The sequence below is a fragment of the Lysinibacillus sp. 10T31 genome, assembly GCF_056394365.1.
In genome coordinates, this window is record NZ_JBFTHS010000002.1 from 1 (window position 1) to 57671 (window position 57671).

The 57671-nt window shown below is 36.8% G+C and carries 53 protein-coding genes (1 of these 53 running past the window's edge); 4 read left to right on the top strand and 49 right to left on the bottom strand.

From position 1 onward, the window contains the following. The 7 genes from AC1DCY_RS01270 to miaB form a co-directional block, all read right to left on the bottom strand. Positions 1 to 335, bottom strand: a 335-nt coding sequence (locus AC1DCY_RS01270) for a hypothetical protein (protein ID WP_477346735.1), incomplete at its 3' end; no start/stop codon positions are given. A gap of 165 nt (positions 336 to 500) precedes the next feature. Beyond that, positions 501 to 2369, bottom strand: a complete 1869-nt coding sequence (gene mutL, locus AC1DCY_RS01275) for a DNA mismatch repair endonuclease MutL (RefSeq protein ID WP_477346737.1) — start codon at positions 2367 to 2369, stop codon at positions 501 to 503. Between the two features lie 14 nt (positions 2370 to 2383). Then, entirely contained in the window at positions 2384 to 4975 is a 2592-nt protein-coding gene (mutS, locus tag AC1DCY_RS01280) for a DNA mismatch repair protein MutS (RefSeq protein WP_477346739.1), read from the bottom strand. A 119-nt stretch (positions 4976 to 5094) separates the two neighbouring features. Further along, positions 5095 to 5709, bottom strand: a complete 615-nt coding sequence (gene cotE / locus AC1DCY_RS01285) for an outer spore coat protein CotE (protein WP_477346741.1) — start codon at positions 5707 to 5709, stop codon at positions 5095 to 5097. A 98-nt stretch (positions 5710 to 5807) separates the two neighbouring features. After that, entirely contained in the window at positions 5808 to 5960 is a 153-nt protein-coding gene (locus AC1DCY_RS01290; RefSeq protein WP_477346743.1) for a hypothetical protein, read from the bottom strand. Positions 5961 to 6135: 175 nt separating this feature from the next. Continuing rightward, positions 6136 to 6573, bottom strand: coding sequence for a YlbF/YmcA family competence regulator (locus AC1DCY_RS01295; RefSeq protein WP_100543855.1), 438 nt, complete (start codon positions 6571 to 6573; stop codon positions 6136 to 6138). Beyond that, positions 6574 to 8118, bottom strand: coding sequence for a tRNA (N6-isopentenyl adenosine(37)-C2)-methylthiotransferase MiaB (gene miaB / locus AC1DCY_RS01300; protein ID WP_477346746.1), 1545 nt, complete (start codon positions 8116 to 8118; stop codon positions 6574 to 6576). It lies immediately after the preceding gene. A 171-nt stretch (positions 8119 to 8289) separates the two neighbouring features. On the opposite strand from miaB, the gene AC1DCY_RS01305 reads away from it, so the two are divergent. Both AC1DCY_RS01305 and AC1DCY_RS01310 read left to right on the top strand, forming a co-directional pair. Further along, complete coding sequence (locus AC1DCY_RS01305; RefSeq protein ID WP_477346748.1) at positions 8290 to 8856, top strand: hypothetical protein; 567 nt, start codon at positions 8290 to 8292, stop codon at positions 8854 to 8856. Then, on the top strand, positions 8853 to 9365 hold the full coding sequence (locus tag AC1DCY_RS01310; protein WP_477346750.1) for a hypothetical protein: 513 nt from the start codon (positions 8853 to 8855) through the stop codon (positions 9363 to 9365). The genes AC1DCY_RS01305 and AC1DCY_RS01310 overlap by 4 nt, the downstream gene beginning before the upstream one ends. On the opposite strand, the gene AC1DCY_RS01315 is transcribed toward AC1DCY_RS01310, so the two are convergent. From AC1DCY_RS01315 to AC1DCY_RS01395, 17 genes are all read right to left on the bottom strand, one after another. Next, positions 9360 to 10367, bottom strand: a complete 1008-nt coding sequence (locus AC1DCY_RS01315; protein ID WP_477346752.1) for a histidinol phosphate phosphatase domain-containing protein — start codon at positions 10365 to 10367, stop codon at positions 9360 to 9362. The genes AC1DCY_RS01310 and AC1DCY_RS01315 overlap by 6 nt on opposite strands. After that, positions 10360 to 11148: a DeoR/GlpR family DNA-binding transcription regulator gene (locus AC1DCY_RS01320; RefSeq protein ID WP_477346754.1), complete on the bottom strand. Its 789-nt coding sequence runs from the start codon at positions 11146 to 11148 to the stop codon at positions 10360 to 10362. The genes AC1DCY_RS01315 and AC1DCY_RS01320 overlap by 8 nt, the downstream gene beginning before the upstream one ends. Then, positions 11145 to 12146 (bottom strand): ABC transporter ATP-binding protein, encoded by a 1002-nt coding sequence (locus tag AC1DCY_RS01325; RefSeq protein ID WP_477346756.1) that lies wholly within the window; start codon positions 12144 to 12146, stop codon positions 11145 to 11147. The genes AC1DCY_RS01320 and AC1DCY_RS01325 overlap by 4 nt, the downstream gene beginning before the upstream one ends. After that, entirely contained in the window at positions 12143 to 12928 is a 786-nt protein-coding gene (locus AC1DCY_RS01330) for an ABC transporter permease (RefSeq protein WP_477346758.1), read from the bottom strand. The genes AC1DCY_RS01325 and AC1DCY_RS01330 overlap by 4 nt, the downstream gene beginning before the upstream one ends. After that, entirely contained in the window at positions 12928 to 13767 is an 840-nt protein-coding gene (locus AC1DCY_RS01335; RefSeq protein WP_477346760.1) for an ABC transporter permease, read from the bottom strand. Before AC1DCY_RS01335 ends, AC1DCY_RS01330 begins: the two co-directional genes overlap by 1 nt. A 323-nt stretch (positions 13768 to 14090) precedes the next feature. Beyond that, entirely contained in the window at positions 14091 to 14927 is an 837-nt protein-coding gene (locus AC1DCY_RS01340; protein WP_477346762.1) for an alkaline phosphatase family protein, read from the bottom strand. Continuing rightward, positions 14917 to 16005, bottom strand: coding sequence for an ABC transporter substrate-binding protein (locus AC1DCY_RS01345; protein WP_477346764.1), 1089 nt, complete (start codon positions 16003 to 16005; stop codon positions 14917 to 14919). The genes AC1DCY_RS01340 and AC1DCY_RS01345 overlap by 11 nt, the downstream gene beginning before the upstream one ends. A gap of 250 nt (positions 16006 to 16255) precedes the next feature. Then, entirely contained in the window at positions 16256 to 16627 is a 372-nt protein-coding gene (locus AC1DCY_RS01350; RefSeq protein WP_477346766.1) for a 2-oxoglutarate ferredoxin oxidoreductase subunit beta, read from the bottom strand. Positions 16628 to 16781: 154 nt separating this feature from the next. Next, a complete protein-coding gene (locus AC1DCY_RS01355) occupies positions 16782 to 16964 on the bottom strand; it encodes a hypothetical protein (RefSeq protein WP_477346767.1) in 183 nt (60 codons plus the stop codon). A 343-nt stretch (positions 16965 to 17307) separates the two neighbouring features. Next, positions 17308 to 18693 carry a sensor histidine kinase gene (locus tag AC1DCY_RS01360; protein WP_477346769.1) on the bottom strand — a complete coding sequence of 462 codons (1386 nt, stop codon included), beginning with the start codon at positions 18691 to 18693 and terminating at the stop codon, positions 17308 to 17310. Beyond that, complete coding sequence (locus tag AC1DCY_RS01365) at positions 18681 to 19343, bottom strand: response regulator transcription factor (protein WP_477346771.1); 663 nt, start codon at positions 19341 to 19343, stop codon at positions 18681 to 18683. The genes AC1DCY_RS01360 and AC1DCY_RS01365 overlap by 13 nt, the downstream gene beginning before the upstream one ends. A 28-nt stretch (positions 19344 to 19371) precedes the next feature. Then, positions 19372 to 20127, bottom strand: coding sequence for a lantibiotic immunity ABC transporter MutG family permease subunit (locus AC1DCY_RS01370; RefSeq protein ID WP_477346773.1), 756 nt, complete (start codon positions 20125 to 20127; stop codon positions 19372 to 19374). A 3-nt stretch (positions 20128 to 20130) separates the two neighbouring features. Then, a complete protein-coding gene (locus AC1DCY_RS01375; protein ID WP_477346775.1) occupies positions 20131 to 20859 on the bottom strand; it encodes a lantibiotic immunity ABC transporter MutE/EpiE family permease subunit in 729 nt (242 codons plus the stop codon). Position 20860: 1 nt separating this feature from the next. After that, the gene (locus AC1DCY_RS01380) at positions 20861 to 21568 is read right to left on the bottom strand and encodes a lantibiotic protection ABC transporter ATP-binding protein (RefSeq protein ID WP_477346777.1); all 708 of its coding nucleotides are present in this window, start codon (positions 21566 to 21568) and stop codon (positions 20861 to 20863) included. 215 nt (positions 21569 to 21783) lie between these two features. Then, positions 21784 to 22983, bottom strand: a complete 1200-nt coding sequence (locus AC1DCY_RS01385; RefSeq protein WP_477346779.1) for an MFS transporter — start codon at positions 22981 to 22983, stop codon at positions 21784 to 21786. Next, positions 22976 to 23107: a hypothetical protein gene (locus AC1DCY_RS01390; protein ID WP_477346781.1), complete on the bottom strand. Its 132-nt coding sequence runs from the start codon at positions 23105 to 23107 to the stop codon at positions 22976 to 22978. Before AC1DCY_RS01390 ends, AC1DCY_RS01385 begins: the two co-directional genes overlap by 8 nt. 444 nt (positions 23108 to 23551) lie before the next feature. Further along, positions 23552 to 24457, bottom strand: coding sequence for a DMT family transporter (locus tag AC1DCY_RS01395; protein ID WP_477346783.1), 906 nt, complete (start codon positions 24455 to 24457; stop codon positions 23552 to 23554). A 145-nt stretch (positions 24458 to 24602) separates the two neighbouring features. Between AC1DCY_RS01395 and AC1DCY_RS01400 the strand changes: the two genes are divergently transcribed. After that, the gene (locus AC1DCY_RS01400; protein ID WP_477346785.1) at positions 24603 to 25928 is read left to right on the top strand and encodes an aminotransferase-like domain-containing protein; all 1326 of its coding nucleotides are present in this window, start codon (positions 24603 to 24605) and stop codon (positions 25926 to 25928) included. A 170-nt stretch (positions 25929 to 26098) separates the two neighbouring features. Here the strand turns inward: AC1DCY_RS01400 and AC1DCY_RS01405 are convergent, their stop codons facing one another. From AC1DCY_RS01405 to AC1DCY_RS01415, 3 genes are all read right to left on the bottom strand, one after another. Continuing rightward, the gene (locus tag AC1DCY_RS01405; protein WP_477346787.1) at positions 26099 to 26965 is read right to left on the bottom strand and encodes a 2-oxoacid:ferredoxin oxidoreductase subunit beta; all 867 of its coding nucleotides are present in this window, start codon (positions 26963 to 26965) and stop codon (positions 26099 to 26101) included. Further along, a complete protein-coding gene (locus AC1DCY_RS01410) occupies positions 26965 to 28704 on the bottom strand; it encodes a 2-oxoacid:acceptor oxidoreductase subunit alpha (RefSeq protein WP_477346789.1) in 1740 nt (579 codons plus the stop codon). Before AC1DCY_RS01410 ends, AC1DCY_RS01405 begins: the two co-directional genes overlap by 1 nt. Positions 28705 to 29015: 311 nt before the next feature. Continuing rightward, positions 29016 to 29282 carry a stage V sporulation protein S gene (locus AC1DCY_RS01415; RefSeq protein ID WP_004224903.1) on the bottom strand — a complete coding sequence of 89 codons (267 nt, stop codon included), beginning with the start codon at positions 29280 to 29282 and terminating at the stop codon, positions 29016 to 29018. A 634-nt stretch (positions 29283 to 29916) separates the two neighbouring features. Here AC1DCY_RS01415 and AC1DCY_RS01420 point away from each other — a divergent pair. Next, positions 29917 to 30111: a hypothetical protein gene (locus AC1DCY_RS01420; RefSeq protein WP_477346793.1), complete on the top strand. Its 195-nt coding sequence runs from the start codon at positions 29917 to 29919 to the stop codon at positions 30109 to 30111. Between the two features lie 84 nt (positions 30112 to 30195). Here AC1DCY_RS01420 and AC1DCY_RS01425 read toward each other — a convergent pair whose 3' ends face one another. The 22 genes from AC1DCY_RS01425 to recA all read right to left on the bottom strand — a co-directional run. Further along, positions 30196 to 30993 (bottom strand): TIGR00282 family metallophosphoesterase, encoded by a 798-nt coding sequence (locus AC1DCY_RS01425; RefSeq protein ID WP_477346794.1) that lies wholly within the window; start codon positions 30991 to 30993, stop codon positions 30196 to 30198. Positions 30994 to 31109: 116 nt separating this feature from the next. Then, positions 31110 to 31817 carry a CpsD/CapB family tyrosine-protein kinase gene (locus tag AC1DCY_RS01430; RefSeq protein WP_477346796.1) on the bottom strand — a complete coding sequence of 236 codons (708 nt, stop codon included), beginning with the start codon at positions 31815 to 31817 and terminating at the stop codon, positions 31110 to 31112. A 2-nt stretch (positions 31818 to 31819) separates the two neighbouring features. Further along, positions 31820 to 32533, bottom strand: coding sequence for a YveK family protein (locus AC1DCY_RS01435; RefSeq protein ID WP_477346798.1), 714 nt, complete (start codon positions 32531 to 32533; stop codon positions 31820 to 31822). A gap of 427 nt (positions 32534 to 32960) precedes the next feature. Beyond that, positions 32961 to 34310, bottom strand: a complete 1350-nt coding sequence (locus AC1DCY_RS01440; RefSeq protein WP_477347105.1) for a glucose-6-phosphate isomerase — start codon at positions 34308 to 34310, stop codon at positions 32961 to 32963. A gap of 51 nt (positions 34311 to 34361) precedes the next feature. Continuing rightward, complete coding sequence (gene galU, locus AC1DCY_RS01445; RefSeq protein WP_477346800.1) at positions 34362 to 35264, bottom strand: UTP--glucose-1-phosphate uridylyltransferase GalU; 903 nt, start codon at positions 35262 to 35264, stop codon at positions 34362 to 34364. A gap of 765 nt (positions 35265 to 36029) precedes the next feature. After that, positions 36030 to 36803: a glycosyltransferase family 2 protein gene (locus AC1DCY_RS01450; RefSeq protein ID WP_477346802.1), complete on the bottom strand. Its 774-nt coding sequence runs from the start codon at positions 36801 to 36803 to the stop codon at positions 36030 to 36032. Between the two features lie 9 nt (positions 36804 to 36812). After that, positions 36813 to 37850, bottom strand: a complete 1038-nt coding sequence (locus AC1DCY_RS01455) for a glycosyltransferase family 2 protein (RefSeq protein ID WP_477346804.1) — start codon at positions 37848 to 37850, stop codon at positions 36813 to 36815. A gap of 34 nt (positions 37851 to 37884) precedes the next feature. After that, positions 37885 to 39102, bottom strand: coding sequence for an O-antigen ligase family protein (locus AC1DCY_RS01460; protein ID WP_477346805.1), 1218 nt, complete (start codon positions 39100 to 39102; stop codon positions 37885 to 37887). 178 nt (positions 39103 to 39280) lie between these two features. Next, positions 39281 to 40216 (bottom strand): glycosyltransferase family 2 protein, encoded by a 936-nt coding sequence (locus AC1DCY_RS01465; protein WP_477346807.1) that lies wholly within the window; start codon positions 40214 to 40216, stop codon positions 39281 to 39283. Between the two features lie 634 nt (positions 40217 to 40850). Further along, complete coding sequence (galE, locus tag AC1DCY_RS01470) at positions 40851 to 41822, bottom strand: UDP-glucose 4-epimerase GalE (RefSeq protein ID WP_477346809.1); 972 nt, start codon at positions 41820 to 41822, stop codon at positions 40851 to 40853. A 263-nt stretch (positions 41823 to 42085) separates the two neighbouring features. Beyond that, positions 42086 to 43102, bottom strand: coding sequence for a dTDP-glucose 4,6-dehydratase (rfbB, locus tag AC1DCY_RS01475; protein ID WP_477346812.1), 1017 nt, complete (start codon positions 43100 to 43102; stop codon positions 42086 to 42088). Positions 43103 to 43116: 14 nt separating this feature from the next. Further along, the gene (gene rfbA, locus AC1DCY_RS01480; RefSeq protein WP_477347107.1) at positions 43117 to 44010 is read right to left on the bottom strand and encodes a glucose-1-phosphate thymidylyltransferase RfbA; all 894 of its coding nucleotides are present in this window, start codon (positions 44008 to 44010) and stop codon (positions 43117 to 43119) included. Between the two features lie 54 nt (positions 44011 to 44064). Next, complete coding sequence (locus AC1DCY_RS01485; RefSeq protein WP_477346814.1) at positions 44065 to 44757, bottom strand: WbqC family protein; 693 nt, start codon at positions 44755 to 44757, stop codon at positions 44065 to 44067. A 256-nt stretch (positions 44758 to 45013) separates the two neighbouring features. Then, a complete protein-coding gene (locus AC1DCY_RS01490; RefSeq protein ID WP_477346816.1) occupies positions 45014 to 46105 on the bottom strand; it encodes a DegT/DnrJ/EryC1/StrS family aminotransferase in 1092 nt (363 codons plus the stop codon). Beyond that, complete coding sequence (locus tag AC1DCY_RS01495; protein ID WP_477346818.1) at positions 46102 to 47343, bottom strand: ATP-grasp domain-containing protein; 1242 nt, start codon at positions 47341 to 47343, stop codon at positions 46102 to 46104. The genes AC1DCY_RS01490 and AC1DCY_RS01495 overlap by 4 nt, the downstream gene beginning before the upstream one ends. Continuing rightward, the gene (locus AC1DCY_RS01500) at positions 47340 to 48827 is read right to left on the bottom strand and encodes a lipopolysaccharide biosynthesis protein (RefSeq protein WP_477346820.1); all 1488 of its coding nucleotides are present in this window, start codon (positions 48825 to 48827) and stop codon (positions 47340 to 47342) included. The genes AC1DCY_RS01495 and AC1DCY_RS01500 overlap by 4 nt, the downstream gene beginning before the upstream one ends. After that, complete coding sequence (locus AC1DCY_RS01505; RefSeq protein WP_477346822.1) at positions 48812 to 49786, bottom strand: glycosyltransferase family 2 protein; 975 nt, start codon at positions 49784 to 49786, stop codon at positions 48812 to 48814. The genes AC1DCY_RS01500 and AC1DCY_RS01505 overlap by 16 nt, the downstream gene beginning before the upstream one ends. A 324-nt stretch (positions 49787 to 50110) precedes the next feature. Continuing rightward, complete coding sequence (locus AC1DCY_RS01510; protein WP_477346824.1) at positions 50111 to 51094, bottom strand: ATP-grasp domain-containing protein; 984 nt, start codon at positions 51092 to 51094, stop codon at positions 50111 to 50113. Positions 51095 to 51305: 211 nt separating this feature from the next. Then, positions 51306 to 53012, bottom strand: coding sequence for a phospho-sugar mutase (locus AC1DCY_RS01515; RefSeq protein WP_477346826.1), 1707 nt, complete (start codon positions 53010 to 53012; stop codon positions 51306 to 51308). 474 nt (positions 53013 to 53486) lie between these two features. Next, positions 53487 to 54251 (bottom strand): tyrosine-protein phosphatase, encoded by a 765-nt coding sequence (locus AC1DCY_RS01520; RefSeq protein ID WP_477346828.1) that lies wholly within the window; start codon positions 54249 to 54251, stop codon positions 53487 to 53489. A gap of 346 nt (positions 54252 to 54597) precedes the next feature. Beyond that, positions 54598 to 56157 carry a ribonuclease Y gene (gene rny, locus AC1DCY_RS01525; protein ID WP_477346830.1) on the bottom strand — a complete coding sequence of 520 codons (1560 nt, stop codon included), beginning with the start codon at positions 56155 to 56157 and terminating at the stop codon, positions 54598 to 54600. A 697-nt stretch (positions 56158 to 56854) separates the two neighbouring features. Then, a protein-coding gene (recA, locus tag AC1DCY_RS01530) for a recombinase RecA (protein WP_477346832.1) crosses the window boundary here: on the bottom strand, positions 56855 to 57671 show its 3' portion. The gene runs 248 nt beyond the window's last position; only the last 817 of its 1065 coding nucleotides appear in the window; its start codon lies off the right edge, out of view — the gene reads right to left on this strand; the stop codon is at positions 56855 to 56857.

A 57671-nucleotide genomic window follows, 5' to 3' on the forward strand; every position in this document is an offset into this window, starting at 1 on the left:
TCCGACTGGGCGCTTTGCCGCTGACGCTTCGCTTTCGCACAGATAAAACATTTGTTGCTGTCGCTTCGCTTTCGCACAGATAAAACATTTGTTGCTGTCGCTTCGCTTTCGCACAGATAAAACATTTGTTGCTGACGCTTCGCTTTCGCGCAGAGCAGATCTTCCTGGGGGCGTCCGATGAGCCGCTTCGTTGCTGCCGCTACGTTAGCACTACGCTTTCGCACAGAAAACATCCGCTTCGCTGCAGGGTCTCGGGCCAACACGATGTTGGTCACGAAGGCGTTATCACAGGATGTGATGGTTTTAGCCTTCGTTCCTCTATCGCTAATCCCCAAGGAGTCGCCCAGTCTCCACTCCAATCAACTTATGGCATACGTTTTAACAAATGGCATCCACAACTTTTGGTGATGAGTCATTTGTATTATGCTTTACCTATAAAATTCCTTTTATTCGCATGGACTGTTCATGTTGTTCTTGAACTGTTGTTCTAGGAGTTACAACTACATTACCCGTTTAAACATTTTTTCCACTTCATACGTTGTAAAATGTATCAGCACTGGACGTCCGTGTGGGCATGTAAATGGATTGTCTGCATTGCGTAAATCTTGCAATAACGTATCCATTTGCTCTTTCGTTAAATAATGATTGGCCTTTATCGACTTTTTACAGCTCATCATAATCGCTGCCGCCTCACGTAGTTTTTTGACGTCCGCCTTTTTAGTTGTTAGTACCTGTTCAATTAAGTCCTCAATAATTTCTTGTTCTTCTCCCTTAGGGAACCAGCTAGGATGCTCTCTCACTACAAATGAAGCCTGTCCAAATTCCTCTAAAAATACGCCAACAGCTTCTAACTCTTGCCTATTTTCCCTTAATATAAGAGCCTCGTCAGCAGCATAATGGAAGGTCAATGGAAGCAATAAAGCCTGACGCTCATTTGGGTTCACCTGACCGACCTTTTCACGGAAAAATTCATATTTAATACGCTCCTGAGCAGCATGCTGATCAATTAAATAAAAGCCATCCTCCATTTGCGCAACAATATATGTGCCGTGAATTTGCCCTACCACCTCAAGCGCAGGGAATGGTTCTTTTGCTGGCTCATCCTCTAGAATTTCCACCGGCTCCTCTAGCTTCACTTCTTCAGGAAGATTCACTTCCATCACCGGTGTCGGTTGCCAGCTATCTTCAATGGGAGTAGGGACAGATTCAGGTTTTTGCACTATAGGATCTATAGTGTTCGATTCCTGAACTGTTTGCACATCATAAAGTTTTTCTACAATAGCATTCATTTTCTCCACATTAAGCTTTGGAGCAGGTTTCCAAATATTTAACTGCTCCGTCGCAGGCTTTGCCACTTTCTCCTTCTTTTCCATTAGCGGTACTCGAATAACATTGCGGATTTTCTCTCGTATTGTTTCCTCAATTAGCTTAAGAAGCTCAGGCTCCTTACTTAAACGTATTTGATGTTTGGCAGGATGAACATTGACATCCGTTAAATAAGGATCCCCCTCTATATAGAGCGCGACAATCGGAAAACGTTCAATGGGCAAATACGTATGATAAGCGTCAACAATCGCTTTTTGTACCAAATAATGCTTCACCCAACGACCATTTACAAACAATGACATATAGTTTTTCGAAGCACGAGTCACCTCTGGTAATGATACGAAGCCAGAAATTTTATAATCATGTGACTCTCCATTGAATGACACCATTTTTTTCGCATTATGCACACCGTAAATGGCAGCCAATACTTGTTGTACGTCACCTCGTCCATTTGTTTGTAACAACTGCTGACCGTTATGCAATAATCTAAACGCAATTTGTGGATTTCCGAGTGCAAGACGGTTCATCAGATCAATGGTATGCCCAAGCTCGGTCTGAATGGTTTTCATATATTTTAATCGAGCAGGTGTATTAAAAAATAGCTGTGCCACTGTAATATCTGTTCCCTTGCGCAATGGGCCAGGTTTATGTGTAGCAACATGCCCACCCTCAAGTTCTAAATACGTTCCCGATTCACCATTAGATGTAATAAGTGTCATTTTTGACACTGATGCAATGGAAGCTAAGGCCTCACCACGGAAGCCAAGGGTACGAATACGAAATAAATCGTGTTCTTGATGAATTTTACTTGTTGCATGGCGAGAGAATGATATTAATGCATCCTCTTCATCCATACCACTACCATTATCAATTATTTGAATTGAAGTGAGGCCCGCTTCTAGTAAAAAAACATCAATGGACGTACTTCCTGCATCAATGGCATTTTCAACAAGCTCTTTAACTACAGAGGCTGGTCTTTCAACTACTTCCCCTGCCGCGATTTTATTGGACAGCCACTCGTCCATAATTTGTATTTTTCCCATAGCGCATCACTCCTTTACTTTTTTGCATTTACTAGTTGCTGCTGTAATTCGTATAAAATATTCATCGCTTGCATTGGTGAAGTGCCCAGAATATTTACTTTTTCTAGGTTTTTAAGCACCTCTGTCTCTGCTGAAGAGGTTGGTTGTTCCTCCGTAAATAGTGACATTTGCATTGGCTTTTCAACAACTTCCTGTACAACAGCGGCTTCGTTTCTGACTTCATTTCCAGCTTCGTTTCCTGCCTCGAAGTTTTCAAGCAGTACTTGTGCTCTTGCTAAAATTTCCTCTGGCAATTGTGCAAGCTGTGCTACATGAATTCCGTAAGATTTATCGGCAGCGCCTTTTTTCACCTTATGCAAAAAGACAACCGTGCCATTTTTTTCAGTAGCCGATACGTGTACATTTTGCAGTCGAGAAAGCTCCTTTTCGAGTGCCGTTAATTCATGATAGTGAGTTGAAAATAGCGTATTTGCCCCAATTTTATCGTGAATGTATTCCATCATGGATTGAGCAAGACTCATGCCATCATAAGTAGATGTCCCACGACCAATTTCATCAAACAGCATTAAACTATTTTTTGTAGCATGCGTAATCGCGTGCTGAGATTCTAACATCTCCACCATAAATGTTGATTGTCCCGCAGCTAAATCATCCGCTGCACCGATACGTGTAAAGATCTGATCTGTAATTGGTAATCTAGCTTTTTCAGCAGGCACATAGCAGCCCATTTGTGCCATCACAACAATTAGTGCAACCTGACGCATATACGTACTTTTACCGGACATATTCGGACCTGTAATAAGCATCATATTATTATTTTCCTCAAGTACACAATCGTTTGGTACATACATTTGCTTATTGAGCATTTTCTCAACAACTGGATGGCGCCCTTCAATAATTTCTAGTGAACGTCCACCATGAAACTCAGGCTTCGTAAAACGATATTTCTCTGAAACACTTGCAAAGCTTAATAGTACATCTAGCTCACTAATACTTGCCGCTAACGCTTGGACACGTGGAATAAACGCCTTTAATTCATCACGTATTTCCACAAACAAGTTATACTCTAACGTTAAACTTTCTTCCTCAGCATTTAAAATTAATGCTTCCTTTTCCTTAAGCTCCTGTGTAATGTAACGCTCGGCATTGGCCAAAGTTTGCTTACGTTCATAACGTGTTAAATCAGCTAAATGGATATTAGATTTCGTAATTTCAATATAGTAGCCGAAAATTCGATTGTAGCCTATTTTTAAGTTTTTAATGCCCGTTTTCGCCCGTTCCTCTTGCTCGAGCTGTGCAATCCAATCCTTCCCATTACGAGAAGCATAGCGAAGTTCATCTAAGCGCGCATCATAGCCATCGCGAATGACGTCACCCTCTTTAATCGTAATTGGAGGATTGTCTGTAATAGCACGTGCTAATAGTGCCTCTACATCCACACACGTATCAAGCGCTGCGCCTAGCCTTTGTAACGTTTCTTTATTGGCACCAAGTAATTGCTGCTGAATGGCAGGTACTTGACGCAATGAATCACGTAGCTGTGCTAAATCTCGTCCACCAACATTACCAAAAGCTACACGCCCAGCTAAACGCTCTAAATCATATACTTGTTTTAAAGAGGCTTGGAGTTCCGATCTTACAAAATATTCCTCCAATAAATCAGTGACAGTTGCTAGTCTCTCTTCAATGGCAGCACGTGAAGCAAGCGGTTGGTGTAACCATTGCTTTAACTTGCGCCCTCCCATTGCAGTCACAGTGTCATCTAACAACCATAAAAGCGTGCCCTTTTGATCGCCACCGCGAATAGATTGAATAAGCTCTAAATTACGCTTAGAGCTAGAGTCAATGCGTAAATAATTTTTCATTTCATTATACGTAAATGCTTGAATATGTGATAAAGAACGCATTTGTGTTTTATCGATATAAGCTAGCAAACGTAGGCAAGCAATTTGTAAATCATTTGGCACCACTTCTAAATAAAGTGCAGCTTTATCCATTGTCATTTCATCTGTTCCAATAGAAAGAACGATACCTGCATTTACTGCATGCTCTGCTAATAGAAGCTGCAAACTTTCCGTTACGATTAATTCACGAATACCGTACGCCTGCATTTGCATTAAAAGTGCTTTACCATCGCCTTCAATTGAGGAGGCTACCGCTTCACCTGTCGATAAATCTAAATAGGCGTAGCCAAATGTCGTCTCGTCGAATTGCTCCGCAGCACCAATAAAATGATTGGATTTACCATCTAGCGCCTTACCTTCCATGATCGTACCAGGCGTAATAAGCTGAACAACTTCACGCTTCACTACACCCTTTGCTTGCTTCGGATCTTCTGTTTGCTCACAAACTGCAACCTTATAACCCTTTTGCACAAGCGTTTCAATATAATTTTTTGCCGAATGATGCGGAACGCCACACATTGGAATACGCTCTTTTGCACCCGCATCTCGGCTCGTTAATGTAATTTCTAAAAGTTGAGAGGCATTAATAGCGTCCTCAAAAAACATCTCGTAAAAGTCGCCTAATCTAAAAAATAAAAAGGCATCCTTGTAATCTTCCTTTACCTGCAAATACTGTTGCATCATTGGTGTATATGTTGTCATTTTTAAATTTACCTCGCTCTAACCATATAGATATTTTTATTATAACAAAAGATACATGCGAAACGCTTAATTCACCTTTTTTAAGATGCTAGCGCTTCGCATGTATAAAATCTTTAGTATTATCTTGGTCTTTCATCAGGAAACGATGAGGACTCTAAAACATACCTACCTTCTTCACTGGAGCTAGACGATGAGCTGGAACTGGAGCTAGATGAAGACGAGGATGAGCTCTCATCAAAATTCCATTCTTCTTCGAAATCTAGTGGATGTACACTAATGCAAATCGTCGTTTCTCCCATTACCTCTACTACAACTTCACGTTCTACTACGATTTCAAACTTCGTACCACATGGAGAGATGATTGCCTCTATGCAGTTTGGCTCTTGAACAACACGTACACGAACATCATCACCAGCACTCACTTCGCCTTCTCTAAAAGAAAGCTTCACTTTGTCTTTATAGTGCACCGTTTCAGAAAACACTGCTGTTTTCGAATGACTACTATAGGCATACCATACATTGACATCAAATTTCCCTGATACTTCTACAAATTTACCGACTTTTTTCGCGGAGCAAGTATGATTGATAACCCAGCAACCTAGAATACTCGTCGGTTTATTCGATGGACTTAATGTTACACGTTCTTCCGTTCTCTTCTTCCCTTTGGCAACTACTGCTCTCGTCACGATTTGTCGTAAACGTTTCAGCGCAATTCCTCCTTTGACTCTTTTCACTCCATCATATGCAGATAGCGCCTATTGGGTGAACATATATTTTTATAGAATCGAATTACTGACTTTTACATACTATGTTGTCTGAATTGCGCTAATTTCTACGAGTATTGATCAATTATGACGAGGCATAATTGTAGCTGCCGCTTTGCTTTCGCTACAGAAAACATTTGCCGCTGACGCGCAGATAAACAATGCGTCCGAAACCGGCTTTGTGCTTTGGCCTGCATGAGGGTCGATACGATGTCGGTCATTTCGGTAATGCCACAGGACGCGGCGTTCTTAGACTGAGCTCCTCTATTTCAGCGGATGTCTTTTGTGCCGAAAGCGTAGCGCCAGGTACGGATGTTTGGACACACCCTCTGAAATGAAGTTAAACAAATAAAAATAGCCCGAATGCTGACATTCGAGCTATTACTTCTATTATTTTTATGAACAGCTACCTGGTCTTGTATTTGCTACTTGTGAGCCAGTTTCTCCATAAAGTAAATCCCCGCCAGTTGAACGAATAATCTCATTTGTAACATTGTTAGCAATTGTGTTCGAAACTAATTGCAATAAATCATTTACATCACCTTGAGACTCTTTAAATTGTTGAACCACTGGAATTGCGTTGATTTCTTCTTCGATTTTTTCGATTTTATCTTCAATTAATTTAAGCGCTTTTTCTTTTCCTAAGTGTTGGAAATTAACAGCTTGTTTTTGAAGGCTTTTTAGACTTGCAATACGTTCACGTACTAATTGATTTTCATTAATTTGTGCTTCGGCCTTTTTGAAAAATTCAACTTCTGGCGTATTGGCAATCATATGCGCAATTTCGTGTGACTTCTTGATTAAATCATCTTTTGTATATAATACTTGTGACATTTACGCTTCCACCTTTTCATTTTTTACTACTTCCACGAACTCACCACTTAGTGAATACGAAGTAGCCTCAACTATTTTTACCTTCACTAATTGACCAATTAGATCTGCTGGCGCTTTAAAGTTTACAAGACGATTTTTACGTGTATAGCCAGCTAACACATCCTCGCGTTTTTTACTTGTACCCTCGACTAAGACTTCTACTATTTCACCCTTCAAGCCCTCTAATGCTTTTCGAGAGTATTCCCCTACAACCTCATTTAAACGGTGAAGACGTTCTTTTTTCACTTCTTCAGGAACATTATCCACCATTTTGGCAGCAGGTGTACCTTCACGAGGAGAATAAATATAAGTAAAGGCCATTTCAAAGCCTACTTCACGGTACAAGGATAATGTCTCCTCAAATTGCTCCTCTGTTTCATTAGGATAGCCTACGATAATATCAGTCGTTAGTGTTACTTCCGGAATAGCCGCTTTAATTTTCGCTACTAATCCAAGGAAATGCTCACGTGTATACTTACGCGCCATAATTTTTAGCACATCATTTGAACCAGATTGTACTGGTAAATGAATATGTTCAACTAAGTTACCACGTTGTGCAAGAACCTCGATTAAATGATCATCGAAGTCACGTGGATGGCTCGTTGTAAAACGAATGCGTGGAATATCAATTTTTCGTAATTCATCCATTAAATCACCAAGTCGATATTCAATATCCTCAAAATCCTTACCGTAAGCGTTGACATTTTGCCCCAGCAGCATAATTTCCTTATAGCCCGCAGCAGCTAGTTCACGAACTTCAGCAATAATTTCCTCTGGACGACGACTACGCTCCTTACCACGCGTATAAGGTACGATACAATACGTACAGAATTTATCACAGCCATACATAATATTTACCCAAGCTTTAATGGAGCCAAGACGTTTTTTCGGCATATTCTCAATAACATCGCCTTCTTTAGACCAAACCTCAATGACCATTTCCTTAGACATATATGCTTCTTTTAAAATGTTCGGTAAACGGTGAATATTATGAGTACCAAACACCATATCGACATGTGGATAACTTCTTAAAATTTTATTTACAACGGATTCTTCCTGTGACATACAGCCACAAACCCCAATCAGCATTTCTGGATTTTTACGTTTATATTTTAGTAGGAAGCCCAGTTCTCCAAATACTTTGTTTTCTGCATTTTCACGGATAGCACACGTATTCAGTAGCACTACATCAGCTTCATCAATCACATTTGTAGGCGTATAACCTAGCTGCATAAAAATCCCAGCCATAACTTCCGTATCATGCTCATTCATTTGGCAGCCATACGTACGAATATAAAAAGTACGCCCCGTACCCATACCTGCAAACTCTTCTGCAATGTTAAAGTCCTTATGGTACTTAACTTCTTCTTTCCCACGTTTTTTAGCATCTTTTAATGAAGGAGCCGTAAAGACCGTTTCAAAATATTTACTATAATCCTTTTCAGGCTTGTCTTCTTTTTTTGGTTGATTGACTTGTTGATTTGCTAAGCGTTGTTCTTCATTCATCGCAATCAGGTAACTCCTTTCAAACGAATTCCATACATTTGAATTCCCATTTTACTATTATACTGAATAATTGTAGCATCCTACAAGGTTTGCGTACTAAATGTCGCGGTTTAGACTTAATTACTCTTAGCTAGATGAATATTTTTGTTAGGTTGAGGGGGGACGTCAGTTTTGCCGGAGCTATTCGTCGGTTTGATGGTTCTATCCATCATTTTGAGTGTTCTATCCACGATTTTGGCGGTTCTATCCATCGCTTTGCAGGTTCCATCCGTCGCTTTGGCATATCTTTCCGTCACTTCGACAGCTCTTTCCGTCGCTTGGAGGATTCCTACCGTCGCTTTGCCAGTTCCATCAGTCACTCTGGCTCTTCTTTCCGTCACTTTGCAGGCTCTATCCATCATTTTGACGGTTCTATCCACGATTTTGACCTTTCTATCCACGATTTTGGCGCTTCTATCCATCATTTTGAGTGTTCTATCCACGACTTTGGCGCTTCTATCCATCGCTTTGCAGGTTCCTTCCGTCGCTTTGATGATTCCTTCCGTCGCTTCGACAGTTCTTTCCGTCGCTTGGACTTCTATCCATCACTTTGACGGTTCTATCCATCATTTTGCAGGTTCCTTCCGTCACTTCGGCATATCTTTCCGTCACTTCGACAGCTCTTTCCGTCGCTTGGAGGATTCTTTCCGTCGTTTGGACGATTCTTTCCGTCGCTTGGACTTCTATCCATCATTTTGACGGTTCTATCCATCACTTTGACGGTTCTATCCACGATTTTGGCGCTTCTATCCATCATTTTGTCCTTTTTATCCACAACTTTGACCTTTCTATCCAATTTGCCTTTTCTATCCGTCGCTTGGAGGATTCCTTCCGTCGCTCCGCCGGTTCTTTCCGTCACTTTGACTTCTATACGTCACTTCGTCAGTTCTTTCCGTCGCTTTGGCGATTCCTTCCGTCGCTTCGTCGGTTCTTTCCGTCGTTTCGTCGGTTCTATCCATCACTTTGTCCTTTCTATCCACGACTTTGACGCTTCTATCCATCACTTTGCAGGTTCCTTCCGTCACTTTGACTTTTTTCCGTCACTTCGACAGTTACATCCGTCACTCCGGCTCTTCTTTCCGTCACTTCGACAGCTCTTTCCGTCGCTTTGCTCAACCTATCCATCACCTTGCCGAAGCCCATCCACCACTCTTCCTAAAAATAAAAAAATCACCGAAGATATCCATCAACGGCGACATTTATTATAGTTCTATATATTGTTTTTGGCGTCGATCAAAGCCAACAATCGATTGAACACCGAAGCTCTTAAGCAAATCTGCATTGGCAAATGTATGTTTGCCTAAATCGTCTGGGAAATGCGCATCTGAGGAAACTGTAAAGGCTACGCCGTGTTCTATTAAAATTTGCAAGAAACGTGGGCCTGGGCACATTTCCTTTACTGGATAGCGATAATATAAGCCGGCATTTATTTCAGTGGCAGTTTGTGTGGTCACAAGTGCCTTTGCAATTCTTTCATACCAAGAGTCAAGAAAAGCCGTGTCTTTCACTTGATAGTCGAACACTTTAAAGTTGTCTAAATGCGCCACAAAGTCAAACATATTCGAGAGGATCATTTTTTCTACTGTAGCAAAAAATTGTTCAAAGTTTTCCTGTAAAGCTGCGGCGTCCATGTCCTCAAATATGTTTTGTGTTTGAGGGTTATCAAAGCCCCAGCCATCCACAAAATGGACAGATCCAATGACATAATCCCACGGATATCCTTCTAATAATGATGCTAATTCTTCCTCACCACCGACAAAATAATCTGCCTCGATGCCTAGCTTTAAGGAAATACCATGACGACTCCACTTTTCCTTTGCTCGATTAATAGCTGACACAAAATCATCCATGCTTTCCGTCATCACACGATCAAGCCAGTAACGCTGAGCTCTACCAATTTCATTGTCATCTAATTGCATATAACGTTCAAAGTATGCTCGCGTCTCCTTGAAACGATATAGATGGTCGACAATCCCAACCTCGCGCAAACCAAGCTGCTTTGCTTGTTGTAAATATAAATCTAACCATTCCTCACTATAGCAACCATTCTGTAAACGCTTTGATAACTGCTGCATTTGTAGCTCTATAAATCCTTTAGACCCTTTCGCTGCTCCTTCTTCATCATTAAAAAAGTTAATTGCCTGAGAAGTACGTTCTAGCCAACGAAATGAGTATGGGCCCTCCTCTAAATGTACATGATAATCAATCATCCGATTTCCCTCCATTGCATACCGTCCACTTTTCCTCATACATTTGCCATTCCAATGGGCAAGCTATATCACAAAGAATTTCTGAGCACTCTTCTATGTGACAAATTTGGTAAAAGGACTTACCATTTATTTTAGATGCATCCGCTAATAAAAAGCTCATCTTGCTACGGTCAAGCATTTTTTTAGAAATTAACGATTCATCCAAATCATAATCGTACACGATACCTTCACTTATACCACCACACGATATAAATGTTTTATCAAAATTCATATTCCCTAATAATTCCAATGTCATAGCTCCTGTGACTGAGGATTGCCTTGGATTGGTCGTTCCTCCAAGTAATATGACTTTGCCTGTCATCCGCCGCTCTTCTATAGCCAAATTAAATTGTACAGCTGCAGCGATCGAATTGGTTACGACAGTTATATCGTCGACTGCCAATAAAAAATCTGCAATATGCACAGTCGTTGTGCCTGTATCAACCGCAATTGTATCTCCGTTACATATACAACTAGCTGCTAAACGAGCTATATTGCGCTTTGCATCCTTTTGCATTTGAAGCTTGCGCAAAAATGCAGGTTCATTTCTAACGTTCGTATACTTTACAGCTCCTCCGTGTACTCTCGTTAATAAATGCTGTTGCTCTAGCTCATCAAAATCTCTCCGGATCGTTTCTGGTGCCACTTGTAATTCTTCTGCAATACTAGCAACAATAATTTTTTCATCAGCCTCTAATTGTTTTAAAATAAATTCAAAACGTTCAATTTTTGCATATGTCATGATAATGCAATCACATCTTCTTTCGCCACATAGCACACATAGTTCTTACCCAGTTCAAACGAATGCCCTCGTTGGTGCAACTGCTCCATCGTAAAGAGACATTCACCCTCTAACGTTGTCCGAATAACATTACCACTCATTAATGACTGCTTCGCCTCTCCATTCATACAAACATCCCCCTGTCTCTGATCGAGATGTATGGCTTCTGGTCGAATCGCAAATTTTGAGTATTCTTTTGGCAATGTCTCGCCAATCATTTTCTCAAGGGCTTGACGCGTAAAAACATTGTAATGTCCGATAAAATGAGCGATAAATTCACTTTCTGGGCTTGTATAAATCGCAGTAGGTGTTCCACTTTGTGCAATCATCCCATTATTCATCACAAATATTCTGTCAGAAACAGCCATCGCTTCCTCTTGGTCATGCGTAACTAAAATCATCGTTATACCTAGCTTTTGTTGGATCGCTCGTAAGTCTGCTTGAAGTTTCTTACGAATTTGAGCATCTAACGCACTGAGCGGCTCATCTAACAGTAATACTTTTGGTCGTACAATTAATGCTCGAGCAAGGGCAACACGCTGCTGCTGACCGCCAGATAATTCTTTTGGATATGCATTTGCTTTTTCACTTAAATGCACGATCTCAAGCATTTCTTGAACACGTTGATCCACTTCAGCAGTATTTACTTTTTGCATGCGTAAACCGAAGGCTACATTTTCTTTCACCGTCATATTTGGAAATAGTGCATATGATTGAAACACCATACCAACTTGGCGATCCTTTGGTTGAACACCATTTATATCCTTGCCTTCTATGATAATTTTCCCCGCAGATGCATCTGTTAAGCCTGCTAAAATACGTAGAATTGTACTCTTACCACAGCCACTCGGACCTAAAAGAGTTATAAATTCACCTTTTTCAATCTTCATATTTATATTTGATAAAACCGTCGTTGATCCATATTTTTTATGAAGTCCTTCAATCACAATATAACTCATAGATTTGTAGCACCTTTCGATCGTTTCGTTAATGTTGCAATAGCGAACGTTAATAAGCCCATAAGAACGATATAAATAAAGACAACTGCACTAGCAATATGTCCACTTGTACTAAGCTTCTTCATTAAATAAATTTGCACTGTCTCAAAGCGAGAACCGACAACAAGATTAATCAATACGAACTCTCCAAAAAGAACGGAAAACGATAATAATGCACCAGCAAATAAACCTGGGTAAACAGTAGGTAACAATATTTTGGTAAATGCCTGCACTTTCGATGCTCCCAGTAATTGGGCTGCATCTAAAAGTTGCCGTGCATCTACATTTCGTAAACTATTACGTGTCCCTTGGTAAATGTATGGTAGGATACCGATAACATAGGCCCCTAAAACTACGAGAATCATCGGCACACCAAATTTACTGTAAACACGAATGAGCCCGACAGCTAAAATAATTCCTGGGAATGAATACACCATCACAACAGCCATCTGAATCCATTTTTCGTATTTTGGGAAATACAACACGATTACGAATATGGCCGGTACGATAACAAGCAATGCGATTATTACAGCTCCACCCGACAATAAAACAGAACGTCCAAACGCCTGTATAAATTCGGCATCCTGAAATAATGTAGCAAGCCATTTAAATGTTAATCCTTCTGGCAAAATGGTTTTATTCCAATTCGTCGCAAAAGCATAAAGCATTGTTGCAACAACTGGCAACACTAAATACACAACTAAAAGGAGGAAAAATAAATCAGCAAAGCCTCTTTTTCTCACTATAATTTCCTCCTTGTTTTTGAAATGCTCCATTCACTTAATAACATCGCCGTCACCATCGTTACTGCTAGTATTACTGCAATAGCACTTGCCAGCTCTGGTTGGGCAAAAATATCTCCCTTGATAAGAGAACCAATACGAATGGCTACTAAATTGAAATTACTGCTAGTTAGTGCATAGGCAGAGGCATACGCTCCCATTGCATTGGCAAACAATACGCTAAATGTTCCAACAATTCCTGGAAGCATAACAGGGATCCCAATCTTCATCCAAAACTGCCAAGTAGAAGCTCCAAGTAGTGCTGCTGCGTCTTTCCATTGTTGTTGAATTCCATCATAAATTGGGTATAAAAGCATTAATGCTAATGGCAACTGAAAATAAATATAAATCAGTAACAAGCCACCCCAGCTATAAAGAGAAAATGATGATAAAGCGCTTATTCCCCATTTATCGAATAGCAATGTAAAGAGCCCGCTATTGCCAAGTAATACGATAAAGGCAAAAGCTAACGGAATACCTGAAAAATTTGATGTTAAGTTTGTCAGTATTAAAATTTTCTCGCGCACTGGCTCAGAAAATCTCATAATCGCATAAACTGCAAATAAGGTAACGATTAAGGCAATGACAGCCGAAATAACGGACAGTGTAATACTATTTGTAAAGCCTTGTAAAATGTAATCATTTGTTAATACAGATTTATATTGTGCAAGTGTAAATCCATCACTATTTTGAAAGCTTGTGATTAGCATATACAGTAACGGTACTAAGAAAAATAACAAGACAAGTACCAGAAAAGGAGAAAGCCAGGCAACTGTTTGCCGCTTTGAAATCAAAACCATCACTTCTTTCAATATTTAATAGCAGTTCATGTTGATTTAATCATTTTTATTAATTAGAAGGCTCATCAACATAACGTGGGGTTGATTTGGGCGCTTTCCTGTGGGCGCCCACAAAAACTGAAATTGTTCCGATAAAATGAGATTTTGTTCCGATAAATGCTAAAATTGTTCCGATAAAACGTGATTTTGTTCCGATAAATCTTCAAAGTTTTCATATAAAAATGATTCATCACAATAACGTGGGGTTGATTTCAGTTCCGGCCGAGCGCTTTCCTGGTGGCGCCCAGCCTCTTTTAATTACATATCTGAACAAATAATGATAATTAAGCCTTTTTTAAAGAATGCATTCCCTCTAATAACAGGGGAACCATCTCATCAGAAGGTTCTATATTCAATAAATGACAGCACAGCGGAGCAATTTGTAATTGTGATACAACCTCATCCTTAATGCCTGCTCTAACGTAATTCGAAATAACAAACATCGGTACATGGCGATCCTCAGCTGTTGTGCCTCCATGATTACCATCACTCGTCATCCCATGATCAGCAGTCACGATTACTTCATAGCCTTGCGCAAGGCATTTTGGAATAAATAAAGATAATAATGCATCTACTGCTAAAACACGATTTCGATATTGAGCCGAGTCGGCTGTAAATTTATGACCATCATCATCTACATTCATCGGATGAATATATAAGAAATCTGGTTGCTTTTGATCCATTAACCAAGCTGCATCAGCAAATAAATGACTATCTGGATAGTGATCCTCAAAGTAGAACAGACCATTTTCAATCGGCAATTGAGTATCTAATTGTAGCCTATCCTCCATATGCACAAATGGTGCACGATTGTATAGCTCACTTACCCAATAATAGGCAGCTGCTGCTGTAGACAGACCGTTTTCTTTCGCTAAATGAAATAAACTATTTTGCGTGGATAAACGTACTGTCATATTGCTCGTTACTCCGTGTACAATGGGTGGTGTTCCCGTTAAAATCGTTTCATATAAAGGCCTTGATAGTGACGGAACCTCTGAGCAAACCTTGTAGCGTGCTGCAATTTTACGTTCAACTAAATGGTGCATAAATCCCATATGGGTACAGGCTGTATCAAAGCGGAGTGCATCTACGACAATTAAAACAACTTTATTATTTTCCATGAATTAATACCTGCTCCTGATATAGTTGTGGAATTTGCTTTGTTGTTTCTTCCCATTTCTTTTGGTCTTTTACTGGCTGTGCATTTTTGTACATGTCCTCAGGTAATAATAGCTTTTGTACATCTTGAGACATTTGAACCTTGTCACGAATTGGACGAGCATAACCCTTCGCTAAATTTTCTTGCCCTGCATCTGATAAAATATATTCACGAGCAAGCATTGCTGCATGAGGATTTTTGGCGTATTTATTAATGATCGTTGCATAGCCTGATGTTACAGAGCCTTCTGATGGAATGACGACATCAAAGCGTTTCTCATCGATTTGGTGTCGATAGCCAAGTGAATTAAAATCCCATAAGATGGCTACGTCAATTTCGCCTTTTTCTAAATTCGCTACAGTTGGATCTCCTTTTAAACGCCCTTGTTTTGCTAAGTCTGCAAAAAAGTCTATTCCAGGTTGAATATTCGATTCATCGCCACCAAATGCCATAGCAGCTGCTAAAATAGCAAACTGTGCTTGATTCGCTGTTAAAGCATCACCAATGCTGACAGTGTAATCTCCGTTTTTAATGTCCTCCCAAGATTTCGGTGCGTTTTTGACGTTGTTTTTATCAGTTAAAAATGAAATTGTTCCAGTGTAACCCACGATCCAATGGCCTTCATCATCCTTTGCCCAGTCAGGTATTTCATCCCAATAAGATGTTTTATACGGTAATGTTAAACCTTTGTCCTTGGCAATCGGTCCAAAGGCAATTCCAACGTCACCAATATCCGCAGTGGCATCATCCTTTTCTGCCTCAAACTTTGCTAGCTCCTCAGCACTCGACATATCTGTATCCTTATGCTTGAGGCTATATTCAGTACCAAGCTCTTCCCAAGTCTCTACCCAGTTAGCCCAAGTATCTGGCATACCGACAGAATTTACAGTGCTTTCTTCTTTTGCTTTTTTCGTAATCTCTTCAAGTGACAAATCACTTTTCACTTCATTCGAACTAGATGAACCGTCAGAACAAGCTGCCAACATTGAAATTGCTAATGCTCCGATTAGACCTTTCTTCCACAACTTTTGAATTGCCATGAGTTGGAACCTCCATTTGTTTTTGTTTGTTTTCATTTGTCTTACACCATTTATGTTAGAAAACAAACATTAAGCAAGTATGGAGGACGTTAAAATATTCAGTAAAAATTATTAAGGAATTATGAAAATCTATGAACAATTATTAATTGAAGGGGGAATCTAAAAGTTTTAGAGGAAGTATGAAGGAATCTAGTTCTGTATGCGCACGTTTATGTAGCTTTCCAAGACGTGCACACACTCTAGATTAATTTTATAAACCAAGAAAATCTGCATATGTATGTGGCTCGTTTTCCTTTAAAATTGTTAAAAATGTAAAGGCAAGCTGTACAACTGACCACCATTTCATATTGTAAGACATCTCAAAGTGGGTAGGTTCTAATGTAAAAACATCCTGAAAGATATCAAGTGGATCAATTTTTTCATCTTTTAATATTGAGAGAAAACCTAAAAACAACGTATGATCCTTGACCTCAATCATTTTTCCGTCAACTAGTGCATCAATATTTTCCGGTTGATGAAAATTACATTGTGTCGCAACATACCTTTCTAAATCCTGGGCACGCTGTCTTTCTTCACGCTCTTTTTTCTTTGCAATAAAATCAATGACGTTATCCACGTGCATCGCCTCTTCTTTTTTTCTTTTATTGTAGCATTTTTTACAATACTATTGCCTGAACACACTCCCCATTTTTTCCTTTCAAACAAAACAAAAAGAATGATATTAGCAAATTTGCCAATACCATCCTTTATGCATGCTATTTTATCAAGAGCGTTAATCAATCATTTTTATTAAACTCATCCCAAAACGTGAGGTTAATTTCCGTTCCGGCTGGGTGCTTTGTAGCTGTCGCTCCGCTTTCGCACAGATTAAACAATTGTTGCTGTCGCTTCGCTTTCGCACAGAGCAAAGCTTCCAGGGAGCGTCCGATGAGCCGCTTCACTCGCGTTGCTCGCTCCATGGTCTCGGGCCAACAGATGTTTTTTGCGCGAAAGCGTAGTGTTAACGTAGCGACAGCAGCACGAGCTTGGTCACGAAGGCGTTATCACAGGATGTGATGGTTTTAGCCTTCGTTCCTCTACTACCGATCCCCAAGGAGTCTCCCTGCCGTAACGAAGATCAACTTATATACACGGTAAACAATTTATCCAATATCAGATTAATGAACACTTTATTAGAAGACCCTAATTTCAGTTACGCACCAAAATAGGTATAAGCAAAAAAATCCTTCTCTCGGTAAATAATTTATCGCACTATGAATATTTTTGTTTATCATTTCGAAAGCAAAATGACAGCAAGAGCAATTACGTTAAGGCGAAAGTGATTGGGATTGTAATGGTCACTTCTCCTCCACCACCTGATAAATCATTGGCAATTTGCAGTGTTCCACCATGACTTTTAACAATTGATTGGGCAATATAAAGTCCCATCCCATGGTGATTTCCTGTATTTCTACTCAGATCTCCACGATAAAATTGTTTAGTAGCCTCATTTAAATCTCTCGGAGAAAATCCACGGCCGCTATCGGTAACGGTAAACTGAATAAAGTCAGCAGCGCTTTGAACAGTTAATGTCACGTTACCGTTTTCAGGTGTGTGCTCTACAGCATTGGCAATGACATTTAAAATCGCTCGATAGAACCGCTCTTCATCGATCATTATAAGTGTAGGAAGAGTTTCCTTTTGGACATCTACTTGAAGCTTTTTTTCCAACGAAAGAGCTCTCATTTGATCTTCTACACCTGTCATCAATGCATCCGTTTTAACATTCGTTTTTTCACGAACGATATTTTTCTCCATGTTCGATAAATCAATTAGCTCTTTCGTGAATTTTTCTATTTCCATTGTATTTTTCAAAATATAATTATTATATTCTCTTTGACTATCATCTTGAAAAGTATCCAGTAAAAGTTCTGCATTCCCCCGAATAATTGTAAGAGGAGTTTTCAGATCGTGGGCAAGAGCAGAAATTTGTTCTCTACGTGCTTGTTCTGATTCCCATTGTTGTTTTAAGGAGCTGTTTAAAGCCTCTCTCATATGTTCAAGAGAAATGGATATTTCATCTATTTCCCGTATTCCTGAAGGGTTTATCGTAAAATCCAAATTTTGATTTTGTATTTTTTCAATCGCTTCCTGCAAGCCAAACATTTTTTTCTTAAGCTTTCTTCCAAAATGGATCGCAAGGACAGTTGCTATAGTTATAACCCCTATAATAAATAATAGAATATCTAACAGTTGTGGATTCGGTAAATACTTCCTCATAATAGCCGAACGATACTGTGGCACTAAATAATACCGTAATATACAAATCTCATTTTCTCGCTCTATAAACGAGTAAAATTGGGTAACACCTTGAACTTGCTCTTTTTTCATTGCATCCCAAGCTTTAAAAGCTTCCTTCTCTGAAAGATTTCCTGCAAGAAGTTCACCTTTTTTAGAGAAGACTGCGTAATCAACAAGGTCTGGGATAATATCAGCTGTAACTGAACTACTAGACGCAATACGATCCCTTGATAATGAAATTTGAGTTTCTGCATAATTTGCTGGTAATACAATGTTGGTAGAAAGGGCAAACAACGTTAAACCGATCAGTAGTACTACTAACAAAATGACGCCTAAACTTAGGAAAAAGAGATATCGAAGAAAAAAAGTATGTAAACGTGTTCCTTTATTGGGCCTCATTGTCTCCATTTATATCCGATCCCCCAAACAGTGTCAATGGCGTCAACATTAAAAGCATGTAGTTTTGAACGAATATTTTTAATATGCTCAGTAATAGCCGTACTATCACTCTTCCCATCAAACCCAAAAATAGTTTCATAAATCTTTTCTTTAGAAAACACCTGTCCTCGATTTCGAGCTAGATATTCGCATATTTCATATTCGCTTTTTGTCAGCAATACCTTCTCTTCATTTACAAACAGCTCTTTGCCCGATAGATTGAAGTGAACATTATCTGCAAAAAGAATACTACGTCTCTCTCTTTTTTCGCGTCTCAAATGTGCATACACTCTTGCACGTAGCTCTCCAATGCCAAACGGCTTGATAATATAATCATCTGCGCCAAGACCTAGTCCATACATTAGATCCTCCTCCAACGATTTAGCCGTTAAAAAAAGGATAGGACAATCTACAGCATGACGTATTTGGCCACATAAAGTAAATCCATCAATTTCGGGCATCATCACATCCAATAAAATTAAATCGAAGGCACCAAGATCCATTTTACTTACTTCTGTCGCATTAGATACTGCCGTTACTAAATGTTCGTCTTTTAGTAATGCATTTTTTATCAATACTAAAATACCTTTTTCATCATCTACTGCTAATATTTTTGCCATATTTCTACCCTCATCATTTCTTCATACCCTAATTATCAGACTTTCTTCCTTCCCATTTCCAAAACCATAAACAAGAAAGGACTAATGCGAACAATGTTCCGCAAACTGAAGCAATAATACCTTCCTGTAGTCCTATTTCCACTGTCGATAAGTCAACCCCTGACGCTTTCATTGCCCATAATGAAACAAAGTGACCACCCCAACCATAAGGTATAAATGACCAAATACCATCACCTAGTCCAGTGAGTAGTAAGGCTACTATTAGTGATCCCACAATACCTAATCCGATTGAGGCACCTTTACCAAAATGAAGACTAACAAAAAAATGTAAAATATATAAAAATGCAAAGCTTACAAATAGAATACATCCAGCTATGAAATAAAATTGATAACCAAAAGTATCTTCATGCAAAAGTTCAATAAAACCAACACTAAAAATACCGAAGGACAGTAGTATTGCTCCAAAACTAAATAACAATAACAGTAGCAACTTGCTTAAATAGGCAACTATTTTTGTTTTAGTAGCTGTTAGCATCTCCTGAAAATGTCCTGCATTTGCTTCTTGCTCCGCTGCCATTGCACAAACTAATCCAATAATAATTGGAAACCCGCATGCTACTGCTTGAAGATAAGCCGTTACCCTATCATTGAAACCCCATGGTGAATAAGTATAGTATGCTAAAAACATCCCTGAAATAATAATCGGTACAATTAGATGTGTGAGCAAAAAGGGCGTTCTTTTTGTTTTAAGAAACTCTGCTCTAAGTAATCTTAACATTTCCATGAACTATTTCGCCTCCCTTTTCTGAAACCAACGTGCAGTAAGGAAGCTGATTAAAGCAAACCACGCTAAAGCTATTAATATACCTGGAACTAAAACCGACATGCTTAATAACGGGCTGCCCTCAGGTACTGGCAGACCATTTGGTAAAATCTCTAATGTTGGACATATTAGTCTTGCTGTAATGGCGTAAGGAACACTATACCAAAAATCCCCATTCGCAAATGCAATCATGCCTGCAATATTGGCAACTAAATTTATAAAAATAGCCATATAAGTTCCTAATTTTGCCGCAAGGAATAAACAAAGTGGAATTTGCCATAAAAACGTGACGAAAATTAACAAACTACCTGTAAGACTATTAATGAAAGAATAGCTATTACCAAATAGTATTCCACCAGCAGTAATACCAGCAAAGAAAATAAATGTAGTTAATAACAACCAGCCACTACATGCAAGTATTTTGCCAAACCAAATCTTCTTCAGATCAATCGGCATTGCGAGAATACTATGATATTTCAATTTAGCATCTTTTTCGATCACCAATGCACAACATATCGTCAGTGCACCCGGCAGGAGCATTGTATACCACCAATTATAAGCGCCACTTTGAAAAAACTTTCCTCCCATTAATACTGCAGTTAGTAATATCACTACAATAGGCGCTAGCCAAACTAATTTAATAATAAAAGTCTTTTTCCACTTTAATCTTTCAGCCTTCATAATTGATATCATGTTACATGCCCGCCTTTCTATTGGCAGACACTACTTGCATAAATAATGATTCTAATTCCTGACCTTGAGGGGCAACTCCCTGATAGCCTAATTTCCCTCCCGCAATGATACCAATTTCATCAACAACTTGCTCTACCTCTGACAGGATGTGGCTAGATAAAATGACTGTAATCCCTTGCTCTGGAAATGATCGAATCAGTTTTCGAAGCTCTTGAATGCCAATTGGATCAAGACCATTTGTTGGCTCATCAAGAATTAAAAGCTTTGGATTGTTTAATAGCGCAATAGCTATTCCTAGGCGCTGTTTCATCCCTAAAGAAAACTGCCCAGCTCGTTTTTTTCCTGTATTGGTCAAGTCTACGATTCTTAATACCTCGTCAATACGCGATTCTGGCAATCCGAGGGCAATCGTTCGAACCTTAAGATTTTCTCTTGCCGTTAGATTTCCATAAAGTGGTGGTGTTTCAATTAATATACCAATGTCTTTTAAATCATTTCGATTCCATTCACGGCCATTAAAAAGTATCTTTCCTGCATTCGGACGCAGCATACCTGTAATCATTTTTAACGTTGTCGATTTCCCCGCACCATTTGGTCCGAGTAAACCGTAAACAGTATTTCGTGGTATCGTCAACGACAAATCCTCTACAATTTTTTGCCCCTTAAAGCTTTTACTAAGATTATCTGTTTGTAAAATAATATCTTCCATCTATAATCATCTTCCTTTCGATGATTATAGTGTAAAAAATGATTATAAGGATTTTATAAGGATGTCGAAAATTTCACAAAAAAATAAAACATTCCTGCTTGTTTTATTTGCATTGAACAAGCAGGAATGTTAATGGTGTTTCTTTTATCAAAGTTTCGACGTATTCACTGAGATAATCATTTAATGACTCTAATAAAATTTTAATATACTACTATTTACTGCCGACGAGGCTTAAATGCTTGTTCTTTTTTTCTGTATACTATCAATAAACCAATTAAACTTAATAATAAAAGTATCCAAGGAAAAGAACCTGCTCCCATTTGATTTAACATTAATCCACCTACAAATCCACCACCAGCTACGGAAAGGTTGAATATCGTTACAAAAATAGATTGTGCAACATCTGCACCTTCTCCGGTAGCATCTGCCATGGCTGTTTGCAATAACGTTGGTGCACCGCCAAAAGTTAGTCCCCAAGCAGCTATGGAAAGAAAAATGAGCAGTGTCATCCCATTTGCGATTCCTAACAAGAAGGAACTAATTGCAAAAGCTCCCAGACTAATTATTGTCATCAAGCGTAAATGATGATCAATATATATACCAATGATCCAAATGCCTACTATCGACGTAATACCAAAAGTAAATAAAGCAAAACCTACATGATTGGCAAGTCCGACATGAGTCATGTATGGAGCAATATAGGTGTAGAGAATATTATGACCCAAGATCCATACCAATACAACACACAGTATTGGACGTACACCAGGCAATCTGAGGATCTCATAAATAGATTGACGCTGTCCGGTAGTTTGTCCAGGATAATCTGGTACTTTCGTATATATCCATATCATTAACAGGAGTGTCCCCCCGCTGATAATTAAAAAGATGGCTTGCCATTCCAGATACATCCCCAACCAAGTTCCAATTGGTACACCCAGTGACAATGCAATCGGCTGTCCTGTTCCTGCGATGGCTAGTGCACGACCTTGTAAAGGCGGTGCTACCATACGACGCGCATATCCTGCTACCAGTCCCCAGAGCAGTCCAGTAGCCATTCCTGCAATAAAACGTAATACCAAGGTAAGCACATAATACGGTGAAAGTGCTGTTAATGTATTGGCAAAAAACAAAATACATAGTGCCATTAACAACACTTTTTTCCGGTACCATCTTTGTGTTAATGCAACAAGTGGAATAGCTGCTACAACCGATCCAATTGCAAAAAGTGTGACAAACTGACCTGCCAATGCCTCTGAAATATCAAGCCCTTGACTGATTTGTGGAAGTAAGCCGGCAGGTATCGTTTCTGTCATAATGGCAAGAAAACTAGCAACTGATAGTGCGATGAGATTCCATATTGGGAGTTTTTCGGTGTGTAATGCTTCTTGATTGTCTCGTCTAATCGATTTATTCACCTTTTTTCCCTGCTAACCCGGAAGCTGCCATATCTTTGTCACCATGTCCTTTATCAACCGCACGTTGAAACCTTTGTAATCCGGCACGTTTTACTTCTGATTTTATACCATTAATATGAACCATTTATATACCTCCCGTAAATAAACTATTATCAAAATACAATCCTTGGTACTGCTCAAGCCCTTTTCAATTAAGCATCTATCACTCTTAATCAGTCTGTTAATCCTCATTATGATAAAAGTTTTGACTTTGTGTGCTAAAAAATAATGCATTTGTATCGATACGAATGCATCAGACTCTAGATAAACTCGAGAAATTTTGAGAGTTTATCTGCAGTCTTTGTAGGAAGTAAAGCTGTTAATTTCCACTATGGGCAAATGCTTTCCGTAGGCTGAATTGAGCTACTTCCCTCCACCTTTTTTGCATAACAGTTACTGCGATTTACGTAGTCGCATAATAGATTTTTCAAAACCATACGATGATACACCGCACTGAAGATCCTCATAAATAATTCCTTTCAAAACATTGAGGTTTTTCTTATTTTCATCAAATTTTTGAATGGCATTTTTATGTTGCATTAGAGCAATCCGGTTTCTTCTTAGCATTCACCAAAATAACTCCTAAAATAATTACCACCGCACCGATAACATGGTAATAATGGAACGACTCGCTTAAAAACAATACGCCAGAAAGTACTGTAATCAAAGTAGTAACATTGTTAAAAACACTCACTTGAATAACCGGTAATTTGGATACGGCGTAAATAGACAATAATGACGTACCGAGTGTAGATAGAACTCCTAAAAATAAAATCGATAACAAATAAGGAATCTCCTTTACGGAATCCACATATTCATTGACAGATCCACCGTTTATAAAGTACATGGCATTAAAGAATAGAAAGCCACTGAAAATGATATATATCGTAATTTGGATTGGAGCCACTGTTTTTGTTGCGCTTCTAGACATCACTTGCCAAATGGCCATTGCCAAAATAGATAATATAATCAACAGGTTACCGATTAGATGAAATTCATATCCTCCCGAGTTATTCATCAGCTGTAAAAAAACGACTCCTGCAATGCTCAAAGAGATTCCTATTCCTTGTATTCTTTGAATCTGTTCTTTCAAAAATAATCGTGCCAATAGAACCGTTATGGCAGGAGCAATAGCTTGGATGATTCCTGCTTCTGTAACAGTTGTCTGATTAAGTCCAAGTATCTGGCTGCTAAAAAACAGAATCGGATAAATCAGCGAAATAACCAACACCAACATAACTTCCTTCCGATTTAACCTTAAGTTAATCGGTCTTATGGCTAGTAATAGAAGCAATCCTAAAAAGGCAAATGTAAATCGTTGCGCTAATATTAGTAATTGTCCTTCATATGTTAAGGCAATTTTGATAAACATAAAGGAAAATCCAATAATAATGGAAAATACAGCGGCTGCCACTAATGCACTATTTTTTCTCATGATTTCCTCCCCCCTTCTTTTTTAGAATAAAGGAAGAATGCTGTATACATTGAATTTCTTTTTATCTCTGTATCGATACAGACAAGGCATAATGAAGCATAGCTAGAATAAATTCATGGTAATCTATTGTTATGGGAGGGATAGCATGCGGAAACATCAACTGATTGCAAATAGCATACTGCAAGATATTGAGCAGGGAAAATATAATGAGCGTCTCCCATCTGTAAGGAAAATGATGGATACTTTTGGAGTGAGTCAAGTCACGATAACACAGGCACTGCAACATTTGGTTGAAATGAATAGAATATACGCTAAGCCAAATGTAGGCTATTTTATTATTTCAAAAAAAGGAAAAGTTGCTTCTTTTAATGGAATATACGACTTTTCCACTGCCTCTACTTCCTGGACGGACTTTCCATTGGACAGTTATTCGCAATGTTTGGAAACAGCTATTCAAAATGGGAAATCAGAATTATTCACCTATGGAGCAACAACCGGTAATGAGGAACTGAAAGGCTTATTTCAAAAATTATTAGCAGAAGATCAGATTTTCTCTAAAAAAGAACAAATCATGATAACAAGTGGTACACAGCAAGCTTTGCATATTCTGGCTTTAATGATGATGACCAAGAAAGAATCCATTCTGATAGAGCAGCCAACCTATCATCAGATCATAAATCTGATTGAACGTCTTCATTTGGATTATTTCACCTGCTACCGAGATTTTGACAAGATAGATTTAAAAGAATTAGAAGAAATGATTAAAATCAAGCGTCCCAACTATGTCTATTTAATGCCACGGCTTCATAATCCACTTGGTACTACCATGAATGAACAGGAAAAATGTATGCTTTTAGATTATGCGAAAAAGTACCATTTTTATATAATAGAAGATGATTATTTGGGTGATTTTGAAGGAAGCAATAGCTACAAAACACTTTATGAAATGGATACGAATCAGTGCGTAATTTATTTAAAGAGCTTTTCTAAAATTATGTTTCCTGGTCAGAGGTTAGGTATCACTGTTCTGCCCGAGGACATGATTGAGACCTTTCGAAGCTTTAAAGAGGTTATTGATATCCAAACGAATTCTTTAAGTCAAGTTATTATGCAGACGTTTATGGAAAGTGGGTTATATGCACACCATAAGAATAAAATCGTGTTCAGACATCAACAGAAAGCAAACACTCTGCGCGAAGTACTAAGAACTTACTTTTCTGATTATCAATTTAATGATAATCATCAAATGCATACGGTAATCAAGCTACCGAAACAAATAAATATGAATAAACTTCACGAAGAATTAGCCAAACGACAAGTTTTAGTAGATGATTACAAAAAAAATTATATAGCTGGATATAAACATAATCATAAATTTCTTAAGCTGAACACAACTAGTATCCCAGAAAATAAAATTGGCGAAGGGATTCATTTAATTCAGGAAGCTATAGAAACGAGTAAATTACTTTGATATTTCATTATTTTGTATCGTTACAAAGTCATTTTCATGATCACTATCAGCGTTACATGCTATGCATACTCATGGTTCAACAGCGAAATACCTGCTACGTCGTTCCCCGCGAATACACAAAAAAAAGCATTTGGAATGTCATCGTTCCAAATGCTTTGATTTTATCATTTTTACATAAATTCTTTCACTAAATCATTAAAATCATTTTCGCTCATTTTAATATCAATATCTGTTAATGGTAGCTCTGAATAGCCTGGTACTTTTTCTTGATATGAAGCCGTTTCAGTATCTTGATAAATAATACCTGTTACTAAACCCTCATGCTCCATTACTGTACGCATTGCCATACCACGGTCAGAATTGTCATAGCCCTCAATATCAGCAAGCTTCGTTAAGTTTTCTTTAAACCAATCGTACGTGTTCACTTTGTTATAAGTAACACAAGGTGAGAATACGTTGATGAATGAGAATCCTTTATGATTAATACCTGCTTCAATTAAAGCTGTTAACTCTTTAATATCCGTTGAGAAACCTTGTGCGACAAATGTAGCTCCGCTTGTTAAAGCTACTTCTAACGGTTTTAATGAAGGCTCAATCGCACCGCCTGGCGTAGATTTTGTAATAAATCCTGCAGCAGAACGTGGAGATGTTTGCCCCTTTGTTAAACCATAAATTTGGTTATCCATAACAACGTATGTGATGTCAATATTACGACGGATAGCGTGAATTGTATGACCCATACCAATCGCAAATCCATCGCCGTCACCACCAGAAGCTATAACGTTTAATTCACGGTTAGCCATTTTTAAGCCTTGTGCAATTGGTAATGCACGACCATGAATACCGTGGAAACCGTAAGAATTAATGTATCCTGAAATACGACCAGAACAGCCAATCCCAGAGATAACAGCTAGTTCGTTTGGTTCGATTCCAACGTTAGCCGCGGCGCGCTGAATCGCTGCTTGAACAGAGAAGTCACCACAGCCTGGGCACCAGTTTGGTTTCACTGTATTACGAAAATCCTTAAATGTTGCCATTAGCGAGTCAACTCCTTCACACGATTTTCTAATTCACCTGGCAAGAATGGTGTACCATTATATTTTGTAATAGTCTCGATTTTATCGTGACCACCAACATTCATCTTCATAATATTTGCTAATTGACCTGTGTAGTTATTTTCTACAACGATTACTTTTTTCGCTTTTGCTACAAGCGGTGCCACCTCAGCAGATGGGAATGGGTGAATTAAACGAATATGTGCATGGTTCACCTTCATACCTTGAGCATTCAATCGTTCTTGTACTTCTTCAATTGCCCCACGTGTTGAGTTAAAGCCCACTAATAAAATATCGGCTTCTTCGTGTGGCGCATTTGAAAATACTGGATTATCAAATTTCAATGCCGCTAGCTTACGGAAACGTTTATCCATTTGTACTTGACGGTTACCAGTTGCTTCAGATGGTTTACCTGTTTCATCGTGTTCAACCCCTGTTACATGGTGAATACCATTCAACGTACCAGGTAACACACGTGGTGAAATACCATCTTCCGTATCTTCATAACGTTTGAAGTATGCTTTATCAGCCGCTTCTTCAATGTCGCCTGTAACAATTTTACCGCGACGAATTTCAATTTTATTGTAATCGAATGGCTCTACAGATTGTTTACCTAGAGACAATTGCAAGTCAGTCATTAAAATAACCGGTAATTGTAATTCCTCTGCAATGTTAAATGCTTGGATTGTGTCAAAGAATGCTTCTTCCATTGTAGAAGGTGCAATCACTACTTTTGGAATTTCACCATGCGTACCATATAACATCGCCATTAAATCTGATTGCTCTTGTTTTGTTGGTAACCCTGTTGATGGACCACCACGTTGTGTATCAACAACAACTAGTGGCTGCTCTGTCATACCTGAAAGGCCAAGTGCTTCCATCATTAATGAAAGACCAGGACCAGCAGAAGCTGTAAAGGAACGAACACCACCAAAGTTTGCCCCAATTGCCATTGTTGCTGCAGCAATTTCGTCTTCTGTTTGAATAACCGTACCACCGAATTTCGGTAATTTTTTAATAAGGTATTCCATAATCTCAGAAGCTGGTGTAATTGGGTAGGCTGCCATAAAGCGTGTCCCAGCTGCAAGTGCACCAAGTGCTACTGCATCGTTCCCAATCATGAACATACGTCGTTTACCATCTGCTGGTGCTATAGCCCATTCACCTACACGATCGCCTAAAAGCTCATTCATTAATTCATGACCGCGTGCAATGGCCTCCATATTTTTCTGAACAACTTCTTCACCTTTTCTGCCAAAAATATCATCTACAACATTTTGGAACACTTCGTCCTCTAAATTTAGCAATGAAGCTGTTGCTCCGATTGCCACCATATTTTTCATCAACGAAGTGCCAAGCTCTGCCGCTACCTCTGTAAAAGGTACCGCAAATAATGGCGCTTTTGAATCTTCTGGCTTCACTGGAGAAAATTTTGAATCCGCTAAAATAATGCCTGTTTCTGTTAGTTCTTTATAATTGACGTCGATTGTTTCTTGGTCGAACGCTACTAAAATATCTAAATCATCCGCAATTGAACGTACTTCTGTTGGACGAACTGTAATTTTATTATTCGTATGGCCACCTTTAATTCGAGAAGAGAAATGACGATAACCGTATAGGAAGTAACCTAAACGATTCATTGCCATTGAGAAAATTTCGCCTGTACTTTCAATCCCTTCACCCTGTTGCCCACCGACTTTCCATGAAAGCTGATGTAACATGTCAACAACTCCTTAGATCCAATGTATATACTATTATTTTTCCTTCATAAGTTTAACACGAAGAAACAGTCTACACTATTGTTATTCCTCGATTTAAACGAAAATCAGACCTTTGACTGAAAATGGCGTACATAAAGTTATAATTTTCAAATCAATTAAGTTTAAAAAATTTACTTGCTGATTTCAAGTGACATTTAACATGTTAGTATGTAGAGCATGAGGGATTCTCTTCCTCAAATCCTTATTGTCTATATAAACGAAAAAAATGCCTTGCAGCTTATTATGTGCAAGGCATTTTACTTCATTACATTTTATCGAATACGTTTTTCCACAAGAAGCTTTAAGGCTGTACGTTCCTCACCAGCGATTAAAATATCGGCAAACGCCGGTGCGCAAATTAAATCTGTGCCACTTGGCGCTACAAATCCGCGTGCAATGGCCACTGCTTTCACGGCTTGGTTAAGTGCACCTGCCCCAACTGCCTGCATTTCTGCTTGCCCTTTTTCTCTGATTACCGCGACTAATGCACCTGCAACTGAATTTGGATTAGAGCGTGACGATACTTTTAATGAATCCACAATTATTCCTCCCCGTTTCGCGAATAGTGTTTACGCTCAACAACTCATGTCCCCCTTTTTTTGGACCTCAAGTTATTGTCGATAGGTCATTTTATGCTCGGCAAGAAGGAAATAGACTATATTCATTTCTTATATATCAAAACAATCGAAAAAGACTGAAAATTTCATGTGGAAAATTTACTGGATCGATGAAATAAAGATATCATATTAAAAATAGTGGGGCTCATCAAAACGTGAGGGTGATTTCCGTTCCAGGCTACTCGCTTTGTCGCTGACGCTTCGCTTTCGCGCAGAGCAGAGCTTCCTGTGGGCGAGCGTCGAGCCACTTCCTCCGCTACGCTCCGTGCAGGGTCTCGCCTGTCTCGCTTTCCCACGGGAGTCGAGTAGCCTTCCACTCCAATCAACAATAGTTTAGAACTTTTAAAAAAAAGTATTTCAAAAGTGAACGCAATGGTTACACATCAGAATAAAGAAATATAGTTAAGGCGTTTGATATATATTGTTGCTATCGCTTCGCTTTCGCACAAAAAACGCATCTTGTTGAGGCGTTGTTTTATCACTATAAATTAGATAAACATGCAAGAAAATACATGCTAAGTGAAGTGGTTGATTGTAGTGGAGACTGGGCGACTCCTTGGGGATTAGCAATAGAGGAACGAAGGCTAAAACCATCACATCCTGTGATAACGCCTTCGTGACCAACATCGTGTTGGCCCGAGACCCTGGAGCGAGCAGCGCGAGTGAAGCGGCTCATCGGACGCCCCCAGGAAAGCGCCCAGTCGGAACGGAAATCAACCCTCGTTTTGCCGAAGAGCCTTATCATATTTAATAGATGCTTTAATTTCATTGACATAACAGTTTTTCAACACAAAAAAACTATTGTGCATTTATTAATACACAATAGTTTCTCTTCTTATGCTTGGAACGGATAATCTTCGTTAATATAAATTCGCTCGCAATGTAGAGCTTTTCCTGTTTTATCATCAATCTCAACAAAGAAACCACTTAACACATCGCGTCCTTTTTTAGGCACTTCAAAACGAGATGGCATGTTTGTTTGGAATTTATAAATGACACTTTCCTTCGTCATCCCTAAAATTTCATCGTATGGACCTGTCATACCAACGTCCGTAATATAGGCTGTTCCATTTGGATAAATACGTGCATCGGCTGTTTGTACATGTGTATGTGTACCAACGACTGCAGAAGCCTTTCCATCTAAGTGCCATCCAAGTGCAATTTTTTCACTTGTCGCTTCTGCATGAAAATCTACGAATACAAGCGGTGATGTTTTACGTGCTTCTTCGATTAATTCCTCTGCCATCGCAAATGGATCCTCATGAGGAGGTAAAAATACTCGTCCATGTAAATTAATAACAGATAGTGTTACACCGTTTTTTGAAATTTGCACCATTCCTTTACCTGGTGCATCATTTGAAAAGTTCGCCGGGCGTATTAAATAATCTGCATCATCAATAAAATCAAAAATATCTTTATTATCCCAAGTATGATTACCCATTGTGATAACATCTACCCCCATTTGCAATAGATCATTATAAATATTTCGTGTAATTCCACGCCCTGCTGCTGCGTTTTCACCATTAGCAATAACAACGTCTGTGTTATATTTTCTCTTTAAGCGGGGTAAATATTTTTCTACTGCATCTCGGCCGATTGAACCTACAATATCCCCAATAAATAAAACTTTCATTTTTCAAGACCACACTTTCTTTAATTAGCACCTTTTAGTTTACCATCTACTCCTAGTAAATCGCAAAATAAAACGCAAATCCAGGATGGATTTGCGACTAAGAAAGTTATTAAACTTCAATTATCTGTATATTGGTAATAATATTGACTTTTCGGCATTCTATATTTATTTAACACTACACCAATAATGTTGGCTTTCGAAGCAGTTAAGAGTGTTTTCGATTTTCTTACTTCCGCTTTTTCTACAACACCCGCACTGACGATTAATAGCGAACCATCGCATTTATTAGATAAAATTTGAGCATCAGCTACAGGTAATAGCGGGGGAGTATCGAAAATGATAAGATCAAATTTATGATTCACCTCTTCTAAAAATCTATCCATAGTAGAGGATAACAGTAATTCCGCTGGATTCGTTGGGATTGGTCCACCTGTAATGATAAACAACCCTTCCACAGATGTTTCCTGTAATACTTCATCATACTGACATTTTCTTTCTAATATTGATGATAACCCAAATAAATTGCTAATATTAAATATATTATGCAACATCGGTTTACGCATATCAGCATCTACGAGCAATACCCGTTTTCCTTCTTGTGCAAAAACAACACTAAGATTGGCAGCATTTGTTGACTTTCCTTCACCTGGTATAGAAGACGTAACTAATATCGTTTTAAGACCTTGCTTTGGCATAGCAAACATAATATTCGTACGAACGGTCTTAAATTGCTCAGAAATCATTGATTTTGCATCTGAAACTGTAATAAGTTGACGCGGTTTTGTTAACAGTTTCTTGTTCTTTTTCTTTTTGGAACGAAGCATTTCTATGTCCTCCTAGCTTTACGGGATTTATTATTTTTTTCGGTGGGAAAAGCACCAACCAACCCCATAACAGGCAATGCTAAATCTTCAATATCCGACTCCGTCTTTATTGTTGTATCTAAAAACTCCAACAATAGAGCAAACCCTATACTAATTACAAACCCAATTACGGCACCCATGACGATATTTAGTAATTTATTTGGTTTCACGGGGCTAGAATCTTTACTTATTTTTGCCACTGATAAAATATTTATATTATCAACACTCATTAGTTTCGGTATTTCTTCTTTAAATACAGTGGCAACTGTATTCGAGATGGTAACTGCTTTTTCTGAATCTGCATCTAAAACTTTAATATTAACCACTTTAGAGTTACTTTCGCTAGATACGATTAATTGCTCTGCCAACATTTCTGTCGTAATGTTTAGATCAAGCTTATCAATAACTTTGTTTAAAATGGCAGGACTCTTAATGATGACATTATACGTATTGATTAATTGTAAATCCGTCTCTAGCTGTTGTGCCTGTGCATACCCTTCTTGATCATTAACTTTTTGATTCACTAAAATTTGTGTTTGTGCTTGATAGATAGGAGTAATTACAAAGTAACTTAGAGAAGCTGTAATGCCAATCGCAACAATAGTAAGACTTAGAATAAGGTATATACGTTTACGCAATATTTTATATAATTTTTTCAAGTCAATTACTTCTTCCACCTAAATGCCCTCCCCCTCGTCAAACCATTGTCGATGAATCAACTAAATGATTATATTTATCTTTCGTTTTGTTCCGTACCACTTTAATAGTTCCATTTACTTTGAACTTTCACCAATACATATGCTTTACCGTACATTTCGCTACGAGTGTACGTTTTTCTTGGCCACTGCTTCAACCTCATCGTCACTCCATCCCTTGGGTCAGCTTGTACGACTGACGCTCCACTTAGTCGGAGAAAAACATTGCTGTTCCAGCTGGAAGCTTTGCTCTGCATTGAAAGGCGCAGCCGCACTCGCCATCCTTCGCTCCATATACTTTTTTATGTTAAGAATAGATTTCGGTGTAGAACCTCTACTTTTTATATAAAAATTGTCAATAAAGCACATTTAATCATTTTTCAATAGATTATTCATTCGCATTTCTCAATCAATATTCATTTCGAATATAAACGCTACTTTTTGGTAGTTCCATACCTAATGAATCTATCTTGATGGAATTATTATACGTTTGTAATAGTTCTAACATCTTTCGTTTATACGCTTCAACACCTGGTTGATCAAACGGATTTACTCCTAGTAGACTTGCACTCATTGCACATGCCTTCATAAAAAAATAGATTAAATAACCTATGTGATAGGCATCTAGTTTTGGGAGCACCAACTGAATGACAGGTACACCACCCTCTGCATGAGCAAGTGCTGTCCCATTCATGGAAACCCCATTAATTTCATTGAATGTTCGTTTCGATAGGTAATTCAAACCATCCTCATCTCGTACATCATACGGCACTTTACAATCATTATCTATTTCGTTAAAATGCAGTAACGTTTCAAATAGGATTGGACTTCCTTCTTGAATAAACTGACCTATAGCATGTAAATCAGTCGAATAATTAACTGTCGCAGGAAATAGACCTTTTCGCTGTTTCCCTTCACTTTCGCCAAACAACTGCATCCACCATTCATGGAACTTACATAATGCAGGTTCAAATGAAGCGAGTAACTCCACTTTATATCCTCGTTCAAACATCACACGTCGTAACACTGCATATTGATAAGCCTCATTACGCTCCAGCGCTGCATCTTGCAATGATAACGCAGCATCCCTAGCACCTGCCATAAGCATCCGAATATCAACACCTGCAACAGCTGCTGGTAATAGCCCCACTGAAGTTAACACCGAATAGCGACCACCAATATCGGCTGGAATGGTAAATTGTCTATAACCTGTGCGATCTGCTATCTGTTTTAAACGGCCGTTTTCCGCATCTGTCGTTACAATAATTCTGTCAACGGCCTCTTCCCCGTAACGTTTTTCCATAAACTGTCGCAACACACGAAATGCGAGTGCTGGTTCCATCGTTTCCCCAGACTTTGAAATGACGTTCACATATACACTTTTACTTGCTAAATATTGAAGCAAACTATCAATATAGGAACCACTCATGTTTTGTCCAACATACACCACTTCAATACCATCAGTAGGAAGAGTAAAATAAGGCGACAACGCATCTTGGATGGCACGTGCTCCTAAAAATGATCCCCCCACGCCAATAACAACAAGTACATCTGCATACTTATGAATTTCTCGCTTAGTATCCTCAATACGTTGCAATAAAGCACGCTGATCTTCAAGAGGTACTTGTAACCAACCTGTTAACATCTCGCTATTCTCTGCTAAATGATGGTGAATCCACCCTACCTCAGCCTCATATATTGACCAATCCTGCTCAGTCATTTCAAAATTGAAAATGCTCATTTGGATTGTACGAATCATCAAATCATAACCTCTTCCATTCTTATAATTTGGAATTCCTACTGGCGTAAATTATTTTAATGAATTCCTTTCTAAGTGACTCCCCCTTAGTTGTTTCACTTTATTCAACAGTAAACTGGTAATCGCTTCTTGTAACTCATCACGATCCAACGCAAAATCAATAATTGTATTAATAAAGCCAATATGTTCTCCAACGTCATAGCGGCTTCCTTCTATTTCAAATGCAAATACACGCTGAGAACCGTTTAATGCATCAATCGCATCTGTTAATTGAATTTCACCGCCCTTACCTATTTTTTGCTCATCTAAAAAAGTGAAGATTTCTGGTGTTAAAATATACCTTCCTATGATCGCAAAATTTGAGGGGGCATCTCCGAAAGCAGGCTTCTCGACAAACTTCCTTACTTCCATCAAACGATTTTCTGTTGAAATCGGGTCAATGATTCCATAACGATGAACATCTTCATCTGGAACCTTATGCACACCTATAACACTCGAATACGTTCGATCATATTGCTCGATTAATTGTTTCAGACATGGAATCTCATTTTTCACAATATCATCCCCTAAAAGGACCGCAAAAGGCTCATTCCCAATAAACTTACGTGCACACCATATCGCATGACCAAGGCCAAGAGGTTCCTTCTGACGAATATAGTGTATATCTACTTTAGAGGAGGCCTTTACTTTCTCAAGCATATCGAACTTTTCTTTTTCTAATAAATTTGCTTCAAGCTCAAACGCATTATCAAAATGATCCTCAATTGCCCTTTTATTTTTACCTGTAACAATAATGATATCCTCAATACCTGAAGCTACTGCCTCTTCAACGATATATTGAATTGTCGGTTTATCGACAATCGGCAACATTTCCTTCGGCATTGCCTTGGTAGCTGGCAAAAAACGCGTGCCCAATCCTGCTGCAGGTATAATGGCTTTACGTATTCTTTCCATTTAATCTCCCTTCATATAAGACAGTCCACCCCTACGGCATGTTGTTTATTTATTAATTCGCAATCTAATTTACTTCTCAATATATTAATAATGATTACTTTTTATTCAAATATGTAATTATCTTTTCCAATAAGATAGTTAGTAATTATAAAAGTGCTACCTTATGCAGTAAATATTACAAAAGATAGCACTTTTCACTTTTCGTTCTCACTAATACTGGTTCGTCCTCTACAGACGAGGATGCCATTTGGCTAAGAGTTTTTCTATTGGCCTTCTAGCGATCATACGACGAACGAGCTCCGCCTAAATGAAGGCGGATTTCTCCAATCGGCATGATACTAGCTCAACTACAACTTTTGGGACCACTTCCTCTCCAACTCTGCGTACTTTTTTAAATCTTCAATTGTTGCTTTAAATAACAATTCTCTGCTTGCCACTTAGCATTTCACTTTCATATTCAGGTACTTTGCCAAAGGTATATCGTTTTTCTACAGGCAGTTCAAGACAATATAATTCGCCATTTCTGTACCATTTCATCCATGTTTTTAGTTGAGTACGAATATTTAACTCCACTAGTACTTGTTTTATAGGAATCCCCGCTAAAATTTTACTGGATATTTCACTCTTGTCCCAAAAGAAAAACACCTCCACGTTGATTTGATAAGGTACAATACCTGTTTTTCAACGAAAGGTGTCTTTATTTGTCTCATTTTTTAAATCAGTGCGTAAACCTTTTATAACTGTTCAATAGCCTTTTCACCATTCTTAACCTATCAATCTAGTTGAAACGTATTTTATCGAAATATTAAGCAAGAAAATACACATCCGGTAGACAGATTGAACTGTCGTCATACCAAGATGATTTTTATAAATTTTCCAGTTCCACGTTAAACCTTTGAATTTATTTCTGCTTATGGAACCTGGTGTAATTCGATAATAGGCTAGTACTTCATTCATTCCGTAAGCCTTAATATCATAATCTTTTAAAATATCTAGCCAAAGAGCATAATCTTCATGCTTAGTCTTCTTAAAAAGTGGTTTAGCAATTTTACGTATATCTAATACAACTGTTAAACATCCAAAGTAATTAGCACGCAATAATTTTTTATAATCCACTGGTTCTTTGCAAACCTTAACAATTTTTCGTGTCCGCTTATTATTTTCTGTTATTTCTTGATATTGTGTATAGGAAAATGCCACATCCAGTTCCAACATGAAGTCGAGTTGTTTGGATAATTTTTCAGGATGCCACAAATCATCACTATCAAGAAAAGCTAAAAATTGTCCCTTTGCTTTTTCAATTCCAGCATTTCTAGCATTCGCAACACCACCGTTTTGTGTCAAATTAATAATCTTTATTCGACTATCCTTATATCCTAGTAGTATTTGCTGACTATTGTCTGTTGACTTGTCGTTAATAATTATCAATTCCCAATTTTTGTGCGTTTGATTTAGAACAGATTCAATGGATTGGCCAACATACTTTTCCGCATTATAAACAGGCATAATAATTGATACTAGAAAATTATTTTTATGCAATACACCATCCTATTTCATTATATTTTTAAATGTATAGGCGAGTATTAAATTAAATTTTAATGTATAACAAACTGCATACACCTTGACGAATAAAGGTATCAATATTTTTGTTCGATTACTCTGACAGTATGCTATTACTTCTTTATCGGTCTTCAAATTAGCCATGAATTGCATGACATCTCTATTCTGCGTTTTATCAATAGCTGCTGTTATTTGTGAAATGCTTGCACCCGATTTGACGTAGTTTTTTAGTGAACTATTAAACAAATGAAATACTAAGATAGAGTATATACTTGTCATATTCGAATTATTCCTTTTCAAATAATCAATGTACTTTTCTGCCAAATTTAGATACTGTTCTATAATTTCAGGTTTAGGTTGTCGCATGAGAGATCCATTTCGTTGTAAATAATAATAAAAAGATGAATTGGTACTTATTATTTTTTTTATATGCACTAAGTAATATAGATTAAATAGCTTATCTTCTGAGAATATCTCACTATTAGGTTCAAATCGTRTTTGATGTTCTTTAATAATCACATTTTTATACAATTTATTACAAACTTCATCCCCATGTTTGTAGTTAAAAAAATATTCATATAAGTATCCTTTTAATCCCAATTTCCCAATATCGATCTTCTCTTGCTTAATTTTTAAAAAATCCTTCTCTATTTTATCTTCGTACACTTTCGTATAATCACATACTACTAACTCTGCTTCGTGCTGTTCCATTTCATGTACCATAGATTCAATCATATCCAACTCTATCCAATCATCGGCGTCCACGAATAGTATGTATGCTCCACTGGCTTTATCTAATGCAGCATTTCTAGCAGAAGACAGACCCCCGTTCGGCTTATGAATTACTTTAATCCGTGAATCTTGGACAGCTAATTCATCTACCATCTTTCCACATTTATCTGTTGAACCATCATTGACTAAAAATATTTCTAGATTTGTATACGTTTGATTTTGAACTGATTGTACACATTTTTGTAAGTATTGCTCTACATTATAAATTGGAATAATGACACTGACTAACTTCATAGTTTCCCCCAATTTTAATTTTATAATCTTATTTTCATTCAAACTTAATCTGTTCACGGTACAGATATTCTTTTTCTGTCATACTGTATCGCCAAACAAGTGCTAGAAATAAAAATAAATATTCACTCGCAATTAGTGAAAGGAACATTAAAGAAATTGAAATTGAAACATAAGTCCCTAGGAGAAAAGCCTTTGATTTATCCATCCTTACAATTGACATTATTCTAAAAAATAATAGCACCCAAAATATAAAAAATAATACTGATCCAATTACACCCGACTCAACTAATATTTCTAAAAAAGTATTGTGCATATAAATTCCCTCACCAAAAAAATCTGCACTATAATCCCTAAAATTATATATACCAATTCCTTGTACAGGATTGTTTACAAAGAGCGACAGACCATTGTTCCATATTTCAATTCTGCCACTACCGCCATCCTTACTAACAGATTCCATTCTTTTTATCAAAATCTGATAGATATCGATATGCATAACTTTTAATACGGTAAAGTAACTTATCCATGTAATTATAGGTACGACAATAAAAATTTTTATTTTTGTTTTTACACTAAAAAAAGCGATAGTAATAACAATCCCTACTAAGGTTGCTAATATGCCTCCCCTTGAAAAAGATAGTATCGTTGTTATTAAAGTTAAAACAAATCCAATCTTCCCTTTTTTGTCTTTCATATTTGATAGGAAAAAGAACAAGAAGAACGAGTTGGATACAACAAATATATTAGGGTCTGATAATATACCGATTAATCGAGGCATATTTCTATCTAGCATTAAGCCATAAAATCTAACGCCATTCCCATAAAAATTAAATTTATTAGAAATTAAACCAAATAGATAAAACAATAGTGAAATTACGTTATATAATATTCCTACTGTCCCAATTATTCGCTCAAATTCTTTTAATGTAATATTAGAAAATAGAAATTTATATATAAAGTAAGAAAAAAGGCCGATTAAAATAGCAATAGTCAAACGAATACTTGCCAAAGGGTATGTAGAGAATACTCCAGTAAGACAGTAGAAAACATAGAAGAAAATCATAAAAGTTTCATGACTTTGGGGCTTATGAAAAACAAATTTACTAAGGGTAAGCATAAAAATTACTACCATTAATACCATATGTGGTTTTAACGCAAAACCAATGTTTACATTCAGGTTACCTAAAAAAACACTGAATACTAAAATAAATATTAGAAAATAATTATTTGAAACTTTTTTTTCGTAAATCATTTTTCTCTCCCCTTACTACCCCTCTTTAAGAGCAAATTAATAGTGCTTTTTCAGGTCAAGAATCTGCCGCCATTTCTTTATAGAAAATGGCTTATTGGTGAAAAAGTGTTCAAATGAATTGAGCAAAATCTGTTGATTTTATTTTAGCGTGTACCGCAGGAGTCAGTATTTTTTACTATCACCTTTTAACCAGTCTAATAGTTCTAATAGATAACATATTTTTACACCTTGCAAGGAAATATTTCGAAATTTTTAAGGCGAAAATTAAATTTAATACCATTTTAAAGAATTCGCCTTTTTCTTTATAAACTAATGCTTCCTTAAAATAGAGCTGTGCTTTATCAAAATTTTCTTCCGTATTTAGTGTAGTCCTCTTTTTTACATACTTATCGATTTCTGATTGGTTAATTAAATCAATATTTTTATAGTTTTTTTGTAAATACTTCGCAGATAAAAGTTGTTTTAAGGCATTCGATCTTGAAATACTAATAGAATTGAGCCTATAAGTAAGCGTTACATCATTACAATTACCAATCCGATATTTTTGGGAGCACCTCAATAAAAAATCATAATCTTCACAGGTGTGTAAATTCCGATATCCATTTAAATCAGTATACACTTCTCTTTTGACAAACCATGTTGGATGAGGAACACAATTATCATATTTCAAAATACTATTAATAATATTATTAGAAACAGGATGATTAGAAGATTTTTGTATAACATTTCCACTCTCGTCAATTATTCTAACTTTAGATCCAATTAAGTCATAGTTATACTTTTTCAAGTAAACCAATTGCTTATCTAGTCTGTTATTATCTGAGATATCATCCGCATCCATTCTTGCTATATATTCACCATTACAATATTCTAAAGCTTTATTTAAACTATTTGTTAGTCCTATGTTTTTATCATTTTCAACCACGATTATACGCTCATCTCTATTTGCATAATCAGATACAACTCTTTTAATCATAGTATTATCTGGATTATCTAATACAATAATAAATTCAATTTTTGAATATGTTTGATTCAAAATAGATTCAATACTGGCTTTTAACCATTCCATCTTTTCATTATAAGTACTCATTATTACTGAAATTAAATCTTTCATTATACACATCCCCATTAGTCATGTTCCAACTGATGAAATTTATGTTGTACTTTTCTTTCTTATTAAATAGATTGGTCCTGAACTCTATTTGTCATGATTAGATAACCTACTACTTCTCCCTTTACATGCATTATTAATAGCTAATACTACAGTTTAAAAAAACGTCGTTTTTATTTCTCCAAATGAAGTAATGTTTCAAAGATCATTGGGCTTCCTTGAATGAATTGTCCAATAGCATGTAAATCGGTAGAGAAATTAACGGTAGTCGGCTATAAACACTTAATATCTTTTCCTTCACTTTCACCGTAAAATCTTTTCCACCAATCGTAGAATATCGCATGGGCTGGTTCAAATGATGCCTACATTTGAATAGAGAACGTGACGAATGACTGCATTGCGATAAGCATTGTTTGTACATACTTATTGCTATTTACTACTTATATGAAGGTGAATTTCTCTTTATACATGGGGAAGAATTTTCAATTGTTATTCAAAAGAGAAAGCAAACAAATGACTAATTGGTGAAAAATATAAAAGTCCTAACTTTTACATCTGGTTTTAGGTAAAATTCAGCACTTTTATAGTAACGAGGAATATTTTAGTCAGTCACATTTCAAATTAAGTTTTAATCCGTTCAGTATCTTTGATTGTTATGCCATTTCCAAGCATCTTCAATAATTTCCACTAAGCTTTTTTCTGCCTTCCACCCAAGTTCATCAAAAATCTTTTTAGATGAAGCAATAAGTCTTGCAGGATCTCCTTCACGTCTTTCAGAGAGTTCAACATTTGCCTTTTTACCCGTAACCGCCTCGCAAGTTTCTATTACTTCTTTTACTGTATAGCCGCGACCATTCCCTAAGTTATATATGGCCTCTTTTGCTTTGTTCTCAAGTAATAAATTCAAGGCAAAAATATGTGCTATTGCTAAATCTGTAACATGTATATAATCACGAATGCATGTCCCATCGGGTGTTTCATAGTCTGTACCATAAATACACACCTTCTCCCTATCACCAGCTAAATGTTGCAATACGATTGGAATAAGATGCGTTTCTGGGTTATGACTTTCGCCAATTTCCCCTGTTTCATAGGCCCCAGCTGCGTTAAAATATCTTAAAATTACGTAACGTAAATCATAGGCTGTCGCATAATCCATGAGAACTTGTTCAATCATGAGCTTTGATCTTCCATAAGGGTTTATTGGATTTGGCACAATTGTTTCATCAATCATGTCTAGGTTAGTAACCCCATAAGTCGCAGCAGTTGATGAAAATATAATATTTTTCACGTTATACTTTAACATTACACTTAATAAAGTTAACGTAGATATAACGTTGTTCTCATAATATTTTTGGGGATTTACTACAGATTCACCGACTAGGCTACTCGCAGCAAAGTGCATTACTGCTTTGATAGAATATTGCGAAAAAATATCCTCCAAATCGCCTTTTTCTCCTAAATCCCCCTGCACAAAAATCGCCTTTTCATCAATCGACTCCCGGTGACCAGTTGAAAGATTATCCAATACAACAACTGCTTCTTTCTTTACTAACTCTTTTACAAGATGACTACCTATAAATCCCGCTCCACCGATAACTAATATCAAATGGTTGTCTCCCTTTATTTCACATTTTCATTTTCATTTTTCTTTTACTATTAATACGTGCTTTGAAAATAGCCATAGTTCATGCGTAAGCCAATTATTTTACACAAAACACTAGTGATTATATGGTTAATATCGATTTTCTATAACTGAAGAAAGTATTTGTTTTCTTTCTTCTTAGTCAATGATAGCTACCATTCTAGAACGAAGAATGTATTGATTTATATACCTTGTTATTTTCGTCTGAGCTTTTCTAGCTTCCATCATCATAAATATTGCTTTTCAAAATACTGTTGATATTGTCCACTTATTATTTGATCCCACCATGTGTGGTTTTCAACATACCATTGAATAGTTTGCACAATGCCAGTTTCAAATGTGTATATGGGCTTCCAACCTAATTGCTCTATTTTAGTTGGGTCAATGGCATAGCGTTTATCATGAGCTAAACGATCTGTTACATACTTTATAAGTTTTTCCGATTTCCCTAATGTCTTGATAATGGTTTGAACAACTTCTAAATTGGTACGTTCATTATGCCCACCAATATTGTATATCTCTCCGTTGACACCTTCATGTAACACCAAATCAATGGCCGTACAATGATCAAAAACATGTAACCAATCTCGTATGTTTTGTCCGTCACCATATATAGGGATTTTTTCATCCTTTAATACACGAGAAATAGTTAAAGGAATTAATTTTTCTGGAAACTGATATGGTCCATAGTTATTCGAACAACGCGTAATATTCATTGGTAATCCATATGTTTTATAATAAGCACGGACTAAACAATCAGAAGAAGCTTTACTTGCACTATAAGGGCTATTTGGTAGTAATGATGTCTCTTCTGTAAAAAAAGTAGATGGTTCAAAATCCAATTCCCCATAAACTTCATCCGTAGATACATGGACGAATTTTGAAATACCTACTTGCATCGCTGCTTCTAATAATACTTGTGTCCCTAATACATTTGTTCGAACAAATACCGATGGATCTGTAATTGAGCGGTCCACATGACTTTCTGCTGCAAAATGAACCACATAATCGAATTGTTCCTTCTTAAAAAAAGTCATAACCAACTCACGATTTACAATATCGCCTTTTACAAATGTATAGTTATCATTTGTTTCGAATGCTCGATGTTTACCTAGATCACCTGCATACGTCAATAAATCTAAATTATAAATTTCATAGGAAGGATACTTACAAATTAAATATTGGATAAAATTACCTCCGATAAATCCTGCACCGCCAGTAACTATTATTTTTTTCTTTACCATCATTCCTACCTCTTTCAATGTATTGTTATAAGCGAATGATCCAAGGTATTAGGTACTTCCAGCAAATACTTACCATATTCTGTTTTCATAAGTGGTTGAGCAAGCTCTAACAATTGCTTATTTGTAATATATCCGCTTCTAAAAGCTATTTCTTCAATACATGCGATATAAAGCCCCTGTCTCTTTTGAATCGCCTCAACAAAATTAGAAGCTTCAAGTAAAGACTCATGTGTTCCTGTATCTAGCCAAGCTAAGCCACGTCCTGCAATTTTGACCTTTAATTCGCCTATTCGTAAATATTCTTCAAGAATAGAGGTGATTTCTACTTCTCCGCGCACTGATGGATTTACATTTTTGGCAATCTCAACAACTTTACGATCAAAAAAGTATAAGCCTGGCACTGCGTATGAGGATTTCGGTCTTTCCGGTTTTTCTTCTATTGAAATAGCATTCATATGCTCATCTATTTCCACTACACCATATGCACGTGGATCTTTGACATAACAGCCAAATACAATACTACCTCTAGTTAAAGAAGCGGCTTCTTTTAGTCGATTACTAAAATTTGAGCCGTAAAAAATATTATCCCCTAATACTAATACTACAGGGGAATTATCTATAAATTTTTCTCCTATAATAAAAGCTTCTGCAAGACCATTGGGATATTCTTGAACAGCATATTCGAAATGCATTCCTAAATGACGTCCATCACCTAATAGCTCTTTAAATCCTTCAAGATCTCGAGGTGTAGATATTATTAATATCTCTCTAATACCCGCAAGCATTAAGACAGAAAGTGGGTAATAAATCATCGGTTTATCGTAAACCGGTAACATTTGCTTTGAAATCGATTTTGTTAATGGATAAAGTCGAGTCCCTGAACCACCAGCTAAAATAATACCTTTCACCAAATTTCGCCTCTTTCTTTTTTTATTGCTCAATATCGTTATTTTTCGTTTTTATCATCTAACTAATTCATGAATATCTAACATTTCTTTAATTTTACTAATATCGTTAAACATCATGACGTCAATTATTGAAAGGCCAGGCATAAAATCATTTGAGTATTGTTTGTAAGGTGTTAGTATTGGTTGAATAAATTGAATTTCCAAATCATTGTCTATATATTTTTGCTGATCGTAAAAATCCTTGCCACCAATCGCATTAATATAGGTAGTCGCATTTAATGCCTTTGATACTTTAATTCCCCATTCATCTGCTGCATTAGCCTCTTTAATAGTAGGGAATTTTTGCGACAGAATAGTAATACTCGTTTCTATACCTAATAATGCGCAAGTCTTTCTTAGAATTAAAGTAAGGAATTGACTTAAATTGCTGTTACTATTTGTTAAACAATCCGTTACGAATGCCATAACATTCATAAAAAATGGCGCTTTTTTATAAAATATTAATTGATTGAGAATCTTTTCTTGCCAATTCATATTACTATTTATGACAATGTCTTTAATTTTAGTTTCTCTAGAAGCTTTACATACTGGAACATTGAAATATATACTTTTTCCATGCTCACTCAATATTCGGTTCCTATTTATCCAACTTCTTCTCGTATATTGAGCATTATCAAAAATGACAAATTCATCTACCGAGTGTATCAGTTGGAAATATCCTAGATACGGAAAAAAATAAGGTTGCATTAAGGCTATCCTCATTCTAAGTGTCCCTTCTTAAGTTAATAAAACTACTAATGAGTATCTTGATAATCATAGAATTCTAACTCCATGTAAATTTCCTCTTGTCTACAAACTACAACATAAAGATCATCTTTTGGAAATTAGAGGCACGAAGCCCATTCCAATGATGATAATTTTCATTTTTTCATTAAATTAAATAGCTCTGCTTCTATATAATCTACGACTTGCAAATTCTTTTGTTTTACAGATAACTTGTATACTATTCTTTCAAAAGTATACAAATTTTATCTACATCTTCTAGCATGAGCTCCCCATACAATGGTAATGTTAAAACTCTCTCTGCAATATATTTTGCGATAGGTGTATCTTCAGCATTGAACTTTTCTCTGAAACATTCAAAGCTATTCGTTAAAGGATAAAAATACTTTCGGGAAAAAATATTATGTTTCATTAATTTCTCATACACTTCATCCCGCGAAAGTTGGAAACCATCAAATACAACAGGGAGGTATGCATAATTACTCGACACATCTTTTGGAGGAGGCAATAATTTAATACCTTTGATACCACTGAGATGTTCAACATATCTCTCAAATACTTTCTTTCGCTTCCCTATTTCCATATCTATATTCCGGAGATTGCACAAACCCATTGCTGCCTGAAATTCATTCATCTTAGCATTACCACCTATATACTGAATTGTTTCAGGTCCAGTAATACCAAAATTTTTATAAATATTTAATAAGTCTTTTATGTTAGAATCTTTAATGGTTAATGCTCCACCCTCAATAGTGTGAAAAACTTTAGTTGCATGGAAACTAAACATGGAAGCATCACCAAAGTTTGCAACACTTTCACCACCTACCGTTACCCCGAAGGCATGAGCAGCATCAAATATGACCTTTAGATTATATTTACTTGCTATACTTTCAATCTCTTTTATATTACATATATTTCCGTACACATGAACGGCTATAATAGCGGATGTTTTATCTGTTATTAACCTTTCAATATTATCTGTTTCTATGGTGTAATCATTAAGATTAATGTCAGCAAAAACTGGTGTTAAACCTTTTCGTACGATTGCATGCGTTGTCGATGCAAATGTAAAAGGTGTGGTGATGACTTCGCCAGTTAATTGAAAAGCTTCAATCGCGTATTCTAATGCTAGGTGCCCGTTAGAAAATAGCGTAATATTTTTTGTATTCAAATACCGTTTCAATTCAGCTTCTAAAGCATTATGCTTTACGCCCATATTGGTCAACCACCGACTATCCCAAAGATCTCTAATTTCTTCAGAGAATTCCATAAAACCAGGCATTGATGTTTGTGTAACTTGAATAGGCTTCATATATTCACCTTCTTGACGTTATTTATTTTCACAAATGAATACTCAACATTTACCTTCACGAAGTTTGTGATATGCTCCATTTTTTCTAACATGTCATCTTCTGAAGGAAATTGTAGTATCATAGTGCCCAATTTTTCATTAGATCCTGAAAATGCTTTAATGTGACTTTTTGATTTAACTAGCAATTCATATTCAACAATGCCATTTTCTATTTCATCATGCATTTCCACATTTATAAATACTCCACTAGTTTCACTATTCAATACATACACCGACCAATATCCTTGTGGTTCAACCATAGTCAAATCATTACAATCCTCACCTAAAGCCGCCTTAATTGTATATTCGATCATATCTACACTAGTTGCATATTTTGTTACTTGTGGAATCCAATCACCACCATTCCTGGCAGCTATCTCGATAAGATAAATATTTTCTTGTTCGTCCACTCGAATATCAAAATTATAGGCACCTGATTTCATATTGAGTAAAGTCAACGCTCTTTGAATTTCTTTATGAATTTTTTGTTGAATATGCTCAGACATTTTGCATGGCCAGCTTGAACCAACTGGGACAAATGGATTTGGTGATGCTAATGTCGGAAAGTGCTCATTTGTAAAACTACGAAAAACAAGCTTTCCATTTACAGAAAAACCATCCCCCCCAACATGATAACCATGCTTTTCTATATACTCTTCCACAATAAAACGTTTCACTTTCGAAAAACTTAAAGCGTACTCTATTTTTTCCTGCAAAATGTCAATGGAATCTATTTTTGAGACTCCTCTACTGCCTGAAGAATCAACAGGTTTTATCATTACAGGCATTTTAAAATTATGAAAATCAGCTTTAGCTTCTTCCGCTGCTCGATAGCCCTTTGCTCTTGGAACGTTAAAATTATTATTCTTCTGAAACTCCCGAAACAAATCCTTATTTGACAATATCTCTACAGATTCATAAGGATGTGACGGTAGTCCTAGCCTTTCAGCAACATAAGCCGCAGTAGGTGCTGCAGGATCAGACGCATAACTAACTATGCCATCAATGTTTAACGATTTTGCTAATGATAAGACACCTTCCTTATCTGTAGTGCTGACATTATAGTAATCATGCGCATATTGATGCCCTGGATTTTCTTTTATATAATCACAAGTAATAACATAGTGACCCATTTCTCTTGCTTTTTTTATTGCTGGAATTTGAGAATGTGCACCACCAAGCATTAATAATTTTTTCATTCTGTGGCCTCCTCATTTACAATAATTTTAGTAGTTGTATTCCTTCTAAACAGACCTTTTATAATCGATAGTAAATAAGTAAAGGCATCAAAATTAAATACTTTTGCTAACCCTACATATAAAACGACCCCTACAATTATTTGAATAATGAGCGTCACAATCTCAGTCAACCCAATCAAGTGGATTGGAAAAACAATAGCCCCCATCACTAAAGATGTTAGCAAAGATGGTTTTATATCTCTCCACTGTTCTTGAATGCTATAGTTTAGTAATTGTAAATTTGGATATGCGTTAATAAAAGTCGATAAAATTCCAACTCCGAGCACTCCTAAAGCCATCATATGAACACCGAATGGGATACTGACAGCTAGAATAATCAATCCTAATATAGTTTTTACAATTTCTAGTTTTAAAAAAATATCACTACGTCCCAAAGCGTTAATTGCTTGTAAATTTGCAGTATGTATAGGCCATAATGCATAACTAATACAAAAAATTTGTAAGAATGGCACGGAAGGTAGCCATTTTTCTGTTAACAAAATTTTAACTAAAGGCTCAGCAATAGCTACAAGTCCGAACATCATCGGAAAAATTACAAATGAGCTCATAATGATTGAACGACGTACCATAACCTTAACTCTTTCTGTATTATCTTGATGGAAGGATAAAGTAGGAAACATTACGGATTGTATTGAGCCATTAATGTTGTTAATAATTACGCTAGGAAATTGCTCACCGCGATTATAAAAACCTAATAATGCAGGACTAAACATTTTACCAATTAGTAGATTTCGAATGTTCGAATTAAGGGTATCAATCAATGATGAAGCTAATAATTTCCATCCAAACACAAATAAACTTCCGAGCCTCTCCATTGAAAAGATAAGCTTCGGTCGCCAATTTACTGTAAACCATAAAATGACCGTTACTATAAGCTGGTTTGTCATTTGATGACCAATTAAAGCCCAAACACCATATCCTGCATAGGCCATTGTTATACCAACAACACCAGATATAATAACGGCTCCCAAACTACTAAAGAACAGTTTTTTAAACTGCATATTGCGTGCAATAACTACATGTTGAATTGAATTAAACGCACCGAAGAACAATGTTAAGGAAAGAATTCTTAAGACAGATAGTAGTTGGGGTTCTGCAAAAAATGAGGCTATGAAAGGGGCTATAAAAAAGAGTATGACATACAGGTTAATGGCAACAAATAAGTTTAAATAAAATACAGATGAATAATCCGCTTCATCCACTTTTTTCTTTTGTATCAATGCTGTGTTAAATCCACTCTGCACTATCACACCAGCTATTGTTATGAAAATGGTAACTAGAACGAGTAACCCAAAGTCCTCTGGAAGAAGTAGACGGGCTAGTACAATCAACACAATAAATTGAATTCCCTGTGTCCCTCCACGTTCTAACAGCTTCCATAATAGAGAAGAAAGGACTTTAGATTTTGTTATATCATCGTCCAATTTATAATCCTCCTTTTAACAAACCTAAGAAGCTTTGAGATACTTGGACTATATTGATTTATAAATAATATTATTTTTTTCTTTAATCCTAAATTTAAATATAGTTCTCTATATTCTCCTGTTTTTGCTTCTTTATATCTCCCCTGTTCAAGTAAAAGTAAAAACTGAGTACTATTCTTTCTCCTATCAATAGCATCCTTAAATTTATTGTTCGTATATAGATTTATTTCATCCAACATATCTTCTATTTCACGATAATGCTGCTTCTTTGCTTCTATATCAGAAAAAGTTCTGCCTGTCCAAGAAGTACTATCACCTACTCGATACGAAGACATCAACTCATCCATATAGTACACCGTACCTAGCAATGATAAATAAATAGCTAAAGGGTAATCGCCAACAGGGGCATTTACAAGAAAGTCTGGTCCCTCCTTCCCAAACTTCAGTCGGTAAAACATGGAATTTGTTAAAAAAAGACCTCCTCCTCCTTCAATTACTTCTTCAACTGAGAATTCCTTATTTCCTTTATTTAGACGGTTAAATAATACACATTTCTTATCCGAAGCATTTACTACATTTCCACCATGAACACATAGGCTACATTCAGGATTCTTCTCCATATAATCGAATTGTTTTTGCAATTTATAAGGATCTATCCAATAATCATCCCCCTCACAAATAGCAATATATTTCCCGCATGCTCTGCTAATATTAATTGCACTTACAGAAACACCTTTGGAATACTGATTTTCAGTTTGATAGATAGGCTTTATCAAATTAGGGTATTTCTTCTCATACTCTCTAATAATGTCTGCAGTTCTATCTGTCGAGGCATCATCATGTATTAATATTTCAAAGTTGAAATTTGTTTTTTGCATTAAAAAACTTTCAATTGCATCCGCTATATATTGTTCGTGATTATACGTGAGACAGTGAATACTGACCAAGATATTTTCCACCTGATTTTCTCCCCCTGATTGTAGAACTAACTTTTTTTTCTCTCAATCTATAAATTCAATTCTGCTTTATAGCGATTAATTATTAATAAAACCAAAACAGGAAGGTTTACTCGATTTTCATCCTAATATACGAAGTAAGTTTATACTTTATTCCACTATCGTCGCATTAAAATAATTATTCAACGCGTTTCTGGAAACGAATTTTCTACAATATTAACTAGACATAAAAAAAGCCTTTATAATGGTTGGGTGGTAGTAATCATCCAAATCCAAAATAAAGGACATAAGCATGGATAAGTTTACACGAAAAACATTTGCTCCATTCTAAACACCTATTATTTCGTTTGGTGCTTTAAACATAATCCTTTCATATTTCATCATTAAAATACCATCACTGTAGTTGCCAATATTCTTCACATTCGTTTTACCATTTATATTGTTTATTAATAATTCAACGAAGTTTACACCGCACCCGTAAGCACATATATAGTTCGCACCAAACCTAGGATTGATTTCCCCAATATAATATTCTCCATTAACCTTGAACACATCTACATCAATAGGACCAGTAATATTGAGTTTATTAGATAAATCTTCAATAAGGTCAAATAGCTTAAGATCCTTATAAGAAATGACTTTATCAGCACCACCTATAGTCACTGAGAGTTTTTCCTTTGCAAATATTGATACCATTTTTTGTGAATAAATATCAATATATGCATCTATATCATACTCAGTACCATTTAAAAACTCCTGTATTATATTTTTATGTCCATTATGAAAACTCTTTTCTAGTTCTTTCAAATTAGTACATTTAATAACTCCCCTACTACCATCAGCACTATTTGGTTTGACTATTACAGGGAACGAGATTTTATTTTTACTATAATCATCTTCAAAAGTTTCTAAATCATTGTATGACTTTGCACAACGAATCCCATTTGTTGTCAAAAATTCATACGTTAAATACTTGTCATCACAAGTATTTGCAATACTTAAATTAGGTAAGATTGGGATAACCCCAATTTCTTTAAATTTATCAATATTTTTAGAGAGAACCATTATATCTTTATCTAACATAGTTAGAATTGCTTTAACATTATTCTCTTTACAAATTTCCAAAAGTTCTTCAACATAATTATCATCTTCTAGCGATGGTACAATATATGAATTTTCCACCGAATATAGGGCTGGTAATATATTCGAATTACCTGTAGCTATTATCTCCATGTTAAATTTCGCAAATTCACGATTAAACACTTCTAACATTTCTACTCTTCTTCCAGGACAGCTAATAAGAATATTCATCCGGCATTTCTCCTTTAAGGTTAATAATAGGAACTTTTTTTCATCTTGCTCTATAAAAATGGCCTATTAATATCTTTGGATCTATTTACTCCTTTTCTTAAAAGTACAGATTTTATAGTATAAAAAAATTTTTTGAATACAGCCAAAAACTAATACCTGCTGCTGGGATGATTGTTTTTTGACTTTCTTCATCTTTCTCTCTGTACTTCAACTACTTATTTGTCATAAAGGCTGCCTGTAATTGTTGTAGCTTATGTTGTGCTTGTTCTCTCGTACTAGCAACTGTACCAAAGTAAAACTTACATTTTGGTTCTGTTCCGGAAGGGCGAATCGCTATCCATGATTGATCTTCTAAAATAAACTTTAAGACATTTTCTTTTGGTAAATTGAGTTTTGTAATGGAGCCATCTCGATGAATGGCTTGTTGCGTTAAGTAATCTTCAACTACAAGTACCTTTTGGCCTGCAATGTCAAAAATTCTATTTTCCCTAAGGTTTTGTAGTAAAGCTTGCATTTCCTTTTGACCTGTAATGCCTTCAAATGTTTGTGACTGTAATGCTTCTTGATAATAGCCATATTGTTTAAATAAATTGTCTAGAACATCTAGTAACGTTTGTTGTTTTGTTGCGTAGTAAGCCGCCATCTCTGCAACTACCAATGCAACTTGGACTGCATCTTTATCACGTACAAAGCTTTGAACCAAATAGCCATAACTTTCTTCGTATCCGAATATATATTTTTTTTCATTTGTTTGGTCGTACTCAGCAATCTTTTCTGCAATATATTTAAAGCCTGTTAGTGTATTCACAGTTTCAATCCCATATTGCTTAGCAATTACTGCACCAAGTTCAGAAGTAACAATTGTTTTGAGCAAAACTCCATTTTCAGGCAGCTCATTTTTTTCTTTTTTCGCCTCAAGCAAATACTGTAAGATGAGTGCACCTAATTGGTTACCGGTTAATAATTGATAGCCACGCTCTGTTTTTACTGCCACACCTAATCGATCAGCGTCAGGATCGGTTGCTAATAGTATTTGTGCACCTGTTTCTTTCCCTTTTTGTATGGCATGCGTAAAGGCTACCGCTTCCTCTGGATTTGGATATGGTATAGTTGGGAAATCGCCATCTTGCACAGCTTGTTGTTCTACAATATGGACGTTTGTAAAACCAAATGCTTGTAAACCTTGTTGTACCGGCACTAGCCCTGCACCATGTAGAGGTGAGTAAACAATTGGTATAGTGAAGTCAATATTTGTACGTTGTTTTAAACTGTGTAATTTATCTTGATAGGCTTGGTCAATATTATGTAAAATCCATTCCACAGTTAGATACTGTTCTAATTTGTGCCATGATGTTGTTGGGATGTCAAAAATATTTTGGATGTCATCTAGTTTTTCAATGATTGTTTGAATTGCAGACGGCGTCAGTTGAGCCCCGTCCTCCCCATAAACTTTAAAGCCATTATATTGTTTTGGATTGTGACTAGCGGTAATGACCACACCTGCAAAAGCATTTAAATATCTTACTGCAAATGATAATTCAGGTGTTGGGCGTGCTTCGCTAAATACAAATACCTTCACCCCTAATGCCCCAAGCACTTGAGCTGTTTCAATGGCAAAATCCTTTGAGAAATGGCGTGTATCATAGGCAATAACAACACCTCGTTGTTTGGCCGTTTCCCCGTTTTCTGTAATATACTGTGCTAGCCCGAATGCAGCTCGGCGAATCGTGTAGATATTCATCCGATTTGTACCTGCACCTAACACACCACGCATACCTGCTGTACCAAATTGTAAGTATTGATAAAACCGCTCTTCAATTTGTGATGCATCATTTACAATGGCTAGTAATTCTTCTTTTAGATAGGTAGGAACTACTGCCTTTATCCATTGCCTGTATTGGTCTTCTACTATACTCATTGAGACACCTTCTGTTCATTTAATAATTCAAGCATTTTTTTCTTATTTGCCTCGACACCTCGTTGATACAAACGGATTTACATTTATTAGGCAAGCACTCATTGCGTACACTTTCATATAGAAGTAAATGAGATAGCCGAGATGGTAAGCATCGAGCCGTGCCAATTCAAACTGAATGACAGGCACCCCTCACTCAGCAAGGGCAAGGGCTGTTCCTTGCTTAGAGATCGCATTAATCTCATTGAATGTGCGTGAGCTTAAGTAATAAAGCTGGTCCTCATTTTTGAATTGTTCAATGGCATGTAAATCTGCAGTGAAGTTTACGGTTGTCGGATATATTCAAATGGTGTCGACAAGACCCATCTGGCCACAGTAATACTTTATTTACCGTCAACGATTTCAATAATGACATTAAAGCTTTCCGTATTTTTCACTTACATATTTCTCAAGATAAGTACAGTTCTTCTCTTAATCCTAAAAAATCTTCCACCATTTCCTCACTTCGATTTTACAAGGTTCTTGTATAATGAAAGGCTGGTTTTCAATTATTCTTGCATTATTTTCGAGTAATATATCGACGGCATCTAACTCTTTTTTCTTTTCTAAATAACAAAGCCCTGCATCAAAAAAGAATGGTCGAGATGATAGATTGTGAACATCCGATCCATACGTATGAACTAAATTAGCCCTTACTAGCTCAAGTGAGCACTTTTGTATTGTGCGACCAAAATAACCAGCTAAGCTGCCAGCAGTTATTTGCGCTTTTGCTCCTTCGCAAATTAATCGTTCTAAGTAAATTGGCCTTTCAACAATGGCTTTATTTCGTTCTGGATGCGCAATAATTGGGATAATTCCTTCAGACAGTAATGCACGAATAATTCTTATTGTATAAGCCGGTACAGTATAGGATGGTAATTCTAACAACATATAATTAGAGCATGCTAATGTGTGGATTTGATTTGTTTTATAGAGTGGAATGATTTTTTCTGATAATCGTACTTCATGTCCGGTAAAAAGCGTTAGAGGAATACTTTTTTTAATGAGTTCAGATTGTAATAAGTGAATTTGATTTTTCACTGCGCTATAATTTGCATGATATTGTGGGTGATGGCAATGGGGAGTGGCTATTATTTCTTTAATTCCTTCTTTAACCGCTTGTTCAAACAATCGCATAGTATCTGCCATCGTTTTTGGTCCATCATCTACATTCCATAAGATATGACTATGCACATCAACCATCAATATCCTCCTCTCTAATATTTATTTAGAAAAGGTCCAATACTTTTATTATGCTCAATCTATAAATATTATGAGTACTATTAAGGAAGTGGTTATTGGATAACTAAAGAGCAAATAAAAATAGGCAACTCTTTGTTCGAAACCGAACAAGAAGTTGCCTATTTTTTCGCAAAATTAACTCATTTTTATAATTGCTAAAGTTTTCAGTGTCCTCATTAATAAGAAAAACATTTCGAGCCCGCAATCCGCGACAAGGCTTTCCTGTGATTATCTGGTGCAAATATCCACCTAGCATATCAACTCGAAAATTCTATTCTTTCTTTTGAGATAAAATCTATTAATGATTTTATTTTGCGTATTCTACGGCACGTGTTTCACGAATAACCGTTACTTTAATATGGCCTGGATAATCAAGTTCTTCTTCAATTCGCTTACGGATATCTCTCGCTAGGCGATGTGAAGCTAAGTCATCAATTTTTTCAGGTTGTACAATTATACGAATTTCACGACCTGCCTGAATCGCAAAGGATTTTTCTACACCATCATAGCTTTCAGAAATTTCCTCTAACTTTTCAAGTCTACGGATATAGTTTTCAAGCGTCTCACTTCGAGCACCTGGACGAGCCGCTGATAATGCATCAGCTGCAGCCACTAATACCGCGATGACAGATGTTGCTTCTGTATCACCATGGTGAGAAGCAATACTGTTTATTACGACTGGATGTTCCTTGTATTTCGTTGCTAATTCCACACCGATTTCGACATGGCTACCTTCAACTTCATGGTCAATTGCCTTACCAATATCATGTAATAAACCTGCACGGCGAGCTAATGCTACATCTTCACCAAGTTCAGCAGCAAGTAAGCCTGCTAAATGCGCAACCTCAATGGAATGCTTTAGAACGTTTTGTCCATAGCTTGTACGATATTTCATACGGCCTAAAATTTTCATTAAATCTGGATGTAAGTTATGAATGCCAATTTCAAATGTTGTTTGCTCTCCTGTTTCGCGGATTTGTTCATCCACTTCACGACGAGCTTTTTCCACCATTTCCTCAATTCGAGCAGGGTGAATGCGGCCATCCTGTACAAGTTTTTCAAGTGCAAGTCGAGCCGTTTCACGACGAATTGGATCAAAGCCTGATAAAATAACCGCCTCTGGAGTATCATCAATAATTAAATCTATACCTGTTAGCGTTTCCAAAGTTCGGATGTTTCGACCTTCACGACCAATAATACGACCTTTCATTTCATCATTTGGCAAGTTCACGACAGATACTGTTGTCTCAGCAACATGATCGGCTGCAAAACGCTGCAGTGCCAGTGATAAAATTTCACGTGCTTTTTTATCTGATTCTTCCTTCGCACGTGTCTCAGCTTCCTTCGTCATCACAGCAATATCAGTTGTTAGCTCTTTTTCTACTTCTCCTAAGATAATAGCTTTTGCTTCATCTCTAGTTAAAGCAGAAATTCGCTCTAGCTCTGATTTTTGCAAGGCAACGAGCTCGTCCACTTTGCTTTCCATCTGTTCAATATGCTGTTGTCTTTCGCTTAAAGCTTGTTCTTTACGCTCTAAGCTTGCTTCTCTCTTATTTAGAGCATCATCTTTGCGATCAAGATTCTCTTCTCTTTGCAATAAACGGTTCTCTTGTTTCTGAAGTTCTGAACGACGTTCACGAATGTCATTTTCTGCTTCAGTACGAAATTTGTGAGTTTCATCTTTGGCTTCAAGTAGTGCTTCTTTCTTCAATGCCTCCGCTTCTCGTTTTCCTTCTTCAACGATTGTTTCAGCGACATGTTTAGCACCAGTGATTTTTGAGTCATTCACTTTTTTCATGTAGATAAAGCTAACAGCGGCACCAACGATGAGTCCAAGCAAAGCGGAGATGATAGTAATTCCATCCATATGAACACCTCCTCTTGCTATTTGGGTATTACAGTTTCAGTCGGCGCATACATCAATTTCGCCTTGGCAAAATAATTGCGTCTCGGATTTTGAATTTGTTCAGGTCTGCACGAGAGCCGATACGATGTCGGGCACTCGGTAAAGTCACAGTTGGCGTTTTTACCGTTGCAGATACGTTAGCCGTTCTCGCAGGATACACAGATCTAAGGCTAACATCTTATTACTCATTTCTTTCAAAACCCTTGACATCTGCCAGATTCTTCATCTTCATTTAATAGGTCTTTAAAGGCCATTATAAATGAAGTCAGAATGTACTGCCTATTTAAAGTCATAATTCAGAAATTATACATATTTAATTGTATAGCTAGCCTCAAGCTCTGTCAAGGATAGTCGGTCATCTGTTCGCCCTCCAAAGAAAAAAAGTCAGCCATATCCATTAAGAGAATTAATTACCTAATGCTTTTTACACTAACGCTTATTTTAACTTTTAACATTAATGCCTAGAAGCAGTACTTAGGAATTATTTTTACAAAACGAAAATATGAAGCTTCCCCATTTCTCTTTATGGCCAACCACTTTCGGTGATGAGCTAAATGAATGGATACCCTAATAAATATTATAAAACCATATTCCCCAGTATGTGTAAACAAAAAAATGCATTGCTCTCACTATAAAGAGTGGGAACAATGCATTTATATTATTTATCTTCTAGAAGAAGCTTTAATTCATCATCCATTTCTTCCTCATCATCATGCGCAGCAATTGTGTAAGATGATGATGCAATACCGTAAGAAGCACGGATTTTATTTGCGATGTCGTCTAGTACAGCTGGATTTTCTTTTAAATACTGTTTAGCATTTTCACGACCTTGACCTAGGCGCTCATCACCGTAAGCATACCAAGAACCGCTTTTTTGAACGATGTCAAGTTCAACACCTAAATCGACTGTTTCGCCCTCTTTTGAAATTCCTTCACCGTACATAATATCAACTTCAGCTGTACGGAATGGTGGTGCTACTTTGTTTTTCACAATTTTAATTTTTGTTCGGTTACCCATAATGTCATTGCCTTGTTTAATAGCTTCTGCACGACGTACTTCTAAGCGAACGGAGCTATAGAATTTAAGTGCACGTCCACCAGGTGTTGTTTCTGGGTTTCCGAACATTACACCAATTTTTTCACGTATTTGGTTAATGAAAATAGCAATCGTTTTTGATTTATTGATAGCACCTGAAAGCTTACGTAAGGCCTGAGACATTAAACGCGCTTGTAAACCAACATGCGAATCACCCATATCTCCTTCGATTTCCGCTTTCGGAACTAATGCTGCTACTGAGTCAATAACGATGATATCGATAGCACCACTACGCACTAATGCTTCTGCAATTTCAAGCGCCTGCTCTCCTGTATCTGGTTGAGATAATAGAAGCTCATCAATATCGACGCCCAATTTTTGTGCATAGATTGGATCTAACGCATGCTCAGCATCGATAAACGCTGCTTGTCCACCATTT

Coding starts and splice junctions, on each gene's coding strand:
- AC1DCY_RS01495 (WP_477346818.1), bottom strand. CDS start 47,343: ATGAAAAAATTATTAATGCTTGGTGGTGCACATTCTCAAATTCCAGCA.
- AC1DCY_RS01460 (WP_477346805.1), bottom strand. CDS start 39,102: ATGATTTACGAAAAAAAAGTTTCAAATAATTATTTTCTAATATTTATT.
- AC1DCY_RS01360 (WP_477346769.1), bottom strand. CDS start 18,693: ATGGAGACAATGAGGCCCAATAAAGGAACACGTTTACATACTTTTTTT.
- AC1DCY_RS01370 (WP_477346773.1), bottom strand. CDS start 20,127: ATGGAAATGTTAAGATTACTTAGAGCAGAGTTTCTTAAAACAAAAAGA.
- galU (WP_477346800.1), bottom strand. CDS start 35,264: ATGGAAAGAATACGTAAAGCCATTATACCTGCAGCAGGATTGGGCACG.
- AC1DCY_RS01515 (WP_477346826.1), bottom strand. CDS start 53,012: ATGAGTATAGTAGAAGACCAATACAGGCAATGGATAAAGGCAGTAGTT.
- AC1DCY_RS01490 (WP_477346816.1), bottom strand. CDS start 46,105: ATGAAGCCTATTCAAGTTACACAAACATCAATGCCTGGTTTTATGGAA.
- AC1DCY_RS01390 (WP_477346781.1), bottom strand. CDS start 23,107: ATGGTTCATATTAATGGTATAAAATCAGAAGTAAAACGTGCCGGATTA.
- AC1DCY_RS01350 (WP_477346766.1), bottom strand. CDS start 16,627: ATGCACGTGGATAACGTCATTGATTTTATTGCAAAGAAAAAAGAGCGT.
- AC1DCY_RS01325 (WP_477346756.1), bottom strand. CDS start 12,146: ATGAGTTATATTGTGATTGAAGGACTTCATAAAAAATATGGATCAACG.
- miaB (WP_477346746.1), bottom strand. CDS start 8,118: ATGAATGAAGAACAACGCTTAGCAAATCAACAAGTCAATCAACCAAAA.
- AC1DCY_RS01405 (WP_477346787.1), bottom strand. CDS start 26,965: ATGGCAACATTTAAGGATTTTCGTAATACAGTGAAACCAAACTGGTGC.
- AC1DCY_RS01335 (WP_477346760.1), bottom strand. CDS start 13,767: ATGGTTTTGATTTCAAAGCGGCAAACAGTTGCCTGGCTTTCTCCTTTT.
- mutL (WP_477346737.1), bottom strand. CDS start 2,369: ATGGGAAAAATACAAATTATGGACGAGTGGCTGTCCAATAAAATCGCG.
- AC1DCY_RS01345 (WP_477346764.1), bottom strand. CDS start 16,005: ATGGCAATTCAAAAGTTGTGGAAGAAAGGTCTAATCGGAGCATTAGCA.
- rny (WP_477346830.1), bottom strand. CDS start 56,157: ATGGATGGAATTACTATCATCTCCGCTTTGCTTGGACTCATCGTTGGT.
- AC1DCY_RS01465 (WP_477346807.1), bottom strand. CDS start 40,216: ATGAAAGATTTAATTTCAGTAATAATGAGTACTTATAATGAAAAGATG.
- rfbB (WP_477346812.1), bottom strand. CDS start 43,102: ATGGTAAAGAAAAAAATAATAGTTACTGGCGGTGCAGGATTTATCGGA.
- AC1DCY_RS01375 (WP_477346775.1), bottom strand. CDS start 20,859: ATGATATCAATTATGAAGGCTGAAAGATTAAAGTGGAAAAAGACTTTT.
- AC1DCY_RS01485 (WP_477346814.1), bottom strand. CDS start 44,757: ATGCAACCTTATTTTTTTCCGTATCTAGGATATTTCCAACTGATACAC.
- AC1DCY_RS01430 (WP_477346796.1), bottom strand. CDS start 31,817: ATGCTTCGTTCCAAAAAGAAAAAGAACAAGAAACTGTTAACAAAACCG.
- AC1DCY_RS01520 (WP_477346828.1), bottom strand. CDS start 54,251: ATGGTTGATGTGCATAGTCATATCTTATGGAATGTAGATGATGGACCA.
- AC1DCY_RS01380 (WP_477346777.1), bottom strand. CDS start 21,568: ATGGAAGATATTATTTTACAAACAGATAATCTTAGTAAAAGCTTTAAG.
- AC1DCY_RS01295 (WP_100543855.1), bottom strand. CDS start 6,573: ATGTCACAAGTATTATATACAAAAGATGATTTAATCAAGAAGTCACAC.
- AC1DCY_RS01365 (WP_477346771.1), bottom strand. CDS start 19,343: ATGGCAAAAATATTAGCAGTAGATGATGAAAAAGGTATTTTAGTATTG.
- AC1DCY_RS01395 (WP_477346783.1), bottom strand. CDS start 24,457: ATGAGAAAAAATAGTGCATTAGTGGCAGCCGCTGTATTTTCCATTATT.
- AC1DCY_RS01425 (WP_477346794.1), bottom strand. CDS start 30,993: ATGAAAGTTTTATTTATTGGGGATATTGTAGGTTCAATCGGCCGAGAT.
- AC1DCY_RS01355 (WP_477346767.1), bottom strand. CDS start 16,964: ATGGAGCGAGCAACGCGAGTGAAGCGGCTCATCGGACGCTCCCTGGAA.
- AC1DCY_RS01410 (WP_477346789.1), bottom strand. CDS start 28,704: ATGTTACATCAGCTTTCATGGAAAGTCGGTGGGCAACAGGGTGAAGGG.
- AC1DCY_RS01400 (WP_477346785.1), top strand. CDS start 24,603: ATGCGGAAACATCAACTGATTGCAAATAGCATACTGCAAGATATTGAG.
- mutS (WP_477346739.1), bottom strand. CDS start 4,975: ATGACAACATATACACCAATGATGCAACAGTATTTGCAGGTAAAGGAA.
- AC1DCY_RS01320 (WP_477346754.1), bottom strand. CDS start 11,148: ATGACATATGCAAAAATTGAACGTTTTGAATTTATTTTAAAACAATTA.
- AC1DCY_RS01290 (WP_477346743.1), bottom strand. CDS start 5,960: ATGACCGACATCGTATCGACCCTCATGCAGGCCAAAGCACAAAGCCGG.
- AC1DCY_RS01510 (WP_477346824.1), bottom strand. CDS start 51,094: ATGAATATTCTTATTAGCTGTCCTGGAAGAAGAGTAGAAATGTTAGAA.
- AC1DCY_RS01440 (WP_477347105.1), bottom strand. CDS start 34,310: ATGATTCGTACAATCCAAATGAGCATTTTCAATTTTGAAATGACTGAG.
- AC1DCY_RS01340 (WP_477346762.1), bottom strand. CDS start 14,927: ATGGAAAATAATAAAGTTGTTTTAATTGTCGTAGATGCACTCCGCTTT.
- AC1DCY_RS01315 (WP_477346752.1), bottom strand. CDS start 10,367: ATGATTGATTATCATGTACATTTAGAGGAGGGCCCATACTCATTTCGT.